At 71.8% G+C, this 57671-nt stretch carries 48 protein-coding genes and 2 pseudogenes (1 of these 50 running past the window's edge); 19 read left to right on the top strand and 31 right to left on the bottom strand.

From position 1 onward, the window contains the following. From EV567_RS24315 to EV567_RS24305, 3 genes are all read left to right on the top strand, one after another. Window positions 1–933, top strand: partial view of a zinc-binding dehydrogenase gene (locus EV567_RS24315; RefSeq protein ID WP_130443618.1) — the 3' portion only. It extends 33 nt beyond the left edge of the window; 933 of the gene's 966 nt are visible here — the last part of the coding sequence; its start codon lies beyond the left edge, outside the window; the stop codon is at window positions 931–933. A 70-nt stretch (window positions 934–1003) separates the two neighbouring features. After that, the gene (locus tag EV567_RS24310; protein WP_130443616.1) at window positions 1004–1213 is read left to right on the top strand and encodes a helix-turn-helix domain-containing protein; all 210 of its coding nucleotides are present in this window, start codon (window positions 1004–1006) and stop codon (window positions 1211–1213) included. After that, window positions 1213–1785, top strand: a complete 573-nt coding sequence (locus EV567_RS24305) for a Clp protease N-terminal domain-containing protein (RefSeq protein ID WP_130443614.1) — start codon at window positions 1213–1215, stop codon at window positions 1783–1785. Before EV567_RS24310 ends, EV567_RS24305 begins: the two co-directional genes overlap by 1 nt. A 32-nt stretch (window positions 1786–1817) precedes the next feature. On the opposite strand, the gene EV567_RS24300 is transcribed toward EV567_RS24305, so the two are convergent. The 8 genes from EV567_RS24300 to EV567_RS24265 form a co-directional block, all read right to left on the bottom strand. Then, window positions 1818–2852: a PadR family transcriptional regulator gene (locus EV567_RS24300; protein WP_130443612.1), complete on the bottom strand. Its 1035-nt coding sequence runs from the start codon at window positions 2850–2852 to the stop codon at window positions 1818–1820. Window position 2853: 1 nt separating this feature from the next. Next, the gene (locus EV567_RS24295; protein ID WP_130443610.1) at window positions 2854–3852 is read right to left on the bottom strand and encodes a DUF4097 family beta strand repeat-containing protein; all 999 of its coding nucleotides are present in this window, start codon (window positions 3850–3852) and stop codon (window positions 2854–2856) included. Between the two features lie 170 nt (window positions 3853–4022). Further along, window positions 4023–4211 carry a DUF6104 family protein gene (locus EV567_RS24290; RefSeq protein ID WP_130443608.1) on the bottom strand — a complete coding sequence of 63 codons (189 nt, stop codon included), beginning with the start codon at window positions 4209–4211 and terminating at the stop codon, window positions 4023–4025. Window positions 4212–4397: 186 nt separating this feature from the next. Beyond that, entirely contained in the window at window positions 4398–8198 is a 3801-nt protein-coding gene (locus tag EV567_RS24285; protein ID WP_130443606.1) for a multifunctional oxoglutarate decarboxylase/oxoglutarate dehydrogenase thiamine pyrophosphate-binding subunit/dihydrolipoyllysine-residue succinyltransferase subunit, read from the bottom strand. 357 nt (window positions 8199–8555) lie between these two features. Further along, on the bottom strand, window positions 8556–9659 hold the full coding sequence (locus tag EV567_RS24280) for a cell wall metabolism sensor histidine kinase WalK (protein ID WP_130443604.1): 1104 nt from the start codon (window positions 9657–9659) through the stop codon (window positions 8556–8558). After that, window positions 9656–10396, bottom strand: a complete 741-nt coding sequence (locus EV567_RS24275) for a response regulator transcription factor (protein ID WP_130443602.1) — start codon at window positions 10394–10396, stop codon at window positions 9656–9658. Before EV567_RS24275 ends, EV567_RS24280 begins: the two co-directional genes overlap by 4 nt. Before the next feature lie 129 nt (window positions 10397–10525). Continuing rightward, the gene (locus tag EV567_RS24270) at window positions 10526–11203 is read right to left on the bottom strand and encodes a spermidine synthase (protein WP_130443600.1); all 678 of its coding nucleotides are present in this window, start codon (window positions 11201–11203) and stop codon (window positions 10526–10528) included. A gap of 215 nt (window positions 11204–11418) precedes the next feature. Next, window positions 11419–12438 carry a DUF5954 family protein gene (locus tag EV567_RS24265; protein WP_130443598.1) on the bottom strand — a complete coding sequence of 340 codons (1020 nt, stop codon included), beginning with the start codon at window positions 12436–12438 and terminating at the stop codon, window positions 11419–11421. Between the two features lie 171 nt (window positions 12439–12609). On the opposite strand from EV567_RS24265, the gene lon reads away from it, so the two are divergent. Together lon and EV567_RS24255 are read left to right on the top strand one after the other, a co-directional pair. Beyond that, a complete protein-coding gene (lon, locus tag EV567_RS24260) occupies window positions 12610–15033 on the top strand; it encodes an endopeptidase La (RefSeq protein ID WP_130443596.1) in 2424 nt (807 codons plus the stop codon). Between the two features lie 170 nt (window positions 15034–15203). Beyond that, complete coding sequence (locus tag EV567_RS24255) at window positions 15204–15770, top strand: MarR family winged helix-turn-helix transcriptional regulator (RefSeq protein WP_407071615.1); 567 nt, start codon at window positions 15204–15206, stop codon at window positions 15768–15770. A 19-nt stretch (window positions 15771–15789) separates the two neighbouring features. On the opposite strand, the gene EV567_RS24250 is transcribed toward EV567_RS24255, so the two are convergent. Beyond that, window positions 15790–16575, bottom strand: coding sequence for a protein phosphatase 2C domain-containing protein (locus EV567_RS24250; protein ID WP_130443595.1), 786 nt, complete (start codon window positions 16573–16575; stop codon window positions 15790–15792). Between the two features lie 370 nt (window positions 16576–16945). Between EV567_RS24250 and EV567_RS24245 the strand changes: the two genes are divergently transcribed. From EV567_RS24245 to EV567_RS24215, 6 genes and pseudogenes are all read left to right on the top strand, one after another. After that, window positions 16946–20998, top strand: coding sequence for a nitrate- and nitrite sensing domain-containing protein (locus tag EV567_RS24245; RefSeq protein ID WP_242620986.1), 4053 nt, complete (start codon window positions 16946–16948; stop codon window positions 20996–20998). Further along, window positions 20995–21498: a roadblock/LC7 domain-containing protein gene (locus tag EV567_RS24235; protein ID WP_130443593.1), complete on the top strand. Its 504-nt coding sequence runs from the start codon at window positions 20995–20997 to the stop codon at window positions 21496–21498. The genes EV567_RS24245 and EV567_RS24235 overlap by 4 nt, the downstream gene beginning before the upstream one ends. Beyond that, window positions 21495–21962, top strand: a complete 468-nt coding sequence (locus EV567_RS24230; RefSeq protein ID WP_130443591.1) for a DUF742 domain-containing protein — start codon at window positions 21495–21497, stop codon at window positions 21960–21962. The genes EV567_RS24235 and EV567_RS24230 overlap by 4 nt, the downstream gene beginning before the upstream one ends. Next, on the top strand, window positions 21943–22590 hold the full coding sequence (locus EV567_RS24225; RefSeq protein WP_130443589.1) for an ATP/GTP-binding protein: 648 nt from the start codon (window positions 21943–21945) through the stop codon (window positions 22588–22590). Before EV567_RS24230 ends, EV567_RS24225 begins: the two co-directional genes overlap by 20 nt. Window positions 22591–22642: 52 nt before the next feature. Continuing rightward, window positions 22643–23896, top strand: coding sequence for a styrene monooxygenase/indole monooxygenase family protein (locus tag EV567_RS24220; RefSeq protein WP_130443588.1), 1254 nt, complete (start codon window positions 22643–22645; stop codon window positions 23894–23896). 2049 nt (window positions 23897–25945) lie between these two features. Beyond that, window positions 25946–26362 (top strand): annotated as a pseudogene (locus tag EV567_RS24215) (tyrosine-type recombinase/integrase); the annotation flags it as partial. A 149-nt stretch (window positions 26363–26511) separates the two neighbouring features. Here the strand turns inward: EV567_RS24215 and EV567_RS24210 are convergent. The 12 genes from EV567_RS24210 to EV567_RS24155 all read right to left on the bottom strand — a co-directional run bounded on the left by EV567_RS24210 (window position 26512) and on the right by EV567_RS24155 (window position 37608). Next, on the bottom strand, window positions 26512–26829 hold the full coding sequence (locus tag EV567_RS24210) for a hypothetical protein (protein WP_130443586.1): 318 nt from the start codon (window positions 26827–26829) through the stop codon (window positions 26512–26514). A 126-nt stretch (window positions 26830–26955) separates the two neighbouring features. Then, entirely contained in the window at window positions 26956–28119 is a 1164-nt protein-coding gene (locus EV567_RS24205) for a C40 family peptidase (RefSeq protein WP_242620985.1), read from the bottom strand. A gap of 103 nt (window positions 28120–28222) precedes the next feature. Beyond that, window positions 28223–28549: a hypothetical protein gene (locus EV567_RS24200; RefSeq protein ID WP_130443584.1), complete on the bottom strand. Its 327-nt coding sequence runs from the start codon at window positions 28547–28549 to the stop codon at window positions 28223–28225. Window positions 28550–28563: 14 nt separating this feature from the next. Beyond that, a complete protein-coding gene (locus EV567_RS24195) occupies window positions 28564–29214 on the bottom strand; it encodes a TetR/AcrR family transcriptional regulator (protein ID WP_130443582.1) in 651 nt (216 codons plus the stop codon). 325 nt (window positions 29215–29539) lie between these two features. After that, entirely contained in the window at window positions 29540–30478 is a 939-nt protein-coding gene (locus EV567_RS24190; RefSeq protein WP_130443580.1) for a diiron oxygenase, read from the bottom strand. Window positions 30479–30626: 148 nt separating this feature from the next. Then, window positions 30627–31133 carry a DUF3291 domain-containing protein gene (locus EV567_RS24185; RefSeq protein ID WP_130443578.1) on the bottom strand — a complete coding sequence of 169 codons (507 nt, stop codon included), beginning with the start codon at window positions 31131–31133 and terminating at the stop codon, window positions 30627–30629. 85 nt (window positions 31134–31218) lie between these two features. Next, window positions 31219–32676, bottom strand: a complete 1458-nt coding sequence (locus EV567_RS24180; RefSeq protein WP_130443919.1) for a penicillin-binding transpeptidase domain-containing protein — start codon at window positions 32674–32676, stop codon at window positions 31219–31221. A gap of 50 nt (window positions 32677–32726) precedes the next feature. After that, window positions 32727–34094 (bottom strand): FtsW/RodA/SpoVE family cell cycle protein, encoded by a 1368-nt coding sequence (locus EV567_RS24175; RefSeq protein ID WP_130443576.1) that lies wholly within the window; start codon window positions 34092–34094, stop codon window positions 32727–32729. 53 nt (window positions 34095–34147) lie between these two features. After that, on the bottom strand, window positions 34148–34789 hold the full coding sequence (locus EV567_RS24170) for an SH3 domain-containing protein (RefSeq protein ID WP_130443574.1): 642 nt from the start codon (window positions 34787–34789) through the stop codon (window positions 34148–34150). Between the two features lie 69 nt (window positions 34790–34858). Further along, window positions 34859–36136, bottom strand: coding sequence for an ATP-binding protein (locus EV567_RS24165; protein ID WP_130443572.1), 1278 nt, complete (start codon window positions 36134–36136; stop codon window positions 34859–34861). Further along, window positions 36133–36951 (bottom strand): hypothetical protein, encoded by an 819-nt coding sequence (locus EV567_RS24160; protein WP_130443570.1) that lies wholly within the window; start codon window positions 36949–36951, stop codon window positions 36133–36135. The genes EV567_RS24165 and EV567_RS24160 overlap by 4 nt, the downstream gene beginning before the upstream one ends. 150 nt (window positions 36952–37101) lie before the next feature. Next, on the bottom strand, window positions 37102–37608 hold the full coding sequence (locus EV567_RS24155; protein WP_130443568.1) for a dual specificity protein phosphatase family protein: 507 nt from the start codon (window positions 37606–37608) through the stop codon (window positions 37102–37104). A 120-nt stretch (window positions 37609–37728) separates the two neighbouring features. Between EV567_RS24155 and EV567_RS24150 the strand changes: the two genes are divergently transcribed. After that, window positions 37729–38526, top strand: a complete 798-nt coding sequence (locus tag EV567_RS24150) for a nuclease-related domain-containing protein (protein WP_130443566.1) — start codon at window positions 37729–37731, stop codon at window positions 38524–38526. Between the two features lie 163 nt (window positions 38527–38689). On the opposite strand, the gene ligD is transcribed toward EV567_RS24150, so the two are convergent. After that, window positions 38690–39568: a non-homologous end-joining DNA ligase gene (ligD, locus tag EV567_RS24145; protein WP_130443564.1), complete on the bottom strand. Its 879-nt coding sequence runs from the start codon at window positions 39566–39568 to the stop codon at window positions 38690–38692. A 79-nt stretch (window positions 39569–39647) separates the two neighbouring features. Between ligD and EV567_RS24140 the strand changes: the two genes are divergently transcribed. Continuing rightward, entirely contained in the window at window positions 39648–40706 is a 1059-nt protein-coding gene (locus EV567_RS24140; RefSeq protein WP_130443562.1) for a Ku protein, read from the top strand. Between the two features lie 36 nt (window positions 40707–40742). Here EV567_RS24140 and EV567_RS24135 read toward each other — a convergent pair whose 3' ends face one another. After that, window positions 40743–42104 carry an acyltransferase gene (locus EV567_RS24135; protein ID WP_130443560.1) on the bottom strand — a complete coding sequence of 454 codons (1362 nt, stop codon included), beginning with the start codon at window positions 42102–42104 and terminating at the stop codon, window positions 40743–40745. A 177-nt stretch (window positions 42105–42281) separates the two neighbouring features. Between EV567_RS24135 and EV567_RS24130 the strand changes: the two genes are divergently transcribed. The 4 genes from EV567_RS24130 to EV567_RS24115 all read left to right on the top strand — a co-directional run bounded on the left by EV567_RS24130 (window position 42282) and on the right by EV567_RS24115 (window position 47055). Then, complete coding sequence (locus EV567_RS24130; protein ID WP_242620984.1) at window positions 42282–43157, top strand: helix-turn-helix transcriptional regulator; 876 nt, start codon at window positions 42282–42284, stop codon at window positions 43155–43157. Beyond that, on the top strand, window positions 43154–43351 hold the full coding sequence (locus EV567_RS24125; protein ID WP_130443558.1) for a DUF397 domain-containing protein: 198 nt from the start codon (window positions 43154–43156) through the stop codon (window positions 43349–43351). The genes EV567_RS24130 and EV567_RS24125 overlap by 4 nt, the downstream gene beginning before the upstream one ends. A 9-nt stretch (window positions 43352–43360) precedes the next feature. Next, window positions 43361–43741, top strand: coding sequence for a signal peptidase I (locus EV567_RS24120; RefSeq protein WP_130443556.1), 381 nt, complete (start codon window positions 43361–43363; stop codon window positions 43739–43741). Between the two features lie 203 nt (window positions 43742–43944). Next, window positions 43945–47055 (top strand): FAD-binding and (Fe-S)-binding domain-containing protein, encoded by a 3111-nt coding sequence (locus EV567_RS24115; protein WP_130443554.1) that lies wholly within the window; start codon window positions 43945–43947, stop codon window positions 47053–47055. Window positions 47056–47112: 57 nt separating this feature from the next. Here the strand turns inward: EV567_RS24115 and EV567_RS24110 are convergent, their stop codons facing one another. The 4 genes and pseudogenes from EV567_RS24110 to EV567_RS24095 all read right to left on the bottom strand — a co-directional run bounded on the left by EV567_RS24110 (window position 47113) and on the right by EV567_RS24095 (window position 53178). Beyond that, on the bottom strand, window positions 47113–48939 hold the full coding sequence (locus tag EV567_RS24110; protein WP_130443915.1) for a glycoside hydrolase family 15 protein: 1827 nt from the start codon (window positions 48937–48939) through the stop codon (window positions 47113–47115). Window positions 48940–48980: 41 nt separating this feature from the next. Beyond that, window positions 48981–50068 (bottom strand): annotated as a pseudogene (locus EV567_RS24105) (enolase C-terminal domain-like protein). 131 nt (window positions 50069–50199) lie between these two features. Then, window positions 50200–52044, bottom strand: a complete 1845-nt coding sequence (locus EV567_RS24100; protein ID WP_207228844.1) for a thiamine pyrophosphate-requiring protein — start codon at window positions 52042–52044, stop codon at window positions 50200–50202. 150 nt (window positions 52045–52194) lie between these two features. After that, complete coding sequence (locus EV567_RS24095) at window positions 52195–53178, bottom strand: HNH endonuclease (RefSeq protein WP_242620983.1); 984 nt, start codon at window positions 53176–53178, stop codon at window positions 52195–52197. 176 nt (window positions 53179–53354) lie between these two features. On the opposite strand from EV567_RS24095, the gene EV567_RS24090 reads away from it, so the two are divergent. Beyond that, the gene (locus tag EV567_RS24090) at window positions 53355–54407 is read left to right on the top strand and encodes a beta family protein (protein WP_130443550.1); all 1053 of its coding nucleotides are present in this window, start codon (window positions 53355–53357) and stop codon (window positions 54405–54407) included. A 78-nt stretch (window positions 54408–54485) separates the two neighbouring features. Here EV567_RS24090 and EV567_RS24085 read toward each other — a convergent pair whose 3' ends face one another. From EV567_RS24085 to EV567_RS24070, 4 genes are all read right to left on the bottom strand, one after another. After that, on the bottom strand, window positions 54486–54899 hold the full coding sequence (locus EV567_RS24085; RefSeq protein WP_130443548.1) for a PIN domain-containing protein: 414 nt from the start codon (window positions 54897–54899) through the stop codon (window positions 54486–54488). Continuing rightward, window positions 54896–55159, bottom strand: coding sequence for a CopG family transcriptional regulator (locus EV567_RS24080; protein ID WP_130443546.1), 264 nt, complete (start codon window positions 55157–55159; stop codon window positions 54896–54898). Before EV567_RS24080 ends, EV567_RS24085 begins: the two co-directional genes overlap by 4 nt. Window positions 55160–55499: 340 nt before the next feature. Further along, entirely contained in the window at window positions 55500–56027 is a 528-nt protein-coding gene (locus EV567_RS24075; protein WP_242620982.1) for a transposase, read from the bottom strand. Beyond that, entirely contained in the window at window positions 56024–56563 is a 540-nt protein-coding gene (locus EV567_RS24070) for a winged helix-turn-helix domain-containing protein (protein ID WP_130443544.1), read from the bottom strand. The genes EV567_RS24075 and EV567_RS24070 overlap by 4 nt, the downstream gene beginning before the upstream one ends. A 303-nt stretch (window positions 56564–56866) precedes the next feature. On the opposite strand from EV567_RS24070, the gene EV567_RS24065 reads away from it, so the two are divergent. Beyond that, complete coding sequence (locus EV567_RS24065) at window positions 56867–57454, top strand: hypothetical protein (RefSeq protein WP_130443542.1); 588 nt, start codon at window positions 56867–56869, stop codon at window positions 57452–57454. The last annotated feature ends 217 nt before the right edge of the window (window positions 57455–57671 follow it).

The following is a 57671-nucleotide window of genomic DNA, read 5'->3' as shown; positions in this document are numbered from 1 at the left end:
GACCAGCCGCTGAACGGACTGGAGTCGGGGGAGCGCCCCGCCCCCGAGCGCCGGCCCGGCTGGAGCACCGTCAACGTCCGCGCCGCCTCCCTCAACCACCACGACCTGTGGTCCCTGCGCGGGGTGGGCCTCGCCGAGGACAAACTGCCGATGATCCTCGGGTGCGACGCCGCCGGCGTCGACGAGGACGGCAACGAGGTCGTCCTGCACTCCGTGATCGGGCAGACCGGGCACGGCGTCGGACCGGACGAGCCCCGCTCCATCCTCACCGAGCGCTATCAGGGCACCTTCGCCGAGCAGGTCGCGGTGCCGACCTGGAACGTCCTGCCCAAGCCGAAGGGGCTCTCCTTCGAGGAGGCCGCCTGTCTGCCCACGGCCTGGCTGACGGCCTACCGCATGCTCTTCACCAACGCCGGCGTACGGCCCGGTGACTCCGTGCTCGTCCAGGGGGCCGGCGGCGGGGTCGCCACCGCCGCCATCGTGCTCGGCCGGGCCGCCGGGCTGCGCGTCTTCGCGACCAGCCGGGACGAGGCCAAGCGCAAGCGTGCGCTGGAGCTGGGCGCCGTCGAGGCGCTGGAGCCGGGCGCACGGCTGCCGCAGCGGGTGGACGCCGTCATCGAGACCGTCGGCGCGGCCACCTGGTCCCACTCGGTGAAGTCCCTGCGGCCCGGCGGCACGCTCGTGATCTCGGGCGCGACGAGCGGGGACCGGCCCTCGCACGCCGAGCTGACCCGGATCTTCTTCCTGGAACTCAAGGTCGTCGGCTCCACGATGGGCACCAAGGAGGAACTGGAGGACCTGCTCGCCTTCTGCGCCGCGACCGGCGTCCGCCCCGTCATCGACGAGGTCCTCCCCCTCGACCGAGCTCGCGAGGGCTTCGAACGCCTGGCCTCAGGCGACCTGTTCGGGAAGGTCGTCCTGACGCACTCCTGACCCGGACCGAAGTGCCCCTCGTCTGTCAACCATGGTTGACGTCCCACTCGTGTCAACGTAAGTTGACGGCATGACCGAAGCAACGGATCTCGCCGCACGCGCCGGCGACCGCGATCCCCGGGTCGGACTGCGCGCCGTCGCCGCCCTGCGCAGGCTGCTGGAGCAGCTGGAGGCGGTGCAGGTGCGCAGCGCCCGTCACCAGGGCTGGTCGTGGCAGGAGATCGCGGCGGAACTCGGCATCAGCAGGCAAGCCGTCCACAAGAAGCACGGGAGGCAGTGATGTTCGAACGGTTCACGAAGGACGCCCGGGACGTCGTACGGGACGCCGTCGAGCAGTGCCAGGGCTCGGGCGTTCGGACGGTGGGCGCCGAGCATCTGCTGCTCGCTCTGCTGGACCGGACGGCGAGCCGGGGATCGTTCGCACTGACCGCTCTGGGGCTGACGGAGGAGCGTCGGCGGTCCGTACGGCTGGCGCTGGAGGAGGCGCGGCGCAGGGCGGGCCTCTCCCGGGCCGACGCCGACGCCCTCGCCGGCCTCGGCATCGACGTCGCGGAGATCGTCTCCCGGGTGGAGGAGGCCCACGGCGTCGGAGCGATGGCCGGTGGGCGCCGGGGCGGTTCAGGCGTCGGCCGGAGCGGGCGTCCCCGCTTCGGCCGCGACGGCAAGGACGTCCTGGAGCAGTCCCTGCGCATCGCCCTGGCCCACCGCGACCGGCACATCGGCGACGAGCACCTGCTGCTCGCCCTCACCGCCCGCCCCGGCCCGCCCGCCGAGACCCTCGCCGACCACGGCGTCACCCACGCGGCCCTGACCCGGGTCCTCTACGGCGAGAACCAGGCCCAGGCGGGCTGAACGGCCGCCGCCGTCTCCTCGACCGCCGGCACTCAGGGCTTCGGGCTCCTGAGAGCGGCGCCGATGTGGGCCGCCGCCGCCGACAGGTGGCGGCGGGTCAGCCGGAGCTGGTCGGGGGTCACACCGTTGTCACGGGCCGCGTCGCGGATGTCGTCGCGGAAGCGGTCCAGCAGGCGCTCCAGGTCGCGGACCGGGTCGCCGCCGGCCTCCTCGTGAGCCCAGGCCGGCTCGTACTCGGCCGGGAAGTCCTCCGGCGTCTGCGAGTACGCCGGAGGCGCGGTCGCGGTCTCCTTGCCGGCGCGGCCGAAGCCGAAGTCGCGCCCGAACTCCCTGCCGTAGTCCTTGCCGAACTCGCCGAACTCCTTGGCCAGTTCGGTCAGGCCCTCCCGCACGCCCGTCGGCCAGTCGCCCCGGGCGAAATGGCTCTGGACCTGCTCCTGGACGCGCCGCGCTATGCGCTGCACCTCCTCCTGGGCCTGGGCGCGGGCCTTGTCCTGGGCCTCTTTGGCCTGCCGTTGGGCCCGCTGGGCCTCCTCGCGGGCCCGGCGGCTCTCGTCCTTGGCGCGGCGGGCCTGTTCCTTCCACTCCTGCTTGGCCCGGCGCATCTCCTCCTTGGCGGCCCGCCACGACTCGTTGTCGCCCGGGTACGCGTGCGCGTCCCCGCCGGCCGTGGGGTCGCGCCGGGCCTCGGTGGCCGCCGCCCGCATCTCGCGCCGCAGATCGCCCGCGGCGCCGCGCACATCGGCGCGGATCTCCGCGGCGAGCTCCGCGACGGACTCGCGGATCTCCATCTCCAGGTCGGCCAGCTCACCGCTGCGGTCGGCCAGCTCGGCCCGCCCGGCGTCCGTGATGGCGTACACCTTGCGGCCGCCCTCGGTGGTGTGGGTGACCAGGCCCTCGGCCTCCAGCTTGGCCAGCCGGGGGTAGACGGTGCCCGCCGACGGCGCGTACAGCCCCTGGAAGCGTTCCTCCAGGAGGCGGATCACCTCGTAGCCGTGGCGCGGGGCCTCGTCCAGAAGCTTCAGCAGGTAGAGGCGGAGGCGGCCGTGGGCGAAGACGGGGGGCATGTCAGAGCACCTTCTTGTCGGTCGTGCTGTCGGCCGGGGCGTCCAAGGAGTCGTCCGAGGGGGGCGAGGGCGCGTCACCCGGGCCGGAAGTCGCATTGTGCCCTGTGCGGGGCCCGGAGCCGTCGGGCGACCCTGCGGCGGGCCCCTCCGCCCTCCCGGAGCCCTCCTCCGCCTCCCAGGGGCCGTCCTCCTCGGCCGCCGGGCGGCGCAACAGGGCGATCGAGCCGGAGACCGTCGTCGCCTTCAGCCTGCCGCTGCCCGCGCCGAGCCGGCCGGTGATCCGCTTGGCGCCCCACTGGCCGCTGACGCGCAGGTCCTCGAAGGCGTTGGACACCGTGCCGCTCGCCGTGTTCGCCTCGACCTCGGCGTCCGCCGGGTGGGGCAGCCGGATCGCGATCTCACCCGAGACGCTGGTCAGGCCGATGTGGGTGGGGCGGCTCGCGGGATCGAGGTCGACGATCATCGACCCGCTCACCGAGTCGGCCTTCACCGAGGAGCCCGCCTCCACGACGGTCAGGTCCCCGGAGACCGAGTTGAAGCGCAGATCGCCGGTGAGGGCCTGGGCCTCCACGTTCCCGGAGACGGTGTCCGCGCGCACCGGCCCGGTCAGCCGCACCAGCGTGGTGTCCCCGGAGACGCCCCTCACCTCGGTGCGTCCGTCGATCCCGGAGACGACCGCCCCGGCGCTCACCGCGCCCACCTCCACGCGCGTGCCCGCCGGCACGGCGAGCGAGACGACGGCGCTGCGGCGCCACCCCTTGCGGTCGAGCCACTTGAGGAACCCCTTCCAGGGCAGGTCCTCGTAGGCCACGGTCAGAATGCCGTCGCGATGCGCCACCACCAGAGGCGGTCCCTCGATGTGCGACACCTCCAGGCGTGCCGGACCGCCGTCGTCCGTGCCCACGACGTTCACCGTGCCGTTGACCACGCGTACGTGCAGCTCGCTGACCGGCTCGTCGAAGGCGAGCTTGCGCGGCTCGGCGACGGACCACTCGGACATGGCAGACCTCCCAGGCGTGGGACAGAGGCGGGTGACACGCCATATCGCGTCTCCCATCAAACACGATATATCGCGGTCACGGAAAGTCAAGACACACGAAAAGGGCGCCCCGAAGGGCGCCCCTGGACGAGGACGGCGGCGAACCGAGGACGGCGGCCGCCGGACCGGCCCTACTCGTCGTCCTCGTCGAACTCGTCGTCCAGCCGCGCCAGCCAGGTCGCCAGACGCTCCACCGGCACCTCGAAGTCGGGGTTCAGGTCCACGAACGTCCGCAACTGCTCGGCGAGCCACTCGAAGGTGACCTCCTCCTCGCCGCGCCGCTTCTCGAGTTCTTCGATGCCACGGTCGGTGAAGTACATGACGAGTGCTCCGTGTGTCGGTCGCAGGGAGGGGACAGCAAAAGGATAGGCGGCCCCCGCCGGCAGGCCGAAGGGCGGCCTCCGGACCCGCACGCCGAGCGGCGGCCTCCGGACCCGCACGCCGAAGGGCCCGCCCCGGAAGACTCCGGGGCGGGCCCTTCGACCTGTACGGCGGGGTTCAGAGGCTCACGCCTCGAACACCTCGCGCACCAGCTGCTCCTGCTCCGCCTGGTGCCGCTTGGCCGAGCCGACCGCCGGGGACGAGCCGTGCGGGCGCGAGATGCGGCGCAGGCGCTCGCCGTGCGGGACGTCCGCGCCGACGGCCAGGTCCAGGTGGTCGATCAGGTTCAGGGCGATGAACGGCCAGGCGCCCTGGTTGGCCGGCTCCTCCTGGGCCCACAGGTACTTCTCGGCGTTCGGGTACTTCTTGATCTCCGCCTGGAGCTCCGCGCCCGGCAGCGGGTACAGGCGCTCGATGCGGATGATCGCCACGTCCGTCGCACCGCGCTTCCGACGCTCGGCCTCCAGGTCGTAGTACACCTTGCCGGCGCAGAAGACGACCTTGCGGACCGCGGCCGGGTCCACCGACGCGTCGCCGATGACCGGGCGGAACTGGCCCGTGGTGAACTCCTCCGCCTTCGACGCGGCGGCCTTGAGGCGCAGCATCGACTTCGGGGTGAAGACGACCAGCGGCTTGTGGTGCGGGTTGTGCACCTGCCACCGCAGGAGGTGGAAGTAGTTCGACGGCAGGGTCGGCATCGCGACCGTCATGTTGTTCTGCGCGCAGAGCTGAAGGAACCGCTCCGGGCGGGCCGACGAGTGGTCGGGGCCCTGGCCCTCGTAGCCGTGCGGGAGCAGCAGCGTGACGCCGGAGGTCTGGCCCCACTTCTGCTCCGCCGAGGAGATGAACTCGTCCACGACCGTCTGCGCGCCGTTGACGAAGTCGCCGAACTGCGCCTCCCACATCACGAGCGCGTCGGGACGGGCGAGCGAGTAGCCGTACTCGAAGCCCATCGCCGCGTACTCCGAGAGCAGCGAGTTGTAGACGTTCAGGCGCGCCTGGTCCTCGGAGAGGTACATCAGCGGCGTGAACTCCTCGCCGTTCTCACGGTCGATGATGACCGCGTGGCGCTGGCCGAACGTGCCGCGCTGGGAGTCCTGGCCGGCCAGGCGGACCGGGACGCCCTCCAGGAGGAGGGAGCCGACGGCGAGGGTCTCGCCCATGCCCCAGTCGATGGTGCCGTCCTCGACCATCGACGCACGGCGCTGGAGCTGCGGCAGCAGCCGCGGGTGCGCGGTGATGTGGTCGGGGATGTTGACCTGGGACTCGGCGATCCGCTTGACGACCTCGGCGGAGACGGCGGTGCTCACCTCGACCGGGAAGTTGTCCTGCCCGTCGCGGGAGTCGCCGGCGACCGGCTGCGCGGTGGCCTCGCGGACCTCCGTGAAGACCTTCTCCAGCTGGCCCTGGTAGTCCTGGAGGGCCTGCTCGGCCTCTTCCAGGGTGATGTCGCCGCGACCGATGAGGGACTCGGTGTAGAGCTTGCGCACCGAGCGCTTCTTGTCGATCAGGTCGTACATCAGCGGCTGGGTGAAGGCCGGGTTGTCCGACTCGTTGTGACCGCGGCGGCGGTAGCAGATGAGGTCGATCACCACGTCCTTGTTGAACGCCTGGCGGAACTCGAAGGCCAGCCGCGCGACGCGGACCACGGCCTCCGGGTCGTCGCCGTTCACGTGGAAGATCGGAGCCTCGATCATGCGGGCCACGTCCGTCGCGTACATGGAGGAACGCGAGGACTCGGGGGCCGCGGTGAAGCCGACCTGGTTGTTGATGACGATGTGGACCGTGCCGCCGGTGCGGTAGCCGCGCAGCTGCGACATGTTCAGGGTCTCGGCCACCACGCCCTGGCCCGCGAAGGCCGCGTCGCCGTGGAGTGCCACCGGCAGGACGGTGAAGTCCGTGCCGCCCTTGTTGATGATGTCCTGCTTGGCGCGGGCGACGCCCTCCAGGACCGGGTCCACCGCCTCCAGGTGGGAGGGGTTCGCGACCAGGGAGACCTTGATCTGCTCGCCGTCCAGGCCGGTGAAGGTGCCCTCGGCGCCCAGGTGGTACTTCACGTCGCCGGAGCCGTGCATCGACTTCGGGTCGAGGTTGCCCTCGAACTCGCGGAAGATCTGCGCGTACGACTTGCCGACGATGTTGGCGAGGACGTTCAGGCGGCCGCGGTGGGCCATGCCGATGACGACCTCGTCCAGGCGCGACTCGGCGGCCGAGTCGATGACCGCGTCCAGCAGCGGGATGACGGACTCGCCGCCCTCCAGGGAGAAGCGCTTCTGGCCGACGTACTTCGTCTGCAGGAACGTCTCGAAGGCTTCCGCGGCGTTCAGGCGGCGCAGGATGCGCAGCTGCTCCTCGCGCTCCGGCTTGGAGTGCGGGCGCTCGATGCGGTCCTGGATCCACTTGCGCTGCTTGGGGTCCTGGATGTGCATGAACTCGACGCCGGTGGTGCGGCAGTACGAGTCGCGCAGCACGCCGAGGATGTCGCGCAGCTTCATCAGGGACTTGCCCGAGAAGCCGCCGACCGCGAACTCGCGCTCCAGGTCCCACAGCGTGAGCCCGTGCTCGGTGATGTCCAGGTCGGGGTGCTTGCGCTGGCGGTACTCCAGCGGGTCGGTGTCGGCCATGACGTGGCCGCGGACCCGGTAGGAGTGGATCAGCTCGAAGACGCGGGCGGCCTTGGTGACGTCGTCGTCGTGGCTGGCGTCGATGTCCTTGAGCCAGCGGACCGGCTCGTAGGGGATGCGCAGGGCCTCGAAGATGTCGTCGTAGAAGCCACTCTCGCCGAGCAGCAGGTTGGCGACCTGGCGGAGGAACTCGCCGGAGGCGGCGCCCTGGATGACCCGGTGGTCGTAGGTCGACGTGAGCGTCATGACCTTCGAGATGCCGAGCTTGTTCAGGGTGTCCTGGGAGGTGCCCTGGAACTCCGCGGGGTAGTCCATGGAGCCGACGCCCATGATGACCGACTGGCCGGGCATCAGGCGCGGCACGGAGTGGACGGTGCCGAGGCCGCCGGGGTTGGTCAGGGAGACCGTGACGCCGGTGAAGTCGTCCATCGTCAGCTTGTTGTCGCGGGCGCGACGGACGATGTCCTCGTAGGCCTGCCAGAACTCGAAGAAGTTCAGCGTCTCGGCCTTCTTGATGGCGGCCACGACGAGCTGGCGGTCGCCGTTGGGCTTCACCAGGTCGATGGCCAGGCCGAGGTTCACGTGCGGCGGCTTGACGAGGGTCGGCTTGCCGTCCTTCTCGCCGAACGACCAGTTCATCGACGGCATGGCCTTGATGGCCTGCACCATCGCGAAGCCGATCAGGTGCGTGAAGGAGATCTTCCCGCCCCGGGCGCGCTTGAGGTGGTTGTTGATGACGATGCGGTTGTCGAACAGCAGCTTCACCGGGACCGCGCGCACGGACGTGGCCGTGGGCAGCTCCAGGGAGGCGTTCATGTTCTTGGCGACCGCGGCGGACGGGCCGCGCAGCGTCACGTACTCGGGCCCCTCGGAGGAACCGGCGGACCCGTCGGCGGGAGCGGCCTTCGCGGCCGGCTTGGCGGCCGGCGCGGCCTTGGCGGGCGCCGGGGCGGCCTTCGCCGGAGCCGCGGCGGCCGGGGCGGCGGCGGGCTTCGGCGCGGCGGCCGGGGCCGGCGCGGGAGCCGGGGCGGCGGGAGCCTGGGCCTGGGCCGGGGGCGTGGTGGTGGTCCCTGCGGCCCCCGCGGCCGCAGTACCCGCCGGAGCCGGAGCGCTGGCGGCCCCCGGCTTGTAGTCGGCGAAGAAGTCCCACCAGGCACGGTCTACCGAATTCGGGTCCTGGAGGTACTGCTGATAGATCTCGTCGACGAGCCACTCGTTCGGACCGAACGCGGCAGCGGGATTCTTCCCCGCTTGGTCTGCGTCGGTCGAGATGCTCGAGTTACTGGGGGACTGTGGCGACACGGCGGCAACCGCCCTCTTCCGCTTCACAAGGTGATGGACAGCGGGAATAAAGGCTACGCCCCTCAGCGGGTGAAGGTCAGGCCGGGCTGCCGCATCGTCACGTAAGTCACATCTTCAAGCGTGTTTCAGGGGTTGAAACGGCGGGAAACAAGCGCAGTTGCGCTGCAAAAGGAAACGTTTGAAGCAGGGTGCGCGCACCGACCGCGCGACCCCCGGGCCGGTTCTTCACGAACCCCGGGCCCACCCGCGCCGACCTGCGTCGGCGCATGCCTGATCGCACCGGTCCGGCTCGCCGCCAGAGGGGCGGCGGCAGCGGGAAACGCCAGTGGATCTTGTGGCTCCGGTTGGCACTTTACGTCAACTTGGCACGGAAGGCTCTCCCGGAAGAGTGATAAGAATCCGGCAACCACGCTCGGATTCGGCCACTCCGATCCGGCCTCCGTGAAGATCGACCGCCCAGCGCGCGATCGCCAGTCCCAGTCCCGTGCCGCCGTCGCTGCCCGGACCGTGCGGCCGGCTGACGGCGCCCCGGTTGAAGCGCTCGAAGACCCGGTGCCACTCCGACCGCGGAATGCCGGGACCCTCGTCCAGCACCTCCAGCTCCAGCGACTCCGGCAGCGGGCCCCGGCGGGCCCTGACCGTCACCCGGCCGTGCGGCGGACTGTGCTTGACCGCGTTGTCGATGAGGTTGGCGACGACCTGGTGGATGCGCTCCGGGTCCGCGTGCGCGGTCAGCTCCGGCGGGGTGACGTCCAGGTGCAGATGGACGTCCGTACGCGTGTGGCTGCCGCCCGAGCCCATCGTCGCGCGCGCGGAGGCCACCATGTTGGCCTCCTTCAGCACTCCCGACAGGTACGGCCACACCTCGAACCGCCGCCTGCGCAGCGGCACCACGCCGTTGTCCAGCCGGGACAGGTCGAGCAGGGTCTCCACCAGCCGGCCGAGCCGCTCGGTCTGCTTCAGGGCGGTGCGCATCGTCTCCGGGTCCGCCTCGGCGATCCCGTCGACCACGTTCTCCAGGACGGCGCGCAGCCCGGCGATGGGCGTGCGCAGCTCGTGGGAGACGTTGGCCACCAGCTCCTTGCGCTGGTTGTCCTGCGCCTCCAGCTCGTCCGCCATGACGTTGATCGTCTGGGCCAGGTCGCCCAGCTCGTCACGGCGGTTCTCGCTGACCCGGCGGGTGTAGTCGCCGTGCGAGATGGCCCGCGCGACCGTGTTCATCTCGTCCAGCGGCGCGGTGAGCGAATGCGCGACGAACTGCGTGATGAGCAGGGTGGCGATCATCGAGAAGACCGTGATGAAGCGCAGCTCCGTCTCGGTGCGCATGGCGATCATCATCAGCCCGGTGGTGATCAGCACCGAGATGACGACGAGCGCACCCAGCTTCGTCTTGATCGAGAACGGTCGCACTCCGCCCCAGGGTTCCCTGGAAACTCTCGGTCCGGCCGGCCCGCCGCTCATGGCGTCGGGGTCTCCAGCGCGTAGCCCACGCCGTGCACGGTGCGGATCCGCTCGGCGCCGATCTTCCGGCGCAGCGCCTTGATGTGGCTGTCGACGGTCCGGGTGCCGGAGGCGTCCGCCCAGTCCCACACCTCCGCGAGCAGCTGCTCACGCGAGAGCACCGCGCGCGGGGTGTTCGCCAGGCACACCAGCAGGTCGAACTCGGTGGGCGTCAGGTGCACGTCCTCCGAGCGCACCCGCACCCGGCGCTGCGCGTGGTCGATCTCCAGCTCGCCCAGGCGCAGGATGCCGGAGCGGGGCGTGGTGGCGGCGACCGCGGCCCGCTCCACGCGGCGCAGCAGCACGTGCACGCGTGCCGCGAGCTCCCGCATGGAGAACGGCTTGGTCATGTAGTCGTCGGCGCCCACGCCGAGGCCGACCAGCATGTCGGTCTCGTCGTCGCGGGCGGTGAGCATCATCACGGGCACCGGGCGGGCGGCCTGCACCCGGCGGCACACCTCGAGGCCGTCGAAGCCGGGCAGCATGATGTCGAGGATCAGCAGGTCGGGCTGCCAGGCCTCGGCGGTGTCGACGGCCGCGGGGCCGTCGCTCGCCGTTTGCACGAGGAATCCCTCGGCGCGAAGGCGGGCCGCGATGGCGTCGACGATGGTCGGGTCGTCCTCGACCACGAGGACGCGCCGCTGCGCGCCCGGGGTCGCCGTCGCCGTGCCGTTGTGTGCGGTGTGTGTCTGCTCCATCGCCCGCCCCTGGGGTGCTGTGCCGGGATCCGTGGGGTGATCCCTTGTCTGCTGTCTGCGCATGACTGCGGTTGACGCGTGAATCATTAGCGTCAGGGCAGCAGCGTACGGGGAGCCGGCGCGGCTTTGCTATCCAGGTCGGACGGCGAGATGCACGATGTCGGGTGCTCCCCGGGCAACCGGGACCTCTTCGGTACGCACCTGTTGGAACCCGGCATTCCTCAGGGTTCGCTCGAATTCGCCGGAGGGTTGTGCGGACCACACCGCGAGAACCCCACCGGGTCTCAACACCCGTGCACAGCCTGTGAGTCCGGCCGGTGTGTAGAGGTCCTCGTTGCCCTCCGTGACCGTCCAGCCGGGGCCGTTGTCGATGTCGAGGCACAGCGCGTCGAAAGTGGCGTATGTCTCATTGACGTACTCCAGCAGGTCCGCTTCCGCGATCTCCGTGCGCGGGTCGGCGAGCGCGGGGCCCGAGATCGCGGCCAGCGGCCCGTCGCGGTGCCAGTCCACGACGGCGCTTTCGCGCTCCACGACGGTGATGCGGCCCCAACGGGCGTCGGCGGCGGCGTGCGCCAGCGAGAAGCCGACGCCCAGGCCGCCGATCAGGACACGCGGCGCGGGGCGGCCGTCGAGCGCGGCCAGCGCCGCGTCCACGAGCAGCCGCTCCGAGCGGCCGTCGGAAGTGTCCATCAGGAAGCAGCCGTTGGCGATGATCTGGAGGACATCCCCCTGCCGGCGCAGCACCACCTCGCCGTAGGGGCCCGTGCGACGGTCCAGCACCTCGGGAAGCTCGTGGAAGACGGACATCGGTCCATCCTGGCACTCGGCCGGCCGTCCGGCGGCGGAACGCGCAACACAGCCCGGCACCCACGTGCGTCGGCTCGTCCAGGATCGGCAACTGGGGGGATTCGACGACGGCTTGAGCGGCACGAGCGGCTCGGCGAGCGCGCGCATCCCCCCTCACGTCGCGCACGCCTCACGACGCCCCGCGCCCGCCCGCGCTTGTCCCGTCCCGGCGGACGTCAGTCGTCGTGCACCACCGTTCCGTCCTCGTGCAGGGTCGGGTGCAGCTTCATCGGGCCGTAGTCGTCGAGGTCGGACGAGCGGGGCGGCTCGGGGCCGTCCGGGCCCATGCGGACCATCCGCTCCACCCGGCAGATCCGGAACAGCCGGTCCTCCACCCGGGCCTCGTCGGCGCGGCCCGCCGCCCGGTACGCCTCGGCCGCGCGCGCGTACACGGCCTTCCTCGCCTCGTCGAAGCCGTACAGCAGCGCCCAGAAGCGGGCCATCCCGTCGTGCAGCAGCCGGCGGGCCTCGTGCGGCGTGGCCATGAGGGCGCCGTGCGGGGTCCAGCCCGTGCCGTCGTGCTCGGCCACCGAGAAGCCGACGGGCAGACAGACGACGTCGGGGTGCGTCAGCACCGCGCGCGCGGAGCCCTCCCGCACGTCGGCCGGGTAGCGGGACCCCGTGTAGGCGAAGCCCCGCAGCCCCAGCCGCAGGGCGCCCGCCATCGGCCCCTCGTCGCGGGCCGGGTCGAGGACGAACCCCAGGTCGGGGGAGGGGGTGTCGTCCCGGCCGTCCCACAGGGACACGGCCGGTTCCGGGTCGGTCGGGCGGGGCGGCTCCAGCCCGTCGTCCCCCATGCGCGCGAACTCGTCGCCGCGCACGACCCGGTAGCGCACGCCGAGCGCCGTCACCTCGTCGGCCGGCTCCCGCTCCAGCACCCGCACCGCGCTCAGCAGTTCCCGGCGGACGGCCGGGTCGTCGGTGTCGTCCTTCGCCTTGAACCACAGGTGGGAGTTGAGGCCGTCGCGGGCCTGCTGCGGGGTGCCGTTCACGACCGGCTTGAGCAGCCGCCAGCGCGGGTCGCCGGCGGAGGGGTCCTGCGCCGCGACACCGAAGACGGGCCCGCGCGGGGCGAGATCCGGGTAGCGCCGGGACGCCTCCATGGCGTCCGCCTCCATCACCCAGGCGACGGGGTCGTCCCGGCGGACCAGCTCCGCGTGCAGGGCGTCGAGCCGTTGCTTCCAGTCATCGGTCATGTGCGCATTGTGCTGTCGGCCCGGATCCGGTTCGGCGGGAACGCCGGAAATGGGGGCGGGGGAGACGAGGGAGGTGATCGCCCACAGTGAACGCGGGCCGGTACGGGGAACATCCGGGGGTCGCTATGCATTGAGTCGGCATAACTCAACTTGACTGCCGAAGGGGAGATCATGGCTGCTGAGTCCGCAGCGTTCACACCGCTCACCCTGCCCGTGCTGCCGCTCGACGACGAAGTGGTGCTGCCCGGGATGGTGGTTCCGCTCGACCTCAACGACGCCGACGTGCGCGCCGCGGTGGAGGCCGCCCAGGCCGCCGCCCGGTCCGAGCCCGGCAAGCCCAGGGTCCTGCTGGTGCCGCGCATCGACGGGACCTACGCGAGCACCGGCGTGCTCGGCACCGTCGAACAGGTCGGCCGGCTGGCCGACGGAGACCCGGGCGCGCTGATCCGGGGCCGCGGCCGCGTGCGCATCGGCGCCGGCACCACCGGCCCCGGGGCGGCGCTGTGGGTCGAGGGCACCCGCATCGACGAGCAGACGCCCGAGCCGCTCCCCGGCCATGTCACCGAACTGGTCAAGGAGTACAAAGCCCTGGCCACCGCCTGGCTGCGCAAGCGCGGCGCCTGGCAGGTCGTCGACCGCGTCCAGGCCATCGACGACGTCTCAGCGCTCGCCGACAACTCCGGTTACTCGCCGTTCCTCACCACCGAGCAGAAGGTGGAGCTGCTGGAGACCGCGGACCCCGTGGCCCGGCTGAAGCTGGCCGTACGTCAGCTGCGCGACCACCTCGCCGAGCAGGACGTCGCCGAGACCATCGCCAAGGACGTCCAGGAGGGCGTCGACAAGCAGCAGCGCGAGTTCCTCCTGCGGCGGCAGCTGGAAGCCGTGCGCAAGGAGCTGCGCGAGCTGAACGGCGAGGAGCAGGGCGAGGAGTCCGACGACTACCGGGCGCGCGTGGAGGCCGCCGACCTGCCCGAGAAGGTCCGCGAGGCCGCCCTCAAGGAGGTCGACAAGCTGGAGCGGGCGAGCGACCAGTCGCCCGAGGGCTCCTGGATCCGCACCTGGCTGGACACCGTCCTCGAACTCCCCTGGAGCAAGAGGACCGAGGACGCCTACGACATCCAGGGCGCCCGGGCCGTCCTCGACGCCGAGCACGCAGGCCTGGACGACGTGAAGGAGCGGATCACCGAGTACCTCGCGGTGCGCAAGCGGCGCGGCGACCGCGGCCTCGGCGTGGTCGGCGGGCGGCGCGGGGGCGCCGTCCTCGCGCTCGTCGGCCCGCCCGGCGTCGGCAAGACCTCGCTCGGTGAGTCCGTCGCGCACGCCATGGGGCGCGAGTTCGTCCGGGTCGCCCTCGGCGGCGTCCGGGACGAGGCCGAGATCCGCGGCCACCGGCGTACCTACGTCGGCGCGCTGCCCGGCCGGATCGTCCGCGCGATCAAGGAGGCCGGGGCGATGAACCCGGTGGTCCTGCTGGACGAGATCGACAAGGTGGGCTCGGACTTCCGGGGCGACCCGGCCGCCGCCCTCCTCGAGGTCCTGGACCCGGCGCAGAACCACACCTTCCGCGACCACTACCTGGAGGTCGAACTCGACCTCAGCGACGTGGTGTTCCTCGCCACCGCCAACGTGCTCGAAGCCATCCCCGAGGCCCTGCTCGACCGGATGGAGCTGGTCCGCCTCGACGGCTACACCGAGGACGAGAAGATCGTCATCGCGCGTGACCACCTGCTCCCGCGCCAGCTGGAGCGGGCCGGCCTCGACGCCGACGAGGTGACCCTCGACGAGAGCGCGCTGCGCAAGCTGGCCGGCGAGTACACGCGCGAGGCGGGCGTGCGCAACCTGGAGCGATCCGTGGCGCGGCTGCTGCGCAAGATCGCCGCCCAGCACGAACTGGGCGAGCGGGAACTGCCCCTCACGGTCACCGAGGGCGACCTGCGCGGCCTCATCGGCCGGCCGCACCATGTGCCCGAGTCCGCCCAGGACCCGGCCGAGCGGCGGACGGCGGTGCCCGGTGTGGCGACCGGCCTCGCGGTCACCGGCGCGGGCGGCGACGTGCTGTACGTGGAGGCGTCCCTCGCCGACCCGGAGACGGGCGCGGCGGGACTGACGCTGACGGGACAGCTGGGCGACGTGATGAAGGAGTCGGCGCAGATCGCGCTGAGCTTCCTGCGCAGCCACGGGGCCGAGCTGGAACTGCCGGTGGCCGACCTGAAGGACCGGGGAGCGCACATCCACTTCCCGGCGGGCGCGGTCCCCAAGGACGGCCCGAGCGCGGGCATCACCATGACGACGGCCCTCGCGTCGCTGCTGTCGGGGCGGCTGGTCCGCACGGACGTGGCGATGACCGGCGAGGTCTCGCTGACCGGGCGGGTCCTGCCGATCGGCGGGGTGAAGCAGAAGCTGCTCGCCGCGCACCGGGCGGGAGTCACCACCGTGATCATCCCCAAGCGCAACGAGCCCGACCTGGACGACGTCCCCGCGGAGGTGCTGGACAAGCTCGACGTCCACACCGTCACCGACGTCCGCCAGGTACTGGAACTGGCGCTCGCGCCCGCCGTGGACGGCGCGACGCCCGAGGTCCCGGTCGCGGCGTGACGGACGTGGCCGGACGAGGCGGGCCCGGACTCCGTGAGGGAGGTCCGGGCCCGTCCGGCACGGCGCGGGTCCCGGCTTCCTGAAAGAGGCCGGGGACCGTCCGGCACGGCGCGGCCAGGAGGCAACTACGCACGTAGAATCGGGTCCGAGACCGGATCAGGAGTGCTGACGTGCACGAGGACGGACACGCGATCGGACACACGAACGCGGAAGCAGGCGCGACGGCGGGCGCGGGCGGGAGCACCGGGCGTCCCGAGGACGCGGTGAACCCGGGAGACCCCGGAACCGGCACACCCCCACGCGGGGTGGACCAGGAGTTCCTGTCCCTGGAGCGCGAGCTGACGGTCCTGCTGCGCCGCGCCCGCGCCAGCCAGGGGGAGATGGCCCGCGAGGTCCACCCCGACCTGGAGTCCGCCGCGTACGGCCTGCTGGTGCGGCTGGAGGAGTGCGGCCGGCAGCGCGCGACCGAGCTCGCCGCCTACATCGGCATCGGCAAGGCCACCATGTCCCGGCAGCTTCGCGCCCTGGAACACCTCGGGCTCGTCGCCCGCGAGCCCGACCCGGCCGACGGGCGCGCCTGGCTGGTCGACCTCACCGAGGAGGGCCGCACCCGGGTCGGCCGCGTCCGGGAGGCCCGCCGAGGCCGGTACGTCACCCAGCTGTCCCACTGGGAGCGCGCCGAGGTGGCCGAACTGGCCCGTCTCCTCAACCAGCTCAACCGGGGCATGGCCAGGTAGCCCGCCGCCGGGCCGCCGTTCACAGCTCGGCGTACACCGCCGTGGCGTCGTCATGGCGCTTGCCGCGGCCGAGGAAGACGCGTTCCTCGTCCGCGCGTTCCAGTTCCCGCACCCGCCGCACCAGGGCAGCGGGCCCCTCCTTCCGGAGACGGGCGAACAGGTCCGTCCAGTCGCCCTCGCGGAACGTCTCCGTCCAGCGCGCCGCCCCGTCGCTCAGCGCCGCCAGGGCCGACACGCCCGCTCGCGGGACGCTCCCGGTGACCGCCCGCGAGGCCACGGCCGGATCGGCGGCGGCCGTGAAGAAGCCGCCCTCCTTGTTGCGGGCCTCGGCGTCGCAGATCTCCGCGCTCGCCAGCAGGGCCCGGGGCAGCCGGTCCAGCCGGTCGTCGAGGACCGCGGTGACCGTGCCGTCGGGAGCGGCCAGCAGCAGGACCGCGTCGGAGAGGACCAGGTATTCGACGGTCTCCGGCGACCAGCGCGCCAGGGCGACCGTCGCCTGAGGAGTGCGCGGGTGAGAAAGGTCACAGGTTTCGGCGTGGGCGGCGGAGGTACGCGCGACTGCGGCGGCCAGTGCTTCGGCCAGAGGAACATCCGGGTGTGAAACGGTCAGTTCGGTCAGTGCACCGCCCAGTCGAGCGGTGAACCAGGGGACCGAATGCAGACAGCCCGTACCGCCCCGCGGCGGCGTCACCCCGTCCAGGAGGACGAGCGAACCGCCCTGCCCGGAGGCGGGAAGCCCGACGCTCGCGAAGTCCTCGTTGGGGAAGGCCTGATCGCCGGGCTCCGAGACAAGTTCCGTACGCATCAAGCCAGTCTGCACGAGCCCCGCACACCCTTCGCGAAAGGCCGGCATCCATCGCGGTCCGGACATGCCGACGCAGGTCAGACGCCTGTTTTGGGCGGGAATGAAGCGCTCCGGGAAGACGTGGCGGCGAATCCTGTCAAAGCCCGCCGTCCACGTCCAACCGGCCCCGCGCGCAAGGCCGTCGCACACGCCAGAGGAACTTGCCCGCCAACTCCTCTCCGATGTTCACTCCTTCGGGTGGCGGGGCAGGCGATGCGCGAACCCCGTCCACCCGCACTGGGAGGGTCGGGGACCGAACCGGAAGGGCGCGCCGACTGACGGAGCGTCACCTTTGGCCCATGGGTATCACGAGTCAGGAATGCGAGCACCGGTGCAGAAGACGCGGCCTCGGCGCACAGGCAGGCAGACGGCCTCCGAGCAGGGCGCGGAGCGCACCCCTGTCGGCAAGGGCCGTCCCGCCCACGTACGCAACCGGCTGATCGTCGCGGTGGCCGTCGTGGCCGCCGCCATCGCGGGAGCCGGCGCCCCCTCCGTCATCGCCGCCTCAGGGCAGCTCAACGACTCCCAGAATTTGGTCACTCTGGCCGAGCGGACGCAGGACGCCCTCGTCCTCGCCCAGTCTCTGGCCGACGAACGCGACGAGGTCACCACCTACATCGCGGCCGGCCGGACCAAGGGCAAGGCGCCCTCCGGGGAGAGCAGCGCCCGCGTCGACCGCCAGGTACAGGAACTGACCGCCGACACCGACGCCCCCGCCGAACTCCGCGAGGACCTCGGCGGCATCGCAGCCGTCCGCCAGGCAGCCCTCACCGGCCGGAGCACGGCCCTGGAGGCGCACCGGGCGTACTCGGCGGCCATCACCGAGCTGCACGGGCTCGCCGAGCAGCTCGCCCAGCAGATGCCGCCGCGCGCCGGCGCCGGCGCGTACGCCCTCGCCGAGCTCGACACCGCCGTCCAGCAGGCCACCGCCGCCCGCGGACTGCTCCTCGCGGCGCTGAACGTGCCGTCGGACACCGAGGACGCCACCGACCCGGTCACCGGCCGGTCGGAGTCCAGGAGGGTCTCCTCCGACGCCGACACCCGGCAGCGCGACGAGCTCACCGCCGCCGCCCAGCAGGCCCGGCTGCGCTCCGACGCGGCCCTGGCCTCCTTCCGCGACCGCGCGCCCGAAGAAGCCGTCGACGCCTACGACTCCACGGTCACCGGCACGGACGTCACCGCCGCCCAGAAGTACCTGGCCGCCCTCACCGACCAGCCCGCCCTGAGCGACGACGAACTCGGCTTCGACGCCAAGAAGGTCGACGCCGCGCTCACCGCACGCGTCGCCCTCATGCGCGGAGCCGAGTCCTCCGCCTACGACCGCCGCGTCAAGGACCTCGCCCAGCTGCGCGACGACGACGTCACCGCGCTGGAGCTGCGCGTCGCCCTCCTCGGCGCGCTGATACTGATCGCCGTCGGCATCGCCACCGCCATGGCCCGCAGTCTCACCCGCCCGCTGGCCGTGCTGCGCCTCGGCTCCGCCCGGCTGGCCGGCGCCGAGAACCCGGCCGCGGAGGAGTCGGTCCGCTTCACCGGCCGCAACGACGAGTTCGCGCAGGTCGTCCGTTCCGTCAACGCCCTGCACGAGCACGCCGTCGCCCTCCACGAGCGCATCGCCACCCTGGAGTCCGACCGCAAGCACCTCGTCGGGCAGCGGCAGAAGATGGCCGACGCCCGCGAGGAACTGCGCGCCGAACTCGCCGACGCCGCCGAGCGGTTGGGGCAACTGCGGACCAGCATCAGCGGCACGTTCGTCAACCTGTCGCTGCGCACCCTCGGGCTCGTCGAACGCCAACTCGCGGTCATCGAGGGCCTGGAGGAGCGCGAGCACGACCCCGAACGGCTGGCCACGCTCTTCAAGCTCGACCACTTCGCCACGGTCATGCGCCGCCACAGCGAGAACCTGCTCGTCCTCGCGGGCGAGGAGCACGTGCAGCAGCACGCGGGCCCCATCCCGCTGGTGGACGTGGTCCGCGCGGCGGTCAGCGAGATCGAGCGCTACGAACGCGTCCGCATCTCCGCGCTGCCCCCGCACGCGCACGTGGCCGGTTTCGCCGCCGACGACCTCTCCCACCTTCTGGCCGAACTCATGGAGAACGCCACCTCGTTCTCCCCGCCGGACCTGCCCGTCGAGGTCTCCGGCTGGCTCCTGGAGAACGGCGAGGTCATGCTCTCCGTCCAGGACGAGGGCATCGGCATGACCGGCGACCGGCTGACCCGCCTCAACTCCCGCCTCACCGACTTCGACCCGGACACCCCCTACGACCAGGAGGGCGAGGACGGGCTCGGGCTCGGCCTGTACGTCGTGGCCCGCCTGGCCCACCGGCACGGGGTGCGGGTGCAGCTGCGCGAGCAGAAGCAGGGCGGTGTGGCGGCGGTCGTGGTCCTGCCCACCTCGCTGCTGGCCTCGCCCCCGACCGCCTCCGTCCCCGCCGCCCCGCCGACCACGGCGGCCACCCCCGCCGTCACCCTCCCCGGCGCGGACGCGGAGTCCAACGGCAACGTCCTCCCCACCCGGACCAAGTCCACGTCGCTCCCGGAAACCCCGGCCGAGACGACGATGGAACTCCTGCTCCCCCTGTCGGCCGACCCGTCGGCCTCGACGGACTCCGCCGAAACGCCGACGACTGAGGCGGAAGCGCCGGCCGCCACGACGGACCCGTCGGGCACGCCGGGTTCGCTCGGCGAGGCTGACACGTCGGCCATGGCGGGTACGCAGCCCTCGGCTGACACGCCGGCCGACGCCCCGACCGGCTCCCCGGACATGCCCTACGCGGCAGGCGCGGTGGACGCAGGCGACACGTCGGCGACCGCGACCCCGTCGGACGCCGACAGCGTGCCGCCCACAGCCGACCCCGCAGGCAACGCCGACGCCAGGACGGCCCGCCGCGCCTCGGACGACTGGCGGACGGGCGACGCCACGACGGCCGGCAGCACGCCCGACGCCGTGGACAACGCCGACTCCAGGACGGCCCGTCGCACGGCCGATGACTGGCCGGGCAGCGATGTCGCGGCGGCCGACGACCAGACCGTCCCCGGCGGCATGCCGGACACCACCGCCTCCACCCCGGCCGGCGGCACACCGACCGCTTCGGACACCGCCTCCGGTGGTACGCCGCCCACCGCCCGCTCCCCGCGCGCCCGCCGCGCGGCCGACGACTGGCCGGGCAGCGATGTCGCGGCGGCCGACGCCATGGCGCCCGACGACCAGACCGCCCCCGGCGGCATGCCGGACACCAGCACACCGACCACTCCGGACGCAGCCCCCGGCGGCACGTCGGCCCCCAACCCCCCAGCGCCGGACGGCGGCACACCGGCCACCCCGGCCACCGCCCCCGGCGGCACGCCGCCCACCGCCCGCTCCCCGCGTGCCCGTCGGATGGCGGATGACTGGCCGACGACGGCACCCGCGGCCGACGACGCCACGCCGGAGACCGCCCCCGCCTCCCCGGCCGATGCGGGCACGCCGCCCACGGCTCGCTCTCCGCGCGCCCGTCGTGCGGCGGACGACTGGCCGACGACGGCACCCGCGGCCGACGGCGGCGCGCAGGCCTCCCCGACTGATGCCGGCACGCCGCCCACTGCTCGCTCCCCGCGCGCCCGTCGTGCGGCGGACGACTGGCCGACGGCCGCCCCCGCTGCCGACGGCGGCACGCCGGACGCCACCGCCCCCCCGACTGAAGGCGGCACGCCGAACCGTGCCCCCTTCGCGCCGAGCGGCACCGCCGACCGCGGCGTCACGCCGACCGCCGCCGCCTCCCGGCGCGCCCGTCGCGCGGCGGACGACTGGCCGGGCGGAGACGTCCCGGCGGCCGACGCGATGCCGGCCGCGGACCGCACCGCCCCCGACCGCAGGCCGGACACCGACGCCGCCGCACCCCACGGCGGCACGTCGGCCCGCGCCCCCTTCGCCCCCGGCGGGGCCCGCTCGCCGCAGGCCCGGAGGGCCGCCGACGACTGGCCCGGCACCGCTCCCGCGGCCGCCCCCGCCGGTCGCCCGACGCACGGGCACGCGGGCGGCGCGCCGACGCACCCGACGGGCGGACCCGCCGGTCACGGCGAGGGCGAGGCCGAGCACGGGCGGGCAGCCGACGCCCCCGAGGAGCTCGTCACCGACAAGGGCCTCCCCAAGCGCACACCCAAGCTCACCGCACCCACCCCCACCCCCCGCCGCCACAGCGGCAGCGTCGACGCGGAGGCCCTCCGTCGCCGTCTCGGCGGCTTCCGTAGCGGAGCGCAGGCCGGCTACCGCGACGTGGAAGCCGAGCTCGCCGAACAGACGGCGCAGACGCCGGCGCCGAACGCCGCACCTGACGCACCTCAAGAAGCACACGCACACGCCGAAGAAGACACGGGGGGCACCGTCGAGGAGGCAAGCAGTTGACCGCGCCCAGTACCTTCGGACTGAGCAGTGAGGCCCGCAACCTGCACTGGCTGCTGACCAACCTCGTGGAGGAGGTCCCCGGCATCCAGTCCGTCGCCGTGGTCTCCTCCGACGGCCTGCTCCTGCTGTCCTCCGACCCTGGTCTCAACCAGGCTGCCCGCCACTCCGGCGGAGCGCAGCGCAACGGCCCGCGAGGCTCCTCCGCCGACCTCGCCACCATCGTCTCCGGCATCGGCAGCCTCACCGTCGGCGCCGCCAGGCTGATGGCGTTCGGCGGGGTGAAGCACACCATGGTCGCCATGGACGAGGGCAGCCTCTTCGTGATGTCGATCAGCGACGGCTCCCTGCTCGGAGTCCACGGCTCCGCCGACTGCGACATGAGCGTCGTCGCGTACCACATGGCGCTGTTCGTGGGCCGCGCCGGCCACGTCCTGACTCCCGAACTGCGCACCGAGCTCAGGCAGTCACTGGAGTCCGCGACGGCGGGGAGCCCCCGATGAGCACGCCCCGGCGCAACGCGCCGAGCCCCCGCAACGCGCCGGGCCCCCGCGGCGCGGCCGGCCCGCTCCCCGTCCGGGGCGGCGACCGCAAGCCCGCGCGGGTGCGCCCCTACTCGCTGACCGGCGGCCGTACCCGCTTCGGTCACGTCCTCCTCGTCGAGACGTTCGTGGCGACCACGGCCGAGCTCGAAGCGCCCGAGGAGCGCAAGGAACTGACGAACGGCTCGCTCACCACCCGGGTCATGCCGGAGCTGCGGGCCATCGTCGAGCTGTGCCGCCGCATGCGCACGGTGGCCGAGATCGCCGCGCTGCTGAAGATGCCGCTCGGCGTGGTCCGCGTGCTGCTCAGCGACCTCGCGGACCAGGGAAAGATCCGTGTGTACGGCACCGGTACCGCCCACGGTACGGGCCGTCCCGACCGAGCTCTGCTGGAAAGGGTGCTCAGTGGACTCCGTCGTCTCTGACGCCGACGCCCCGTTCGGTGTCTCCCCCCTCGTCGACGAGCCCGACGAGGACCTGAAGTCCTGGCAGACGGACCGGACCCGGGCCCCCATCGCCACCAAGATCGTGGTGGCGGGCGGCTTCGGCGTCGGCAAGACCACCCTCGTCGGCACCGTCTCGGAGATCACCCCGCTCCAGACCGAGGCGCTGATGACGGAGGCCAGCGAGGAGACCGACGACCTCACCGGCACCCCGGGCAAGCTCACCACCACCGTGGCGATGGACTACGGCCGCATCACGCTCGACGACGACCTCGTCCTGTATCTCTTCGGCACCCCGGGCCAGCAGCGCTTCTGGTTCATGTGGGACGACCTGGTGCGCGGCGCGATCGGCGCCGTCGTCCTCGCCGACACCCGCCGCCTCAGGGACGCCTTCCCCGCGCTGGACTACTTCGAGAGCTGCGGACTGCCGTACGTCGTCGCCGTGAACCACTTCGACGACAGCGAGCTGTTCGACCCGGAGGACGTGCGGGAGGCGCTGACCATCCCCCAGCACATACCCGTCATGATCATGGACGCGCGCCGCCGGATCTCGGTGATCGAGACCCTGCTGTCCCTCGTCGGCCACGCGCTGGACGAAACCCCCGAGTAGGCCACCCCCCACCCCCACACCCCGCCCAGGCCACCTAGGAGACACCCCCCGCATGCGGAAGATACTCGTCGTCGGAGCCGGCCAGTCCGGTCTCCAACTCGCCCTCGGCCTCCAGTCGCACGGGTACGAGGTCACCCTGATGTCCAACCGGACCGCCGACGAGATCCGCTCCGGGCGGGTGATGTCGACGCAGTGCATGTTCCACACCGCACTTCAGCACGAGCGCGACCTCCAGCTGAACTTCTGGGAGTCTCAGGCTCCGAGGATCGAGGGGCTCGGGGTTTCGGTGGCGGCCCCCGGCTCGCACGACCCCGGCCCCACGCAGCGGGCGATCGACTGGGTGGGCAAGCTCGACGGGTACGCGCAGTCCGTCGACCAGCGGGTGAAGATGGCCGGCTGGATGGACGTCTTCGCCCAGCGCGGCGGCCAGCTGGTGATCCACGGCGCGGCCGTCTCCGACCTCGACTACTTCTCCCGCGCCTACGACCTCGTCCTGGTCTCCGCCGGCAAGGGCGAACTCGTCCAGATGTTCGGCCGCGACGCCGAGCGCTCCCCGTACAGCGAGCCGCAGCGCGCCCTCGCGGTGGCGTACGTCCACGGCCTCGGCCCCCGCCCCGAGCACCCGGACTACGACGCGGTCCGCTGCAACCTGGTGCCCGGGGTCGGCGAGCTGTTCGTCATGCCGACGCTGACCACCTCGGGCCGTGCCGACATCCTCTTCTGGGAGGGTGTGCCCGGCGGCCCGCTCGACGTCTTCAAGGGCGTCAAGGACCCGGCGGAGCACCTCTCCCTGACGCTGGAGCTGATGGAGAAGTTCACGCCCTGGGAGTACGCGCGGGCCACCCGTGTCGAGCTGACCGACGCCGGCGGCACCCTGGCCGGCCGCTACGCGCCCACCGTGCGCAACCCCGTCGGCCGGCTCCCCGGCGGCGGCCTGGTGCTCGGCGTGGCCGACGTGGTCGTCGCCAACGACCCGATCACCGGGCAGGGCTCCAACTCGGCCTCCAAGTGCGCGGCCGCCTACCTCGCGTCCATCCTCGAACAGGGTGACAAGCCGTTCGACGAGGAGTGGATGCGGGCGACGTTCGACCGCTACTGGGACACGGCCCAGCACGTCACGAAGTGGACCAACGCGATGCTGGCCCCGCCCCCCGAGCACATCCTGAACCTCATCGGCGCAGCCGGCCAACTACAGCCGGTCGCCGACCGCTTCGCCAACGGCTTCAACGACCCCGCGGACTTCGAGAACTACTTCTACGACCCGCAGAAGACGGGTGCCTATCTGGCCTCGGTCGCTGGAGCATGACGGTTCTCTGACCTGGGGTTCGGCCGTCGTCATCTGTCGTTGTTGGTCGACGTCGGCCACCCTCGCACGGCCCACAGACGGCCCCGGCCGACGGAGTGAAGTCGGGGACCGGCCAGACGAATCAGAACGGCCTCTGACCCGAGTGTTTGGTCAGGGGCCGTTCTGGTGTCCCGCTACCGTGACTGCCCGGTGTTTCCCGTGGGCTCCGGCTCGATCGGGCACCCTCGGGGCACGGTAGCTTCCCGCAGTCTGTCTTGCCGCCTTTGAAGGAGACGCTCTAGATCCGGACGCCTCTCGATGGTGTTCCTGAGGGGGATTGTGTCCGACCTTTCAGTCGCTCTGGTTGCAGGTGGATCAGCGCTGGGCGCCAGCCTGGTGACAGGTGTACTTACCTGGCTGGCAGGACGGAGTCAGACCGCACTGCAGCTCGCCGATCAGCGGAAGGTGCGGCGGGAACAGTTTCGGCGCGAGGCGTATGCGAGATGTGTCGAACTTTTTGACCGAATATTTGGCGTTGATTACGGACTGCGGTCGTGCTGGATGGGATGCGGCGCCGCAGAGCCTGGATGAGCTCGGTGCTCAAACGGGGGCTCTGACACGGCGTGGTTTTGCCGGCCTCGCGGAGTTGTACCTACTGGGCCCTGACGCGGTAGTCGACCTGTTTGCGCGTGCTCAGAGGAACCTCGAGGAACTTGAGCGAGCCACGAAGGAGGCGCTGAGATCGCCTCGCCCATCAGATGACGGTGAGCTCTATGCGCTCATCGAGCAGCAAGCGTTGGAGGTGGGGGAGGCCTTGGCCGACTTCTGCGTGGCGGCGAGGGTTGCGCTCGATGTCCGCCGTTGACCCTCCGAGGGCCTAATCCATATCGGGTCAATCATTGTGTGACAGCGACGTTGGACACCCGGCCGCGATCCTGGGCTGATCGTCTGCTGGTGTACGGCGCTGACCGCCGGTGTACGGGGCTGGTCATGTCAGGCGTTGGTGTCACACGGTGGGGGCAACTTGACGTTTTCCGATGCTGGCGACAGAGCGGTCGAGATAAGCCCTGCCGAAATGGACCCGCGCCCCCTTGCCCAGTCCCATGTTGAGGGAAACCGTGAGGGTGGAGGCGTGAGGTGAGGAACCGCTCCATCCCTTTGTGAATGTCGAGAGGTGAAGAACCGCTCCATTCCTCGGCGAATGCCGACATGAGACCGTGCGTTGTGCGATTTCCTGCTGATCGTCCATCATCTCCCGGCGCATCCACGCCTTCAAGACCCTTCCAACCGTTATGCTCCTACCGTCCACTTCCGGTCCATCCAGAGCTTCGGACTTAAGAGCCGAAGACCCCACGCACGTCAGGGGTTTGGTACAACTGGGCTGGGAGTGCGACATGGCAGATCTGCGAAAACCGGAAGAGTCGGACAGCGACCGAGGACGTGGGCCCAACAAGGCCGAGATCTTGATCGCCATCCTCTCAGCACTAACGGCACTCGCAGGCTGCGTGGAACAGCTGGCGCGTTAGCGCCACAGGTTGGAGGGTGCCGGACGATGGCGGGCCGCTGGAATGAAGCGGGTCCGACCGTCTTCTACTCGGCCGGACCCGCTTCGACTACTCCACGCACGAACCCGGCCCTGGTGTCCAGACCAGGGCCGGGCTTCCGTGTTGGAGGCCCAGTGCGACCTCGGGTTGCTTGGTCAACCTTGGTATCCCTAACCCAGTTCGCCAATGCATCCCAAGATGCATTGTCACTATAACTGTCCTAGCTCTCGTTAGCTCTCGTTAGCTAACGGAAGCGCGCTTTATCAGCGATCTCAATAGCAGTCGCCAGTCTGCTAACACCGTGCTCGGCAACTCATACGGACCGAAGCCTAACCCGATCTCAGTCTGCTGGATCACCCCTGCTACCTGCACTTTCGCGCTACCAGACCCACCACCCACCCCGGCTCCCATCACCCCCGTGTCTTTGCGACGCTGACCGCCCCCTCGTTTGGGCCGGTGCACAACCGGCCGGGCAAGCGGCCCTGCCGCTGCGGCGTCCGCCACGCCGAGGACGCCCCGGAACTGGGCCCGCATGAAGCAGTTCCCACCGGTTGAGATCACGTTGCCCTGGAAGACACCGGACGGGCCGAAGGTGACCCGGCGGCTCATCTTCGTAGCGCCTGGGGGTAACCATGTCTGGCGTACGTCGCTGAACGCGGACGTGTGGAAGCCTGCGCTCGTCGCGGCCGGCGTCATCCCGAAGCCGGAGAACAAGGCGGCCGGTTACGCGGCGGCTCGTGAGCATGGCATGCATGCGTTGAGACACTTCTACGCGTCCGCGCTCCTGGACGGCGGCGAGAGCATCAAGGCGGTCAGCGAGTACCTCGGGCACAGCAACGCCGCCCTGACGCTACGGATCTACGCGCACCTCATGCCGGGCAGCCAGGAGCGAACTTGGACGGCAATCGCGACGGTCTACGCGAAGGCCCAACGTCCTGTCTGACGGCCCACAGACGGCCCACGGCCCCGTAGAGGCTGCCCAGCTCGGTGAAAACCGCTGGTAGATGCCTTGCGGGGCCGTCGGCTTGCTTCTCCGACCCGGAGAAGACGGCCGCCTACCTGTCCTCGGTAGCCCCCTGACCGACCTACGGGTCAGACCCCCTCGCGCGGCAGGGCCGCCAAGAAATCCGCCAGGGCGGTTGCTTCGGGCGAGGCCTCACCGCGGAGGTGGCGCTGATAGTGCCCGGCCACCAGGCGGCGAAGCTGCGCCTCGTCCGGCTCCGCGCCGGTCAGTTCGAGCCGGACCCGGTGGGGCTCGCCCGTCATGCGCAGCGGCCTGGCCGACGCGTCGAAGCCGCAGGTGTACTCGTCGGGCATCTCCCACCACGCCTCGGCGAACGCCTGATCCCTGAGGACGTACATGTGGAGGTCGTCATCGAAGAGGATCACAGGCCCGATCGGTGTAGTCACTCGTAGAGTATGGCGTCGCCCGGCACGGCGAGCGCGGGCATTTGTTCGACAGAGGGCCCACGGCGCCGTGCAAGGCGTCCAGCCGGGAGAAACCGCCCGTGGACGCCTTGCCGGCCTGCAGGTCGGCTATTTCCTCACGGTGGGGGCGGTGGCCTCGATCCCCTTCGGAGTCAAGGGAGTTGCAGTCACGCCTCTTGCGAGGTCCAGGGGCTTGTAGTCGGGTAGGGGCTTGGATTCGGGGTCTGGGCGGACTGCGCCCAGGATCGGGTTGGCCGCGATGGGGGAGAGTTTCACCGGTTCGCCCGGTCTAGGGGCCTGTACGACCATTCCCTTGCCGGCGTAGAGCGCCACGTGCGTTGCGTCGGGGAAGTAGACGATCAGGTCGCCCGGGCGGAGCCGGTCCAGTGGGACGCGGTTCAGGCGGGCCCACTGCTGCTGGCTGGTCCGGGGGATCGGGGTGCCCGCGTGCTGCCACGCCTGGGAGGTCAGCCCCGAGCAGTCGTAGGAGGCGGGCCCTTCCGCGCCCCACTCGTACGGCTTGCCGAGCTGGCCCACGGCGTAGCGCAGAGCGCGGTCGCCCTGCGGCGACGGCGCCCGTTCCTCGCCCAGCGCGCCCGACGCCACCAGCGTGGCCTGTGCCTCGGCCGTCTCGGCGCGTTCACGGTCGGCGAGGGCGGTGAGCTGGGCGGCGTTGAGCGAGGCGAGGAGCCGCTCGACGTCGTCGAGCCTGCGGCGTACGTCGTCGCGCTCCTTCTTCTTGCGTTCGGTCAGGGTGAGTTGCGCGTCGAGGGCGGCACGCGCCCGGCGGGCGAGGGCGTCGGCCTTGCGTTCGCTGCCCTCCAGCCGGCCCACCGTCTCGGCCCGCTCCCGCGCCAGCTGTCCGATCACATGCCCCTGGTCGAGGGCGCGCTGCGGGTCCCGTGCGAGCAGCAGCCGTACGTAGGGGGAGATGCCGGTGACGTTCTGGTACTGCTGCCGGGCCAGGCGTCCGGCGGCGCCCCGGCTCTCCTGGAGGGACAGCCTCGTCCTCGCCAGTTCGGCGTCGACACGCTCGGTCTCGGCCCGGCGTTCCCTCAGCTTCTCCTCGGTGGTGTTGTAGGTCTCGGTGGCCTTCTCCGCCTCCCGGTACAGCCGCTGAAGGTCCGTCAGCAGCTCGGTCACCGAGCGCCCGCCGGGCTCCGGCGGCTCGGGGACGGCCCAGACGGCCGCCGGGGCCAGCAGTACGGCCTGCGCGGCCAGCATCGTCGTCGTGCAGGCCGTGCACACCCGACGCAGCAGCCTTCCTGACACGTCATCACCTCCCGCACGGGGCGGCCCTTCCACCCCGCAGGGCGAGCATCAGGTGCGGTAGTGCGACAAGTGCGGTAAGACTGCGCGGTTCGGCGCAACGAAGTCACCCGTGCGCGTCATCCGGCTTGCCTTCCGGCCCGCCTTCCGCCCTGTCTCCCGGCGCGGTGTCGGGCTTCGACCAGGGCCAGCGGAGCCGGCTGTCCTTGCGCCCCTCGGGGTCGTACACGTACTTCCACCCTCGGGGCAGGCCCAGCTTCGCGCTGTGCCCCCGGGGTTCCCGGCGGTAGACCAGGACCGTGGGCGGGCCGCCCTCCGCGCCCGGGACGGGGATGCGGTACGTCTTCGGCGGGTGGCCGGTGGGGCCCAGCAGGACGGGGAGGACGCGGCCCTCCATCGGGCCGCCCTCGAAGGGGGTGTCTTCGCTCTTCACACCACCAGTGTCGATCAGGGCCGCTCCGCGAGCGCACCCCGGACCGCCTCGGCGGTCTGCGGATCGCGCGCGGCGGTCACCGTCATGACGGCGACGAACTGCTCCATCAGCCAGTCCCGCAGCTCGCCGGCCGGTGGCTGCTTGCCCTCGTCGAGCCAGATCAGCGAGGCCGCCTCCACGGCGGTGATCCACATCCGCACCGTCATCCGCAGCCTGGGGCCGGGCTCGGCCACGCCGAGGTGGCTGTGGATGTGCTCGGCGGCGGCGCGGCGCACGCCGTCCACGATGGCGGTCGTCCGGGACGTCTCCACGACGCTGCCGCCCTGGAGGAGCGCGCTGAACCCGGCGTCGTGCTGGTCGACGAAGGCGAGGTAGCGGTCCAGGGCGCGGGCGAGCCGGGGGAGCATGGGGCCGTCGTGGGGCTCGTCGAAGCAGTGCCGGAGCTCCTCGGCGGCGGAGCCCAGCGCGGCCTCGTACAGCTGCTGCTTGCCGCCGGGGAAGTACCGGTACACCAGCGGCCTGGACACCCCGGCGGCCTCCGCCACGTCGTCCAGCGAGACGTCCTCCGGGAGACGGTGGGCGAACAGCCCGAGCGCCGCGTCGAGCAGCTGCCTGCGCCGCTCCTCGACGCTGAGGCGACGGTAGGCGGGGGCGGCGGGGGTCATGCGTGCAGCGTAATCGCTTGCCCCGCCCGATCACCGCCGACCGCGGACGCCCACCGCGAGAACACCCACGCCGGCAGCCCCGCCACGCGGGCGGCGACCGCGCCGGCAGCCCGACCCGCGCCCACGCGGGCAGCGACCACGCGCACAGCCCCGCCCTCACGAGCAGCGATCACGCCGGCGGCTCCGCCCATGCGGGAGGCGACCACGTCGGCAGCCCCGACCGCGTCGGCAGCCCGACCCGCGCCCGCGTAGGCGGCGACCACGCGCACAGCCCCGCCCCCAAGGGCAGCGACCGCGCCCGTGGCCCCGCTCGCGCCCGCAGCGACTACGCCAGCAACCCCGACGACTTCCAAAGCCGTCGCCCGACTCCCCGCAGCACCCCGATGTCGTCCAGGAAGTCCGTCAGCCGCTTCGCCCCGGTCTGCATGACCTCCCGCCGGTGCCCGCTGGCCCGCACCTGCGCAACGGCCTCCCGCTTGTCCAGCCCGACGTTCGCGTACACCTCGGGGTTGACGAACGCGACGGAGAAGACGCGGGCGAACTCACCCGAGGTCACCCGGGTGAACTCCTGCGACCACCGCGGCGCGGTCACCATCTGCCGCCGCAGCTCCTCCCGCGCGTAGCGCACGTGCCGAGCCTCCTCCACCACATGGATCCGGGTGACGCCCCGCACCAGTGTCTGTACGCGCTCGTCGGGGAAGGTCAGCCGCTGCATCCAGTCCAGGACCTCCTCGCCGAGCAGCGTCGCGGTGAAGGAGCCCGGGGTGGTGGAGACCGTCTTGAACAGCCGGCCGAGATGCTGGTGAGCCCTGCCCACCGGGTACCAGGGCGTGCCGCCCCGCGCGATCAGCCGGGCGAACATCTTCGAGTGCCGGCACTCGTCCTCGATCTCGGTCAGCGCGTACCGCACATGCGCGCTGGTCGCCGACTTGTCGTAGATGTGCCGCACCAGCAGCTGCATCAGGATGATCTCGAACCAGATGCCCAGCGAGGCCAGCGCCGCCGCCTCGTGCTGCGACAGCAGGATCCGCTGCTCCTCGCCCATCCGCTTCCACAGCGGTGTGTCGTACAGCGACACCAGCTCCGGCGGCCAGAACCACTTGCCCTCCTCGAAGGGGGCGTCCCAGTCCAGCTCCTTGTCCGGGTCGAAGGAGTGCTTGGCGGAAGAGACGAGCAGCCGCTCGGCCACCTGCTCGCGGTCCTTGAGCAGACCGAGCGCGTCCCGCAGCCCGTCGAGCGCGTCGGCTTCCGTCTGGGTCGTCATCGCTGTTCCACCTCGTCGCACGGGGGCGTGTCCTGTCACCCGGATTCACTCGCCTCCTTATGAGACTGCCTGTCAGCAAGACCGTCAATCCCTCGCGCGGGACTTGTTCGGGCCTCCTTCACGGTCCGGCCGGCGACCGGGGGACCGGCTAGGCGGGACAGCCCAGGCCGTCGGGGACGTCGAGGGCGACGGGCTCTGCGGCCCCGGGCGGGAAGGCCGCGCGCAGGGTGAAGGCGTACGGCGTCGGGCCGTTGGTGCGCAGGTGCAGCAGGCGGGCTTCGGCCTCGGCGACGGTGGGCCGGTGTCCGGCCGGGACCCACCACAGCGTCACCATCGCCTCCTGCACCCGCTCGAACCATTCACGGCGGCGGGCCAGCATCTCCCGGTGCCGCCCCCGGTACATGAACGCGGTCAGGGCGTCGGCGTCCCGCCACACCGACATGTTGATGATGAGCCACTCGTCGCCGAAGACCGCGATCTCGGTCGCGTCACCGCCGTCGTCCTGAAGTCGCCAGACGAAGCCGTCGGCCGCGTCGGCGTCGGCGTTCACGGGGTCGAGGCTGTCGACGAAGTCCTTCAACTGCGCCGAGTCCAGAGGGGCCTTGAGGCGGGCGATGTTGACCTGGGCGAGTTCGAATGCGGCTGCGTCAGTCATGACCGAACGTTAGGTCGGTAGCGTCCGAACGCGGTAGCCGTGTCTCACGAAGCGAGCATCGGTCAGACGCAATGCCCCGGCCCGGTCAGGATTTGAGCACCGCCTCCATCACCGCCCGGGCGATCGGTGCCGCCATCCCGCCCCCGGTGATCTCTCCCCGGTTGCCCGAGGCGTCCTCCACCACCACCGCGACCGCGACCTTCGCCTGGAGATCGCGGTCGCCCTGCGCCCACGACACGAACCAGGCGTACGGCGTGCCGGCGTTGCCGATGCCGTGCTGGGCGGTGCCGGTCTTGCCGCCGACGGTCGCGCCCCGGATCGCCGCGTTCCTGCCGGTGCCCTCGCGCACCACGTCCGTCATCAACTCCCGCAGCCGGTAGGCGGTCGAGGGCCGCATCGCCTGCCGGGCCGACCGCGCACCGCCCGCCGCGAGAGTCGCCCCGCTCCACCGCGTCGTCCGCTCCACCAGGTACGGCGTGCGCACCAGCCCCCCGTTGGCGACGGCCGCCGCGACCATCGCCATCTGCAGTGGAGTGGCCCTCGTGTTGTACTGCCCGATCGAGGACAGGGCGAGCTGCGCACGGTCGACGGAGGTGTCGAAGGTGCTGCGCGCCACCGAGAACGGCACCCGCACATCGGCCGCGTTGAAACCGAACGCCTCCGCCGTCGCCGCCATGCCCCGGAGCCCCGTGTCCACTCCAAGCTTGGCGAACACCGTGTTGCACGACCACACGAACGCATCCCGCACTGTGGCGTCCTGGCACCCTTCGGCGGCGTTCACCAGACGGGTCGTCGTCCCGGGCAGGGTGTAGGGCGCGGGGGAGCGGGTCGGTGTGTCGAGGTCGCGGACCACGCCCGCGTCCAGCGCCGCCGCCGCGGTGACCACCTTGAAGGTCGACCCCGGCGGATACGTCTGCCGCACCGCCCGGTTCAGCATCGGCTTGTCCGGGTCGGCGTTCAGCCGCGCCCAGGCCCGTTCCGCCCCCGGGTCGTTCCCCGACAGCAGCGCCGGGTCGTACGACGGGGCCGACACCAGCGCCAGGATCCGCCCCGTCGACGGCTCCACCGCGGCCACCGCCCCCTTGCGCCCGGCCAGCCCCTGGTACGCCGCCCGCTGGGCACGCCCGTTGAGCGTCGTCACCACGTTCCCCGCGGGCGGCCGGGACCGGGTGAAGTCGTTCCACAGCGGGAACGCCCCGAGCAGCGGATCGACCCCGGAGAGGAGACCGTCCTCGGCGTGCTCCAGGAACGTCGTCCCGTACTCCTGCGAGGAGAACCCGGTCACCGGGGCGAACAACGGCCCGTCCGCGTAGGTGCGTTCGTAGCGCAGCTGCTCCCCGGTGTCCCGCGACCCGGTGACCGGAGCGCCGTCGACCAGGATGTCGCCGCGCGGCTGCCCGTAACGGGCGATGGACGCCCGCCGGTTGCCGGGGCTGTCGTCGTAGCGGGCGGCCTGGACGATCTGCACGCGCGCGGCGTTGACCAGCAGGGCGGCCAGCAGCAGCGCGCAGAAGACGGCCGCGTGCCGGATGTGCCGGCCCATCACCGGCGCCTCGTGCCGGCGGCTCACCGGAACCCGGGGCCCGCTCAAGTTCACGGCGCCGCCTTCCCGTCGTACTGCCGCCGCGCCGAGTCGCTCACCCGGATCAGCAGCGCCACGATCGCCCAGTTGGTGACGACCGAGGAGCCGCCCTGCGCCAGGAACGGCATCGCCATGCCGGTCAGCGGGATCAGCCCGGTCACCCCGCCCGCGATCACGAACACCTGGAGCGCGACGATCGAGGCGAGGCCGATCGCGAGCAGCCGGCCGAACGGGTCGCGCAGGGCCAGGCCGGCCCGGTAGCCGCGCTCCACCAGCAGGCCGTACAGCAGGAACAGCGCGGACAGTCCCGCCAGGCCCAGTTCCTCGCCGGCCGTCGCGAGGACGAAGTCCGACTTCACGGCGAACCCGATCAGGGTGGAGTGGCCGAGGCCCAGACCGGTGCCCAGCAGCCCGCCGGCCGCGAACGAGAAGAGGGACTGGGCGAGTTGGTTGGGCCCCCGGCCCGCCTCGATCGACGCGAAGGGGTGCAGCCAGTCCTCGACCCGGCTGTGCACGTGCGGCTCCAGCCAGCCGACGGCGACCGCGCCGAGCGCGGCCAGCAGCAGCCCCACCGCGATCCACCCGGTGCGGCCCGTGGCGACGTACAGCATGACGACGAACAGGCCGAAGAAGAGCAGCGAGGTGCCCAGATCGCGTTCCAGGACGAGTACGACCACGCTCAGCAGCCAGATCGCGACGACCGGGCCGAGGACCCGGCCCGCGGGCAGCTGCACGAACCAGATCCTGCGGCCCGCGTACGCGAGCGCCGTGCGGTTGGCGGCCAGGTACGCGGCGAAGAACACCGCGAGCAGCACCTTCGCGAACTCGCCCGGCTGGATGGAGAACCCGGCGATCCGGATCCAGATGCGGGCCCCGTTGACCGCCGGGAAGAGGATCGGCAGGGTCAGCAGGGCCAGCGCGCCGACCACGCTCACGTACGCGTACCGCTGGAGCACCCGGTGGTCGCGCAGCGCGGCCACCACGAAGGCGAACAGCGCCACGCCGAGCGTGGACCACACCAGCTGCGTCGGGGCCGCCCGGTCGCCGGGCGTCTCCAGGTCCAGCCGGTAGATCAGCACCAGGCCGATCCCGTTCAGCAGCACGCCGATGGGCAGCAGGAGGGGATCGGCGTACGGGGCGCGCATCCGGACGGCCCCGTGCGCCAGCAGTGCCAGCACGCCGAGCCCGGCGCCGTAGCCGGCGGCGCCGGGCGGGACGGCCCCGGTCCTGGCGAGGCCCACGGCGCAGTAGCCGTAGACCGAGAGCAGGACGGCCATCAGGATGAGCGTGAGTTCGACCCCGCGACGCCGGGCGAGGCGTGCGGCGGGGGCCGGGGCGTCGGCCGCCGGCGCGATGGCTTCGGCTCCGGCTCGCGTCATGTCCGGAACTTACCCAAATGGGGCTCCTTGTGAGCCTTGAACTGATCTTCGGTTCAGCACCATCGCGGCGACGAGCCGCGGGTGTCGATGTAGCGCGCGGCACCCCAGGCCCAGGTGCCGTCGGTGAGCATGTACCAGTAGCGGTTGCCCTGGACGGGCTGGCCGACGGTCTTGCAGTAGATGGAGACGACCTGGCCGCGGCGGGCGACCCGGATCACCTGGCTGCCGCGGGTCGGGGCGCTGTGCAGGAGGAGCTGGCTGATGGTGACGACGCCTCGGGTGAGGCGGTGGCCGGCCTGGTTGCCCTGGTTGTTGCCGTGCCCGTTGTCGTTGCCCTGGCCGCCCTGGTTGTTGCCGCCGTTGTTGTCGCCCTGGCCGCCTTGACCGTTGCCGTTGCCGTTGCCGTTGCCGTTGCCGTCGCCACGGCCGCCCTGACCGTTGCCGTTGCCGTCGCCGCGGCCGCCTGGGTCGTTGCCGTTCCCGTTGTCGCCCCGGCCTCCGCCACCGTTCCCGGCGTTCCCTGCGTTGCCGCCGTTTCCGTCGAAGTCTCCCCCGTTCGACGCGAAGCCCGAGCCTGTCTCGGAGGCGGACCCGAAGCCGTCGTCCGCGCCGGCCGGGGTGACGACGGCGGCGGTGGCGAGGGCGCCTGCGGCGGTGACTATGGCCAGACGGGTGAAGGCGGTGCGCAGGGACATCCGGTACCTCCATGAAGGCGGCGAAACTGACTTGTCGCCACATTAGGAGCAGCGCACGGGGCTCGCCCGTCACACTGCGCCATCGGGGAGGCCGTCCCCGCCCGGAGGAGACTGAGGCAGCGTCAGCGTGGCCACCGCCCCGCCGTCCGGCGCGTTCGCGAACGTCAGCCGCGCGCCCAGCACCTCCGCCTGGCCCACCGCGATGGTCAGCCCCAGCCCGTGCCCCTTCGCGCCGCCCTCCGTGCGGAACCGCTGCGGCCCGTGCGCCACGAGGTACTCCGGATAGCCCTCCCCGTGGTCCCGGACGGTCACCACCGGGCCGTCCACCGACAGTTCCACCGGAGCCCGGCCGTGCCGGTGCGCGTTGGAGACGAGGTTGCCCAGCACCCGCTCCAGCCGCCGCCGGTCGGTCTCCACGCGCTCGTCGCGGACCACCCTGACCTCGGTGCGCGCCCCCGACGCCCGCACCACCCGCCCGGCCAGCGCGCCCAGTTCCTCCGCGTCCAGCTCCAGCCGCTCCCGCCCGATGTCCAGCCGGGAGATCTCCAGCAGATCCTCGGTGAGCGTGCGCAGCGCCGCCACCCGGTCGCGCACCAGCTCCGTCGGCCGGCCCGGCGGCAGCAGCTCGGCCGCCGCGTGCAGACCGGTGAGCGGGGTGCGCAGCTCGTGCGCGACGTCGGCGGTGAACCGCTGCTCGCTCTGCAGTTTGCCCTGGAGCGAGGACGCCATCGAGTCCAGCGCGACGGCCACGGCGGCCACCTCGTCCTGCGGACGCGTCGGGTCCTTCGTCCGCGCGTCGTTCACGCGCGCGTCCAGATCGCCGGCGGTGATCCGCCTGGCCACCCGGGCGGTGGTGTGCAGCCGCCGGGTCACCCGGCTCACGGCGAACGCGCCGACCAGCAGCGTCGCCCCGATCGCCGTGACCGACGACCACAGGATCGCGTTGTCCAGCCCCTCGATCGTGCGCGCCTGCTGGTTGTAGTCGACGGCCACGGCCAGCGTCCGCCCGCCGTCGGCCGGGCCCGCCGCCCACATCACCGGGCGGCCCCGGTGGACGGCGACCATCGTGCCGCGCTCCCCGTGCGCCGCGAGCTCACGCAGCGCCGTGGGCAGGCCCGCCGGGTCCACCCCGGCCCCCGGCCGCAGCGCGTCCCCGGCCTCGTACGCCGCTGTGGCGTCCGTCAGCCGGGACAGCGCGAGGTCGCGGGCCTGCCCCACGGTCTGGTCGGTGACCTGCACGTGCACCAGGACACCGAGCAGCGCGGCCAGGGCGCAGCACATCACCGTGATGAAGACGGCCGCCTTCACCGCCAGCGTGCCGGCCCACTGGGGGAGCAGGGGTCTCATCGCCCGCTCGCCGAGGACGACGCGGACGCCGGCGGGGTGACGCCGGGCGCGGGCTGCACGGAGGGCACAGACCTCGACGGCGAGGCCGGCGAGGTCGGCGACTTGTGCGCGCGGGTGCCGGGCGTGCGCTTCGCGCCGTCGGACCGCAGCATCTCGTCGTGGGTGAGAAGCATCGCCTTCTGCTCCGGGTCCCAGGTCCACTGGAGCCGGTACTCGTAGTCGGCGAGGTCGGAGGGCGAGCGGATGATCACCGACCGCCCGGCCAGCTCGACCGCGCTGACCGCGTCCTCCCACGCCATCACCCGCACCAGCCGGTCCCGCTCGACGGTGTACACGCGTACGGCGGTCAGGTCGCCCGGCAGCAGCCGGAAGCCGAGGGTCAGCTCGGGGCGGCCGTCGCCGGTGAGGTCCCGGTAGTAGGGCGCGAGGAGGGGGCAGCGACTCGCGGCGTCGCTGGCTCCCCCCGCGCGGGCGGCGCAGTCGGCCATCCGGGCGGTGGTCCCGCGGTAGGACGCCGAGTCGCCCTGGTACTCGTCGGGATGCGCGGCGATCTCGGCGCGGACGACGGCGACCGGGTCCACCTCGCGGATGTCGCCGTGGGGCACGGCCACGCCCTTGATCGTCTCGGTGTCCGCCTCGTCGATGGCCCAGGCCGGACTGGACGCCGGCTTCAGCGTCGGCCAGAGCCGGGCCGGGCTGATGGCGGTCGGCGTCGCACCCGCGCCGCGCAGCCCGCCGGCGTCGCCGCAGGCCGCGGTGACCGACGCCAGCAGGGCGACGGACGCGACGGCGAGAGCGGGACGTCTGAGGGACACGGGGCTCCTGTGATCATGCGGTGATGCCCCGTCCACCTTATTCGTATTAGTCGTACGAACGTGTGGGAGACCTTCGGGGGCGCTGCCGGTGGGGCCCCGCCTCGGGAGGCGCTGCCGCTGGAGCCGCGTGAGACGCCGCCGGAGAAACGATTACTCCGCGAGCTCCTCCAGCAGCCGAGCGGTCGACAGCCCCGCCTTGAGGTATTCGACGAACAGCTCGTTGTGCAGGGCCCACGGCGAGCGCCGCGACCGTATCAGCCGGATCGCCGCATCGGCCGAATCCCCCCGCAGCATCAGGGCGTGCGCGACGACCAGCCCCGACCGGTTGTAGCCGTGCCAGCAGCGGACGAGGACCGTACGCCCGCCGTCCAGCGCCTCGCACGCCGCCTGCGCCAGCCGCATCACCCCGGCGAGCTGGGTGCCGTCCAGCGGTCCGTCGGGGATCGGCCACACCTGGTGCGGGACGCCCGGGTCCGGGCCGTGTCCGGGCAGCCGCAGCAGCGTCTGGACGAGATCGAACTCGTCCCGCGCCACCGCGAACTGCCGTTGCCCGGCACGCCCGCGGAACTCGTGCCCGCCCATCCACAGGCCGGGCACGATCTCGTTCCACGGCGCGTCCGGCGAAGGCACTCCGGACTGGTTCCTGCGGGTCCGCAACGACGCCTCCCCAACCTCGCTCCGTCCCGTCACGGGTGACTGCCCCGCCCCGCCCGGAGGTATGCGCCTTCTTGCCCCTGAAGCGCCCCTGCTGTTCCCATGGTCATGGGGTGATGCTGCATGAGCGGACTGCGCGTCGTACCGACCTGGCGGCACGGCCGGGAGCGGCTCTACGTCTGCCTGGCCGACGGCCGGAACATCGCCTGGTACGACCGTGAGGCCGGCCGGGTGAACGTCCTCGCCGACGACCGCCGCGAGGACGTCCTCGAGGTGCTCGGCCCCTTCCTGAGCGGCTCGGTCACCGTGGGCCCGCCCCCGGTCCCCACGCCCGCCGAGCTGGCCCGCCTCGCCCTGCCGCCCGACGACGACCTGGCCCCCAACCGTCCCGGCGAGGCCCTGCTCATCGACCTCGACCGCGACCCCGGCCCCGCCCACCGGCTGCGGCCCGACCCGCGCCGGCGCGCGCTCGCCGCCGAGCAGGCCGTCGGCGACGCGCTGGACCGGCTGGACGGCGCGGGCTGGCACACCCTGCACTCCGTCCCGCTGCCCGGCGGCGACCGCATCCACCACCTCGTCATCGGCCCCGGCGGCCTCTTCGCCGTCCACGCGCTGTACGCCCGCCGGCGGCGCGTGCTCGTCGCCGACCCCGAGGTCGCCGTGGGCCGCCGTGACCCGCGGCCCCTGCTGCGCCGCGTCCGCGCCGACGCCGACCGCGCCTCCCACGCCCTGACGGCCGAGGTCCGCCCGGTCCTCGCGCTGGTCGAACCGGCGGACGTCCGCATCACCACACCCCCGAGACAGGTCAGCGTCCTGACCGCCACGGAACTGCGGAGCCTGATCCGCACAGGCGCGACCCTGAAACCGGCCGACATCGAGGCCCTTCACGCCATGGCCCGGGCCAGACCCACCTGGACCTGAAGCCCCCGCACAGCCGCACACTCGGGGGCAGTCGTGCCGCACGGCGGCACGGATGGGCGCGACGGCACGGGTGGCGCGGCGGCACGGGTGGGCGCGACGGCACCCCGTCCACGCCGGGCCGCGCACCTCCGGCCCCCGCGCCGCCCGGACCGCCCCCGCTCACTCAGGGCACCTCCGCCGCCCCCGCCTCGAACAACGGCCCCAGCAGATCCCCGTGCTCACGGACCCGCGCGCTCACGTCCTCCGCCCGGAACACCAGCTCCTCCGGCCGCCCGCACGCCTCCACCTCCTCCCACCCCACCGGCGCGGACACCGTCGGCTCCGCCCGCGCCCGCAACGTGTACGGCGTGGCCGTGGTCTTGCGGGCCGCGTTCTGGCTCCAGTCCACGAACACCTTCCCTGGCCGCAGACTCCGCGTCATCCGGTGCACCACCAGCAAGGGCATCTCCCGCTCCGCCTCCACCGCGAGCCGCTTGGCGTACTCCGTGACCCGTTCGGACGACGCCCCCCGCACCGACGCCACCAGGTGCAGCCCCTTCGACCCCGACGTCTTGGCGTACGCCTCGATCCCGTCGCCCGCCAGCCGCTCCCGCAGCCACAGCGCGACCTCGCAGCACTCGACCACGGTCGCGGGCGCGCCGGGATCGAGGTCGAAGACGATCCGGTCGGCCTCCCCGGGGTCCTGGATCACCCACTGGGGCGTATGGAACTCGGTGACGAGGTTCGCCGCCCACATCAGGCTCGCCAGGTCCTGGACCAGCACCATCCGCGCCGGCCCCTCCGCCCTCGGCACCCGCGCCGTCGCGACCCACTCGGGTGTGCCCGGCGGCACGTTCTTGGCGAAGAACAGCTGTCCGTCGGGCCCGTCCGGGTAGCGCAGGAAGGACACCGGCCGGTCGCGCAGATGGGGCAGCAGGGCCCCGGCGACCGTGGCGTAGTAGTGCAGCACCTCGCCCTTGGTGAAACCGGTCGCCGGATACAGCACCTTCTCCAGGTTGCTGAGCGCCAGCCGTCGCCCCTCCACCTCTGTGATCGGCGTCATACCATGAGAATCACACGAAACCGGTACATACAGGTACAGGCAGGCGGTGCACCCCGCGCCCGTCAGGAAGGTGCTGCACGTGCGATCCATCTGGAACGGCGCCATCTCCTTCGGACTCGTCAGCATCCCCATCAAGCTGGTGAACGCCACCGAGAGCCACTCCATCTCCTTCCGCCAGATCCACACCGAGGACGGCGGCCGCATCCGCTACCGCAAGGTGTGCGAACTGGAGGACCGCGAGGTGAGCCAGGGCGAGATCGGCAAGGGGTACGAGGACGCGGACGGCACGATCATCCCGATCACCGACGAGGACCTGGCCCACCTGCCCCTCCCGACCGCGAAGACGATCGAGATCGTCGCCTTCGTGCCGGCCGACCGGATCGACCCGCTCCAGATGGACGCCGCGTACTACCTCCAGGCGGGCGGCGCCCCGGCCGCCAAGCCGTACACCCTGCTCCGGGAGGCGCTCAAGCGCAGCCACAAGGTGGCGATCGCCAAGTACGCGCTGCGCGGGCGGGAGCGGCTGGGCATGCTCCGCGTGGTCGGCGAGGCCATCGCCATGCACGGCCTGCTGTGGCCGGACGAGGTCCGCGCCCCGGAGGGCGTCGCCCCGGACACCTCCGTCACCGTCCGCGACCAGGAACTCGACCTCGCGGACGCGCTGATGGACACCCTCGGCGAGGTCGACCTCGCCGACCTGCACGACGAGTACCGCGAGGCGATCGAGGAGGTCGTCGCCGCGAAGGCCGCGGGCGAGACCCCGCCCGAGGCCCCCGCTCCCGCGACCGGCGGCCGGGTGCTGGACCTGATGGCGGCCCTGGAGAACAGCGTGCGGGCGGCGAAGGAGTCCCGGGGCGAGTCGACCGCGACCGAGAAGGCCGAGGTCAGACACCTGCCGCCGGGGAAGTCGGCCCGTACGGCGCCGAAGCAGACGGGCGGCAAGAAGTCGACGTCGACGGCGAAGAAGACGACGGCGGCCAAGAAGACGGCGGCCGCGAAGCAGACCAAGTCTGCCCAGAGCGCCGGCGGAGCGAAGAAGTCCACGTCGACGGCGAAGAGCACGGCCGCCAAGAAGACGGCGGCGAAGAAGACGACGTCGACGGCGAAGAAGGCGGCGGGCCGCAAACGCACGGCGTGACCCGAGTCCGCCGGCGGGGGCGGGCCCCACCCGAGGTCACGCGGCCTCCTCCAGCGCGCCCCCCTGCGCCCGCCCTTGCGCGGTCCGCCCCCGCACCCCCGTCCCCCCGCCCCCGGCCGTCAGCACCAGCACCGTGCCCACGGCCAACCCCGCCGCGCCCCACACCGGGAACCTCCCCCCGTACGCGAACCCGTGCCCCGCGAAGTACGTCAGCGCCCAGACGCTCAGGCCGAGACCGGCCCAGAGCCGCCAGGCCCACCGGGACCCGGCGTCGGCGCGAGAGCCGCCGGCCTCCGGTGAGGCCCGCCGACGCTCCAGTGAGGCCAGCCGGCGCTCCAGGGGGACGAGCAGTCGCACCACGCCCACCAGCACCACCCCCAGCACCAGCAGCCAGGGCCCCCGCCACCCCCACCACGCCGCCGAGCCGAAAGCGGGCTGCGGGGCGAGCCCTGTCAGATAGAAGGCGGCGGCGATCACCAGCACCGGCACCATGTGCCACAGGTACAGCGTCATGCTGACGGCCCCCGTCGCCCGCACCGCCCGCCACAGCCGCTCCCGCTCCAGCAGCCGCCGCATCACCGGCGCGACGAGCAGACACGCGCCGACCTGCCCGACCGCCCACGCCAGCATGGCCGCCGACGGCGGATTCGTGTTGCTCGGATCCTGCCCCGTCACGAGGATCAGGCTGACCGGGAACGGACCGAACCCGACGAGCGCGGCGAACGCGGACCACCCCCCGACGGTCATCGCCACCGCCACCCGCCGCCTCCCCACACCCGCCGGCCCGTCCCGCAGGCAGAACCCGAGCTGGTAGACCACACCCCACACGAGCACGTGGTCGAGGGCCCCGACGTACGGCACTCCCGCCGCGAGATCCAGCACCCCGACGAGCAGCGCCAGACCGGCCGTCCCCACCGGGGCGAGCGCACCCCACCGCAGATGCAGGGCGTACAGCGCCGGAGTCAGCGCGCTGAGCAGCAGATACACCGGCAGGAACCAGAACTGCATGGCCAGCGCCCACCCCACCAGCGCCAGCGTGACCGGATCCACGCCGAGCGCGGCGCACACCGCGACGGCGACGAGCACGAGCCCGCTGTAGACGCCGGTCGGCAGCAGCAGCCGCACCGCCCGCCGCCCCACCCACCCCGCGACGGTGACCCCCCGCTCCCGTGCCCCCGCCCAGGACCCGCCCGCCGCACAGCCGCCGGCGAAGAAGAACAGCGGCATGATCTGGAACCCCAGCGTCAGCCACTGGGTCCACGGCACGGTCGCCAGCAGCTCCGGCGCGGTGATCGACCCGTCCGGCTGCCGGACCAGCCCGGTGATCACCCAGTGCCCGAGCACCACGAGCACGATGGCCCACGCGCGCAGGAAGTCCACGTACCGGTCCCGTTCCATGCCCCGGATGCTCCCCGCTCCCCGACTCCCCGTCCCCGGAAAGTCCTTGTCGCAACCAACCCGTGGCCGGGACGACACCGTCGGCGCTCTTTCCCGATTCACGTCACGCAGAGTGTTCGCTCGGCTCTACTCTGTACGCGGCGTGGGGATCCTTCGGACGGAGAGTGAGGGGTCGCGGTGACCTTGTCGGAGCAGGTGGAAAGCACGGGGACCGAGGAGGCCTACGAAGAGGTCGAACAGGCCAACGACCTGAACCGGGCCGTCGGCAAGCAGTTGAGGCTGCTGCGGGAGCGAGCCGGCCTGACCCAGAAGGAGTTGGGGGACCGCCTCGGGTACGGCCCCGACCTGATCTCCGCGCTGGAGAGAGGCGTACGGACGCCTCAACGGGAGTTCCTGGAAGCGGCGGACGAACTCCTCGACGCGGGCGGGCTGTTGAAGGCGCTGATCGAGGACGTGGAGCGGGCCAAGGCGAAGGCGAGGGTCCGGCATCCGGCATGGTTCAAGGACTACGCGCGTCTGGAGCGCAGCGCGGTCGAGATCAACTTCTACAACAACCATGACGTGCCTGGTCTGTTGCAGACCGAGCGACGCACCCGAGCGCTGTACGTGATGCGCAAGCCGGTGCTGGACCAGGACACCGTCGAGCAGCGCGTGGCCTCCCGGGTGGACCGGCAGGAGATCCTGACTCGCTGGCCCCTTCCCATGGTGACCGCGGTGATCGAGGAGGTGGTGCTGCGACGCCCCCTCGGCGGCTGGGACATCCACCGGGAACAGCTGGAGCATCTGCTCAAGCTCGGCCGGCTGCCCAGCGTGGAGCTCCAGGTGATGCCGTCGGAGCGAAGCGAACACGCGGGAATGGGCGGGCCGTTCGTGCTGCTGACGCCCAAAGGGAAGCCGCAGGTCGGGTACACCGAGGCGCAGAGCAGCAGTAATCTCATCACGGACCCCGAGGAGGTGCGGATGCTTGCCGCGCGGTACGGGAGCATCAGGGCCCAGGCGCTTACGATGCAGGAGTCCCTTGTCCTGATCGAGAGCTTGCTGGGAGAACGATGAGCACCGCTGAGCCCGCACCCCACGCCTGGATCAAGAGCAGCTACAGCGGCAACGAGGGCGGCGAGTGCCTGGAGGCCGCTGCCACGCCCGGCACGATCCACATCCGCGACTCCAAGGCCCCCGCCCGAGCTCGACTCGCCTTCCCCGCTGACGAATGGGCCGCGTTCGTGACCTACGCGGCCCGCCGGGACTGACCGCCGCCCATGGACGACAACGTGTACGTCGGCAACGCCGGCAAGGACGCCGCGGTCGACCGGGGTTGGCTGCTGGGGCACTTCAAGCCGGACGGCGATCCCCGGCACAGCGACGACCTCGAGATCAAGTGGGGCGTCCACCCGCGGGGCGACCGGCGTGCGCAGTGGGTCCGGGGCGAGGAGCGCACCGCGCTTCAGGTGCTCGTCAGCGGCCGGTTCCGGGTCGAGTTCCCGGGACGCAGCGTGGTGCTCGAGGAGCAGGGCGACTACGTCGTCTGGGGCCGCGGGGTGGACCACTCCTGGGTCGCCGAGGAGGAGTCGGTGGTGCTGACCGTGCGCTGGCCGTCCGTCCCGGGCTACGCGGTGCCGCAGGAGCCCGCCGGGGAGTGACCGGCGGGTGTTGCCGGTCGTGCCGCCTCCCGTTTGCGGACGCGTCCGCAGGGATACACGGTCGGGGCGCACCACCCGCCGGCACCCGACAGCAGGCACCCGACAGCAGGCACCCGACACCCGCCCCGACGACCGACACAGGCCGCGGACGCCGAATGTCGCCGACGACGGCGCAACAACGGCTCCCACGCGGAAGGTTGTCCATGGACCCGGTCGATCTGCCCCTGCCCGTCGTCCGCCGCGACGCCGACGGCCACACGCCCGCCGGGAACGCCGCCGACGTCGACGTCGCCACCCTCGAAAGGGACCTGCGCGCCCGCGTCGACGGCGAGGTCCGTTTCGACTCCGGCACACGCGCGGCGTACGCGACGGACGGTTCCAACTACCGGCAGGTGCCCATCGGCGTCGTCCTCCCCCGGACCGTGGAGGCCGCCGAGGCCGCGGTCGCGGTGTGCCGGGAGCACGGAGCGCCGCTGCTGTCCCGGGGCGGCGGCACCAGCCTGGCGGGGGAGTGCTGCAACACCGCGGTGGTCCTGGACTGGAGCAAGTACTGCAACCGGCTGGTCTCCGTGGACCCGGAGAACCGCCGCTGCGTCGTGGAACCGGGCATCGTCCTGGACGACCTCAACCGCCTGCTCGCCGAGCACGGCCTGCAGTACGGGCCCCGCCCCTCCACCCACCCGAACTGCACCCTCGGCGGCATGATCGGCAACAACTCGTGCGGATCGACGGCCCAGGCGTACGGCAAGGTCGTCGACAACCTGCACCGCCTGGAGATCCTCACCTACGACGGCGTCCGCATGTGGGTGGGCCGCACCGGCGACGCCGAGCTTCAGGCGCTGACCGCCGCGCCGGGCCGGGAGGGCGAGATCTACCGCGGCCTGACAGCGCTGCGCGACCGGTACGCCCACCTCGTCCGGGAGCGCTACCCCGACATCCCCCGCCGCGTCTCCGGCTACAACCTCGACTCGCTCCTGCCCGAACAGGGCTTCGACGTCGCCGGGCTCCTCACCGGCTCGGAATCCACCCTGGTCACCGTGCTGCGGGCGGAACTCGAACTCGTCCCCGTCCCCCGGCACAGCGCCCTGGTGGTGCTCGGCTACCGGGACGTCTGCGAGGCCGCCGACCATGTGCCGGCCGTCCTGGAACACGAGCCCATGGCGCTGGAGGGCGTCGACCACCAGCTGATCCGCTTCGAGCGCGAGAAGCGTCTCAACCCCGAAGCGCTGGAAGCCCTGCCCGACGGCCGCGCCTACCTCATGGTGCAGCTCGCCGGCGACACCCGCGAGGAGGTCGAGACCCGCGCGAGGGCCCTCATCGACGCCAAGCCCGACGACGTCGACCACACCTGGTACGAGGACCAGCGGCACGTCAGCGAACTGTGGGCGGTCCGCGAGTCCGGCCTCGGCGCCACCGCGCACGTTCCCGGCAAACCCGACACCTGGGAGGGATGGGAGGACTCCGCCGTCCCCGTGCCCCGCCTCGGCGACTACCTGCGCGACCTCAAGCGGCTCCACGAGGAGTTCGACTACGGCCACCCGTCGGTGTACGGGCACTTCGGCCACGGCTGCGTCCACACCCGCATCCCCTTCGACCTGGAGTCGCAGGACGGCGTCGCCCGGATGCGGGTCTTCGTGGAGAAGGCCGCCGACCTCGTCGTCTCCTACGGCGGCTCGCTGTCCGGCGAGCACGGGGACGGCCAGTCGCGGGGCGAGCTGCTCGTGAAGATGTTCGGGCCCGAACTGATCGAGGCGTTCGAACGGCTGAAGGGCCTCTTCGACCCGGGCAACCGGATGAACCCCGGCAAGATCGTCCTGCCCTACCGCCTCGACGACAACCTGCGCCTGGGCGCCGACTACCTGCCGTGGGAGCCCGACACCGTCTTCTCCTTCCCCGACGACGGCGGCAAGTTCAGCCGTGCCGCCGCCCGCTGCGTCGGCGTCGGCAAGTGCCGCTCCTCGCAGGGCGGCGTGATGTGCCCCAGCTACCGCGCCACCCGCGAGGAGGAGCACTCCACCCGTGGCCGCGCCCGGCTGCTGTTCGAGATGGTCCGCGGCGACGTCCACGGCGACGACTCCCCGCTCGCGCCCGACTGGCGCTCCCCCGAGGTGCGCGACGCACTCGACCTGTGCCTGGCCTGCAAGGGCTGCAAGACCGACTGCCCCGTCAACGTCGACATGGCCACCTACAAGGCCGAGTTCCTGCACCATCATTACGCGGGCCGGCTGCGCCCCCTCGCGCACTACTCGATGGGCTGGCTGCCCGCCATGGCCCGCGCGGCCGCCCTCGCACCCCGCACCGTCAACGCGCTGACCTCGGTGCCGTCGCTCGCCCGGCTGGCCAAGACCCTCGGCGGCATCGCGCCCGAGCGCGACCTGCCGCTCTTCGCCGAGCAACGGTTCACCGACTGGTGGCGCGAGCGCGGCGGACCTCGCGGTGACGGACACCGCGGCGAGGTCGTCGTATGGCCCGACACCTTCACCGACCACTTCCACCCCGCCGTCGGCCGGGCCGCCGTCGAGGTCCTCGAAGCCGCGGGCTTCCGCGTCAAGGTCCCCGACGCGGCCGTCTGCTGCGGGCTGACCTGGATCTCCACCGGCCAACTCGGCGTCGCCCGCCGGGTCCTCGGCCACACCCTCGACGTCCTGCGTGAGGACCTGCGCCGCGGCACCCCCGTCGTGGGCCTCGAACCGAGCTGCACGGCCGTCTTCCGCTCCGACGCCGCCGAGCTCCTCCCCAAGGACCCCGACGTGGACCGGCTGCGGGAGCAGACCCGCACCCTGGCCGAACTCCTCGTCGAACGCGCCGACGACTGGCAGCCGCCGAAGGCCGACGCCCGCGCCGTCGTCCAACGGCACTGCCACCAGTACGCCGTCATGGGCTTCGACGCCGAACGCGAGATCCTCGAACGCGCCGGCGTCGACGCCGACGTCCTGGACGCCGGCTGCTGCGGACTCGCCGGGAACTTCGGCTTCGAGAAGGGCCACTACGAGGTGTCCATGGCCTGCGCCGAGGCGGGGCTGCTGCCCGCCGTACGGGAGGCGGACGACTCCACGCTCGTCCTCGCGGACGGCTTCAGCTGCCGTACGCAGGTCGAACAGGCGGGCACAGGCCGTGCCCCGCTGCATCTCGCGGAGGTGCTCGCGGCGGCCCTGCGCGGCCAGGACGCCCGGCCCGAGCGGCCCACCGCCCCCGGCCCGCGCGCCCTGCGTCCCCTGGCCCTCGCCGCCTTCGCGGGCGGCGCGGCGCTGGGCGCGGTGGCAGTGGCGGTGGCGCGTGGCCGGGGCGGGAAGCGGCGGTTCCCGCCCCGTTAGGCGGGTTCTCCCACCCGTGCGCGGGTGACGCCGCCGGGCGGGGCGGCGTCACGGACGTCAGTCGCCCGTGGCGCCGAACCGGGCCGAGCACTCCAGCAGCAACGCGTGGACGAACCCCTGCGGCAGGTTGCCGCGCAACTGCCGCTGCGCCACGTCGTACTCCTCCGCGAACAGCCCCGGAGACCCGCAGGCCGCGCGGGTGCGCTCGAACCAGCGCACCGCCTCCAGGTCCCGCCCCTGCGCGTGCGCGGCCAGCGCCATGGTGAACCCGCACAGCAGGAACGCCCCTTCGGCGTCGCCCAACGGTCCGTCCTCGTGCCGGAAGCGGTAGACGTACCCGTCGTCCGAGAGCTGTCGCGCCACCTGCTCACGGGTGAGCGCCAGACTGTCGTCGTCCGGCGGCACGGCCCCCCGGGCCAGCGGCAGCAGCAGGGCCCCCTCCGGGCCGGGGTCGTCCTCGGCGCGCTGCCAGTGGCCGTCGGGATGCAGACAGCGCGCCCGGGTGGCGTCCAGGAGCCGGTCCGCCAGCCGGGACCACCCGGCGGACAGCCGCGACCACTCCGGCGACCTGGAGCCGCGCGTCGCGTCCACCAGCTCGCGCAGGCCCACCACACAGCACAGCCGCGAGTGCGTCCACCAGCGGCTGTCCAGCTCCCACAGCCCCGCGTCGGGCTCGGCCCAGCGCTCGGCGACGGCGTCGGCGGCCACGACAGCCGCCTTGGCCGCCCGGCCGTCCAGGAGGTCGTGCCGGGCGGCCGCGGCGAACAGCTGGAGGGTCTCCCCGAACACGTCGAGCTGGAACTGCCCGCCCGCGTGGTTGCCGGTCCGGTCGTGGCCGCCGGGATACCCGACGAGCGGCAACGAGCGCTCAGGCGGCAGCGGTTCGCCGTACACCGTGTACGCGGGACGCAGTTGCGCGCCGTCCTCCAGCAGACGGTCGGCCACGAAGCGCACGGCCCGCTCCAGCAGGGGATGCGGGCCGTGCGCGGCGACCGCGACGCCGGCGTAACACTGGTCGCGCACCCAGGCGTAGCGGTAGTCGTAGTCACGGCCGGTGTCGGCGCGCTCGGGCAGCGAGGTGGTGGCCGCCGCGACCATCCCGCCGGCGGAGCTGGTCAGCCCGTTGAGGACGGCGTACGCCATCCGCGTGTCACGGGGCGCTGCCGTGTCCGCGCAGTCGGGCACGGCGGACCTCCACCAGCGCTCGGTGTCGTCCCAGAGCCGGCGCGGGTCGAGAGGGCCGTCCTGCGGCTCGTCGGCGATCTCCAGGACGAGGTCGTGGGCGCCGCCCTCGGGCAGCCGGATCCGGGTGCGCAGACCGCCGTCCGCACCGGGACGGGCACGCTCGGCGCCGGTGAACCGCACATGCAGCGGCCCGGTGCGCGCCCGCCAGACGCCGTCCGGCTCGGCGCGGAGGTCCGTCATGGCGTGCCGCCCGAAGTCGGCGCGCACATCGAGGTCGACGTCGACGACGGCCTCGCCGCGTTCGGCCCGGACCTGGCGGAGGAGCACCGCGCGCCCGGTGCCGGCGGGCGTGGCGAGGGCCTCGCGGCAGGAGACGATGCCGTCGGCCGTGACCCATCGGCTGACGCGGATGAGGGTGCCGTCCTCGTAGTAGCCGCCCCACACGTTCCACGGGTCGGCCGGGCACACCTGGTACCGGCCTGGTCCGCCGAGCAGTCCGGAGAACACGGCGCCGCTGTGCCAGGCGGGCGCGCAGAGCCAGGCGATCTGCCCCCGCGGATCGATGAGCGCGCCACGCTCGCCGTCGGCGATGAGGGCGTAGTCGCGCAGGACGAAGGGGCCGGCGGCGGGACGGTCGGCGGGGGAGGCGTCGCTCGGGGTGGGGCCGTTCGAGGCGGGGTCGTTCATGGCGTCCGTCATCGCTGTCATGCTCGGGAAGGGTGTTCAGGAAAAGTCGTCGGTCACGCCGTGCGGTAGGGCGCGGCGTTCACTTCGTTCAGGGCGAGTCCGAGTCCGGCTCCCCGCGGGCGCCGGGACTGACGCTTCCGCCCCGCGGGTCGAGCGTGCCGTCGAACAGCAGGTTCTCGATCCGCACATGGTCGTGGAACCATTCCAGGTGCCGGGTGTTGGGCACGGCCGCGGCGACGTGCGCGTGCAGATGCGGGGCGCAGTGGCCCGAGACGTGCAGCCCGAGTCCCTCGGCGACGGCAGCGGCGCGCAGCCACACCGTGACACCGCCGCACCGGGTGACATCCGCCTGGAGACAGTCGACGGCCCCCGCGGTCGCCATCCGGGCGAAGTACGGCAGGTCGTAGCCGTACTCGCCCGCGGCGACGTCGGCGGTGACGGCGTCGCGCACCTCACGCAGCCCCGCCAGGTCGTCCGAGGAGACCGGCTCCTCCAGCCAGGTCACGCCGAGATCGGCCATGGCGGCGGCCATGCGCACCGCTTGCTTGCGGGTGTAGCCGCCGTTGGCGTCCACGTACAGCTCGGCCGCGTCGCCCACGGTCCGGCGGGCCAGCCGGGTGCGGTGCAGGTCGCGGTCCTCACACCGGCCCCATGACTCACCGACCTTGATCTTCACCCGGCCGACGCCCTGCTCCGTCCAGCCGCGCAGCTGCCGTTGCAGCTGGGCGTCGTCGTACGGGGTGAGGCCGCCGCTGCCGTACACCGCGACCTCGTCGCGCGCTGCGCCCAGCAGTCGCACCAGGGGCAGCCCGAGGAGGCGGGCCTTGAGGTCCCACAGGGCGATGTCGACCGCCGAGAGGGCGCCGGCCCCGATGCCGGGCCTGCCCGCGTTGCGCAGGGCCCGGCTCATCCGGTCGTTGGCCGCGGGGACGTCGTAGGCGTCGTGTCCGAGGACCAGGCCGGCCAGCTCGCCCTCCACCACCTGGGCGACGGCCGCAGACCCGTACGTCCAGCCGATGCCCCGCTCGCCCGCCGCGGCGACCTCGACCAGGACGAGGGTGATGGAATCCCAGGTCAGGGTGGCGTCACCGCCCGGCAGATCGGTCGGAACGCGGTAGACGGAGACGGCGAGACGCTCCACGGCCGGCCCGTCGCGGAGCGTCCGGGCCGGCGGGTGGGGCTCTGTGTGGGGCGTCGACGCACGGGCCGGCGGGTGAGTCTCTGGGCGAGGCTCTGTGTGGGGCTCTGTGCCGGTCTCCGGGCCGGGCACGCTCACGTGTTCTCTTCGGTGCTGTCGTGCCGGCCGGCGCCGGGCCGGTCGCCACGGTGCCGGCTGCCGGGGAGCATCTCCTGCACCTTGGCCTTGAGGCCCTGCCGGACCATGCCCGTGCGGTCGCTGTCCCCCTGGAGGATCGCCGAGGCGGCGGCCTCGATCTGGTCCAGGGAGGCGTGCGGCGGGATCGGCGGCACGGCCGGATCGGTGCGGAAGTCGATGACGAAGGGCCGGTCCGCCGAAAGGGCGCGGTCCCAGGCCGCCTCGACGTCCTCGGGCTTCTCCACACGTACGCCGTCCAGGCCCATGCGCTGGGCGATCTCGGCGTAGGGAAGGTCGGGGATGTGCTGGGACTCCTCGAACTGCGGCGCGCCCGACATGGCCCGCATCTCCCAGGTGACCTGGTTGAGGTCCTGGTTGTTCAGCACGGCGACGACCAGCCGCGGATCGGACCACTCACGCCAGTACTTGGCGGCCGTGATCATCTCCATCATGCCGTTCATCTGCATGGCGCCGTCGCCGACGAGGGCGATGGCAGGCCGGTCCGGATGCGCGAACTTCGCGCCGATCGCGTACGGCACACCGGGCCCCATCGTCGCCAGCGTGCCGGAGAGGGAACCGCGCATCCGGCCGCGCAGCCGCAGATGCCGGGCGTACCAGTTGGCGGAAGAGCCCGAGTCGGCGGCGATGATGGCGTCGTCGGGCAGCTTGCCGTCGAGGGCGTGGACCACGTACTCGGGGTTGACCGGGTCGGCGTCCACGGCCGCCCGCCGCTGCATGACCTCCCACCAGCGGGAGACGTTCTTCTCGACCTTCTCCCGCCAGGCCCGGTTCTCCTTGCGGCGCAGCAGGGGCAGCAGCCGGCGCAGCGTCTCGCGGGAGTCGCCCACCAGATTCACCTCGAACGGGTAGCGCAGGCCGATCATGTGCGGGTCGATGTCGATCTGCACGGCGCGCGCCTGGTCCAGCTCCGGCATGAACTGCGTGTACGGGAAGCTGGAGCCGATCATCAGCAGCGTGTCGCAGTCCTGCATCAGCTCGTACGAGGGGCGCGTGCCCAGCAGTCCGATGGACCCGGTGACGTAGGGCAGGTCGTCGGGGAGGACGTCCTTGCCCAGCAGGGCCTTGGCCACACCGGCGCCGAGCACGTCCGCGAGCTGCTCGACCTCGGCGCGGGCGCCGCGCGCGCCCTGCCCGACCAGCACGGCGACCTTCTCGCCGGCGTTCAGCACCTCGGCGGCCCGCTGGACGTCCTCGTCCGCCGGCACCGGCGCGTAACGCCCCAGGCCCAGGCTGGACGGCACCATCTTGAAGGCGTGGGTGGGCGGGCTGTAGTCCAGCTCCTGCACATCGGCGGGGAGGATGATCGCGGTGACGGTGCGCTTGGCGTACGCGGTGCGGAAGGCGCGGTCGATCAGGTTGGGCAGCTGCTCCGGCACCGTCGCCGTCTCGCAGAAGTCGGAGGCGACGTCCTTGTAGAGGCTCTGCAGGTCCACTTCCTGCTGGTAGGAGCCGCCCATCGCGCTGCGGTTGGTCTGCCCGACCAGCGCGACGACGGGAACGTGGTCGAGCTTGGCGTCGTACAGCCCGTTGAGCAGATGAATGGCCCCGGGCCCGGAGGTGGCGGCGCACACCCCGACCTTCCCGGAGAACTTGGCGTACCCCACCGCCTGGAAGGCGGCCATCTCCTCGTGCCGGGCCTGCACGAACCGCGGCTGGTTGTCGGCCCGCCCCCAGGCGGCGAGCAGCCCGTTGATGCCGTCGCCCGCGTAGGCGAACACATGCTCCACATCCCACTCGCGCAACCGCTGCAGGATGTAGTCGGACACCTTCACGCTTCCCATAAGTCACTCCACTCCGACCTCGACCACCCCCGCGCGAGGCTTTCTGGGTAACCGTGGGGGGCGGGGGGAAACGTCGGGGGACGGGGGCGCGAGCGGGAGAGCAGCGGCCGGCGTGGGGCTGGAGTGAGTCAGGCCGGGGAAGCCCGGCAGTTACCACGTCTGCGTGGTGGCGAAGTAGAGCTCCTCCACGACGGAACGATTCAGCGGTGCACTCGCCGGTAGGTGCAGAGGCGAGCCCGCCAAGGCTCTGTACTCCGCGTACCCCAGCAAAGCGGGGGCGACGGCGACCACAAGGTCCGGCGCGATGGCCAGCAGCCCGGAGTCGAAGAGGCGGTGCACATCGGCCCGCAGCAGCAGCCCTTCGTCGACACAGTGCCGCTCGGTGGTGGCGAACGGCCGAAGATGGGCCGCTTCCAGCACTTCCGCCGGGGCGGGCCCGGACACGGCGCACACCAACCCGTACTCACGGATCAGGGCCCGGCGAAACGCATCCTGCCCCCGCCGCACGGCCGCAACTGCTCTCCGTCGCCCTCCGGCCAGCGCGAGGGAGCGTCGGCGCGCGGAACGGGCCGCGAGGTCCCTCTCGGGCAACCGGACGCCACGAGCTGCCACCGCCGCGAGCGTGCCGGGCCGGTCCATCGCCTTGATCGACTGCTGGTCCGACTTGCTGAGGGTGATCTCGGCGAGGGCGTCCTTGTCCAGACAGCCTTCGAGTGGCTGCCACGTGCCGCCGTAGTGCGCCCGGTAGGTGGTCACCTGGATCATCTCCACCCGCGGCTCGTCGAAGGCGTTCCGACAAGGGCTGCACCGGTATCGCACCGATGCAGTGGTGCGTTCCTTGAAGCCGGTGCTCCCGCAGTAGGGGCACCGATTGCGTACCTTCTCCTGCCCCGGCAGCACGTCCAACTGCTCTATGCGCCCGATCCCGAGAGCCTCGTCACGATTCCTCACGATCACCAGGTCACCCACGGCAACTCGCCGGTAGTTACCCACGGTTGAGTCATAGCTGTACGACTCCTCCGCGACGTCCTCGTACCCGGCGTTGCCCTGGAACTGACGCACCGCATCATCTGCGATCAGTAACGACCAGACTCTATAGCTGACTTGCTCTGATGTGATCTCCAGCCGGTCCACAACGGAAGGATATGGGAACGCTGTTGGCGTGTGTGCTCGACGCGTGCCCCTCGTGCACCCTTCAACTTTGAGCCTCATGGCTCGAACCGCGCTCTACCTGCATCGGACCGGCCAGGTCACTGTCGAGAAAGACCGATTCGACGGCCCGCTGGGTGGGGAGCGCTTGGGGGTGGCCGATGGCCTACGTTCCGATCCTGAAAGGCAAGGCGGGGGAGTTTCTGGCGCTGGGACATGCCTCGCCGGCAGTCCAGGCTCAGATCCGCCCGGTCATGGAGATCGTTCCTGATTTCGAGCTCCGGGACCTACTGGAAACCTTTTGTGAGCACGCCATGGAGCACGTTCCCAACGGCATGGTCTTGACGGTGGACTGTGGCGCATTGCCCTTCGTCCGTGTACTCGAAGGAGACACGGGAGGCCCCGTGGCGCGAGTCAGCGAATCGCTGAGCCTTCGCGGCATTGCCATGTGCCCGGTCTTCAGGATCGCTGATCACCCAGCTTTGCTGGCCGAAGTGGCCAAGGCAGCAGCAGTGCACCGACAAGGCGCATGCCTGCGCTTCTCCACGGCCGTCGACCGCAGCGACCGGATCCCGGACGGAGAGCACGTACGCGACGCGCTTCGAGTGCTCCAGCTGGAGCCACAAGAGGTCGACTTGCTGGTTGACGCCGGCCCGGTGCACTCGGGTCGGACACGGGATGCCATGGCCACACGGATTGCCGAAGCCCTGAACAGCCTGTCCCGCTGGCCGTGGCGGCACCTTTGTGTTGCGGCCGGCGCGTTCCCCGTCAACCTTGCAGGCTTCCCGCGAGGCATGGCCACACCTGTCGTGAGGGAAGACGCGAATCTGTGGAGGGAGGTCGTCAGGCAGTGGCGAGGGCCGCGACCGCCTGACTTCGGCGACTTCGGGGTGACCTACCCGCGCATTCTGCCCAAGAGTCGTGGGACACCGGACCCCAACATGCGCTACACGACAGCGTCGGAATGGCAGGTCTTCGTTTATCCGCGGCTACGGCGAGGCAATGACGACTTCTTCGTTCTCAGCCAGGACCTCGTCAACTCGCCCTATTGGCCCGTCACGGGAGCTGCAACGTCGTGGGGTGACGCCCGCCTCCAGGAATGCGCCCAGAGAAGGCGCCAGAAGGCGGGTGGAGGCACGGAGTGGCGGGCCTGGGCGACGTCGCATCATCTAGCCGTCGTGACGTCTCACCTGACCGCCACGGGCCATCCGTAGCGATCAGATCGGGGCGCAGCTTGCCCGACGCGTCACGGCTGCGACCCCGGTCCCTGTGCGGGAGCTCGAAGGACGCTGTCAGATCTTGATCACCGTGGCGCGCCCGCCGCACAGAGCGGCGATGCCCTCGGGATCGGAGGTGAGGACTGTGACGGGGCCGGGTGCGGTGAGGGCGGTGGCGCTGAGCATGGCGTCGACGGCGTACTTGTGCCCGTGCAGGCCTGCGTTGGCGAGGAGGGCTGCTGCGTGCCGGGCAATCGGCTCGGTGACCGGTTCGACCACCAGGCGGGAAAGGGTCCATTCCAGGGCCGGGCGGTTGATCCGGGGATGAACCACTTCTACAAGGGTGGCCGCCGAAGTGATCACGCGCAGATCATCGGCGCGTGCCAGGGCAAGCCAGCCGGTCACTGTGCGGTCACGCAGGACAGCCTTGGCCAGCCCTTCGCTGTCGAGGACCAGGGTGCCGCCGGGGATGGCGACGGAACGGCTCACGCTGCGTTCGCTCCGCCCTGCGTCTGCTTCTCGCGTGCCTGGTGGAGCTGGTCCCGCAGGGACTGGATCTCTTCGTCCGTGATGGGCCCGTGCTCGGCCTCGGCCACCTGGATCAGCTCGTTGAGGTTGTCCCGTTCGATCTGTCGGGCCACGGCCGCGGCCACATAGGCGGACAGGCCGGAGGGTCCGCTGCGGGCCTTGGCGGCTTCGGCGACGTCGCGCGGCATGGTGATCGAGTACTTGCCGGTAGGCTCACTCATGCCACTCATCCTACCGCTCATCCTCCCTGCGTGGCGGGATTCACGCACTCTGCCTCTTACGCGCTGGCGGAGTAAGCGATGCGGTGGCCTGAAACCAGAGCGTTGATCAAGGAACAGTTCCCCCCGCCAAAGCCTCCGTGGCCCTTGGAGCTCCCCAGGGGCCTCGCCGTTTGCGCCTCCGGCCAGGGTGATGTGCTCAGCCCACCCACTTGGTGATCCGCGTACGGCCGCTCCGCTGCCCCACCTGCACATACGCGAAGACCCCGGCTCCACCGCTTCCGCTGGTGACGGGGTCTTTAGGCACCTACTGAGGTTGAACTCGTGATGTCGTCTTCGGTGATCAGGGGCTGATGGTCAGTCCCGTCTCGGTGAGGCAGCCGTCTATGAGGTGGCTGCGGTACTGGATGTGGCGGAGACCGCTTCGGATGGTCTGGACGAGGTGTTCGGGGGTGCTGAAGGCGACATTGGAGAGCCAGCCGCGTCGCAGGAGGGACCAGATGCCTTCGACGGGGTTGAGGTCGGGTGCGTAGGGCGGCAGGTAGTAGATGGTCTGCCAGTCCTGGGCTGCCGCCCATTCCCGCAGGTCGGCGGCCTTGTGGACGTTGAGATTGTCCCAAACCAGGACGACCGGGCCGCCGAGTTGTCGGTGTGCGGCGATCAGCAGGTCGCGGTAGTCGCGCCAGGAGAAGCTCTTGCGTCCGTTGCGGTTGCCGTCGTCGCGGCGGGGCCGATAGATCAGCCTCGAGCGGTGGCCGGGTTTGTAGCAGGTCAGCGCTGCGATGGAGATGCGTCTGCGGGAGCGGCCGCGGACCCGCACCACCGGGGTGCGGCCACGCTGTGACCAGGTCTTCGCTTGCGGCGGCGTCATGGAGAAGCCGGCTTCGTCTTCGAAGACGAGCCAGGCTCCACGGGCCGCCGCGAGTCTTCCGCGCAGGGCCAGGTCTCCTTCACCCAGCCAGCCACGGCCTCGTCGTCGCGTTCCATGGCCCGTCGGGCCAGGACCTGGCATGACCAGCCGTTGCGCACCAGCAGCTTGCGCACACCCTGGACGGTGTAGGTCAGGTGGAAGCGCCGGCCGATCACGGTCTTGATCCGGCCCAGGGCCCAGCGCTGTTCCTGCCAGCCGTGCGCGGTCGGCCCCTTGGCCAGCTCCGCCTCCAGTTGCGCGAACTGCTTCTCGCTCAGCCTCGGCAACGACGCCGGCCCCTGCGACCGCAGAGCACGCGGCCCATCCTTCTCCCACGCCTGCCGCCATCGCTGCACGGAGCGGACGCTGACTCGCAGGTCCTTGGCGATCACCGAGCTCGCCTCGCCCCGGGCGAACCTCTCGGCCGCCTTGAGCCGTAACCCCTCGCGGAACTGCTGCCGTTCGGCAGTCAGCCCGCCCCCTTGTGGATACCGCATGCCCCGGTAATACCGCACACGCGACGAGCCGTCAGCCCCTACGACTCCACGAGTTCAACCTCAGTAACCGACGGTCGGGCTTCGTCGATGGCCACGAGGTGACCTGCCAGCGTCGGCCGCGCGCCCCCTTCTCGCGGGGGCGGACGCACGCTTTCGGACTGTCCGCGTGGCTGTACGGGCGCGTTCGTGGAGGTCCGCGCGGCAGGTCGGATGGGGTGCGCGTACCGCTGTGAACGGTGGCGTCCGTCGGTGCACTGGACAAAGACCAGGACAACGAGCGGCTCAGCGGCATCATGGTTTGCTATGGACCTCTCTGGCATTGCAGCCCTGTTGGCTCTCGCCGGCATCCCTGTGAGCGTGCTGATCGTCCGTTGGCAGATGCGTGCCGCGTTGGATCAGGCGGAGATGCAGTATCGAGCCGCCCTGGAGACGGCAGAGGCGAACCGTCGAAGCGCCCTGGAGGCTGCCGAGCTGGCCCGCCAGAGTGCCGCTGAGGTTGCACGTGCCCAGTTGCAACTGGAACGGGCCCGATGGATCACTGAGTTGCGCGGTGCCGCATATAGGAACTTTCATAACTCTGTGTCGCTGTATCGGCGCTCTCTGTTAGCTGATGAACTTGACATCCAAGAACTTCAAGCTGCTTCGCGCGAGATACATGACAACATGCACGCAATCCGCCAAGTAGGGCCTGACGAGGTTTCTGTCATTACAAGTCGAATAAATAGGGTGTGCTACGGCATCCTTTCGCATATCAGACGTGGGATGTTAGGAGCCTCGTTGGAAGAGCGCACGGAATTGTGGAAGGAGCGGGTAGCGCCTCTACGTGCCGAGCTAAGCGATGCTATTAAGCAGGTGAACAGCCGCCGCGCCAGCTGGAGGCACCTTGGGTGACCATCGAGGATGGGGCGTAGGAAGCTTGATCTGTGAGGAGTGTGCTCAGAAGCCGGTCTACTGATCACCGCCCTCGCCGACCAGCGAGGCAGAAGAAGCCCTCGGCTCTGAACAGTTCAGATTGGGCTTGATCCGTTTTGGCGGACATCCGAGATCAGGGGTTCAGCCCCGGGAGGATGTCCATCATGGAGAGCATGGGGAAGAAGAAGCCTCGCCC

Origin of the sequence: Streptomyces sp. BK239 (assembly GCF_004217285.1) — a bacterium.
Taxonomy (GTDB): Bacteria; Actinomycetota; Actinomycetes; order Streptomycetales; family Streptomycetaceae; genus Streptomyces.
Note: the sequence above shows the minus strand (reverse complement) of the source record. Positions and strands in the feature narration are given on the sequence as shown.

Bases quoted from the DNA above. Each gene is read 5' to 3' on its own strand.
- EV567_RS24295 (WP_130443610.1), bottom strand. From the start codon at position 3,852: ATGTCCGAGTGGTCCGTCGCCGAGCCGCGCAAGCTCGCCTTCGACGAG.
- EV567_RS24300 (WP_130443612.1), bottom strand. From the start codon at position 2,852: ATGCCCCCCGTCTTCGCCCACGGCCGCCTCCGCCTCTACCTGCTGAAG.
- EV567_RS24080 (WP_130443546.1), bottom strand. From the start codon at position 55,159: ATGAGTGAGCCTACCGGCAAGTACTCGATCACCATGCCGCGCGACGTC.
- EV567_RS24270 (WP_130443600.1), bottom strand. From the start codon at position 11,203: ATGTCCGTCTTCCACGAGCTTCCCGAGGTGCTGGACCGTCGCACGGGC.
- EV567_RS24310 (WP_130443616.1), top strand. From the start codon at position 1,004: ATGACCGAAGCAACGGATCTCGCCGCACGCGCCGGCGACCGCGATCCC.
- EV567_RS24230 (WP_130443591.1), top strand. From the start codon at position 21,495: ATGAGCACGCCCCGGCGCAACGCGCCGAGCCCCCGCAACGCGCCGGGC.
- EV567_RS24115 (WP_130443554.1), top strand. From the start codon at position 43,945: ATGGACCCGGTCGATCTGCCCCTGCCCGTCGTCCGCCGCGACGCCGAC.
- EV567_RS24110 (WP_130443915.1), bottom strand. From the start codon at position 48,939: ATGACGGACGCCATGAACGACCCCGCCTCGAACGGCCCCACCCCGAGC.
- EV567_RS24180 (WP_130443919.1), bottom strand. From the start codon at position 32,676: ATGGGCCGGCACATCCGGCACGCGGCCGTCTTCTGCGCGCTGCTGCTG.
- EV567_RS24175 (WP_130443576.1), bottom strand. From the start codon at position 34,094: ATGACGCGAGCCGGAGCCGAAGCCATCGCGCCGGCGGCCGACGCCCCG.
- EV567_RS24165 (WP_130443572.1), bottom strand. From the start codon at position 36,136: ATGAGACCCCTGCTCCCCCAGTGGGCCGGCACGCTGGCGGTGAAGGCG.
- EV567_RS24220 (WP_130443588.1), top strand. From the start codon at position 22,643: ATGCGGAAGATACTCGTCGTCGGAGCCGGCCAGTCCGGTCTCCAACTC.
- EV567_RS24135 (WP_130443560.1), bottom strand. From the start codon at position 42,104: ATGGAACGGGACCGGTACGTGGACTTCCTGCGCGCGTGGGCCATCGTG.
- EV567_RS24075 (WP_242620982.1), bottom strand. From the start codon at position 56,027: ATGACGCCGCCGCAAGCGAAGACCTGGTCACAGCGTGGCCGCACCCCG.
- EV567_RS24125 (WP_130443558.1), top strand. From the start codon at position 43,154: ATGAGCACCGCTGAGCCCGCACCCCACGCCTGGATCAAGAGCAGCTAC.
- lon (WP_130443596.1), top strand. From the start codon at position 12,610: ATGGCTGCTGAGTCCGCAGCGTTCACACCGCTCACCCTGCCCGTGCTG.
- EV567_RS24170 (WP_130443574.1), bottom strand. From the start codon at position 34,789: ATGTCCCTGCGCACCGCCTTCACCCGTCTGGCCATAGTCACCGCCGCA.
- EV567_RS24190 (WP_130443580.1), bottom strand. From the start codon at position 30,478: ATGACGACCCAGACGGAAGCCGACGCGCTCGACGGGCTGCGGGACGCG.
- EV567_RS24150 (WP_130443566.1), top strand. From the start codon at position 37,729: ATGAGCGGACTGCGCGTCGTACCGACCTGGCGGCACGGCCGGGAGCGG.
- EV567_RS24065 (WP_130443542.1), top strand. From the start codon at position 56,867: ATGGACCTCTCTGGCATTGCAGCCCTGTTGGCTCTCGCCGGCATCCCT.
- EV567_RS24290 (WP_130443608.1), bottom strand. From the start codon at position 4,211: ATGTACTTCACCGACCGTGGCATCGAAGAACTCGAGAAGCGGCGCGGC.
- EV567_RS24090 (WP_130443550.1), top strand. From the start codon at position 53,355: ATGGCCTACGTTCCGATCCTGAAAGGCAAGGCGGGGGAGTTTCTGGCG.
- EV567_RS24250 (WP_130443595.1), bottom strand. From the start codon at position 16,575: ATGCGTACGGAACTTGTCTCGGAGCCCGGCGATCAGGCCTTCCCCAAC.
- EV567_RS24275 (WP_130443602.1), bottom strand. From the start codon at position 10,396: ATGGAGCAGACACACACCGCACACAACGGCACGGCGACGGCGACCCCG.
- EV567_RS24265 (WP_130443598.1), bottom strand. From the start codon at position 12,438: ATGACCGATGACTGGAAGCAACGGCTCGACGCCCTGCACGCGGAGCTG.
- EV567_RS24280 (WP_130443604.1), bottom strand. From the start codon at position 9,659: ATGAGCGGCGGGCCGGCCGGACCGAGAGTTTCCAGGGAACCCTGGGGC.
- EV567_RS24120 (WP_130443556.1), top strand. From the start codon at position 43,361: ATGGACGACAACGTGTACGTCGGCAACGCCGGCAAGGACGCCGCGGTC.
- ligD (WP_130443564.1), bottom strand. From the start codon at position 39,568: ATGACGCCGATCACAGAGGTGGAGGGGCGACGGCTGGCGCTCAGCAAC.
- EV567_RS24305 (WP_130443614.1), top strand. From the start codon at position 1,213: ATGTTCGAACGGTTCACGAAGGACGCCCGGGACGTCGTACGGGACGCC.
- EV567_RS24100 (WP_207228844.1), bottom strand. From the start codon at position 52,044: ATGGGAAGCGTGAAGGTGTCCGACTACATCCTGCAGCGGTTGCGCGAG.
- EV567_RS24185 (WP_130443578.1), bottom strand. From the start codon at position 31,133: ATGACTGACGCAGCCGCATTCGAACTCGCCCAGGTCAACATCGCCCGC.
- EV567_RS24195 (WP_130443582.1), bottom strand. From the start codon at position 29,214: ATGACCCCCGCCGCCCCCGCCTACCGTCGCCTCAGCGTCGAGGAGCGG.
- EV567_RS24070 (WP_130443544.1), bottom strand. From the start codon at position 56,563: ATGCGGTATCCACAAGGGGGCGGGCTGACTGCCGAACGGCAGCAGTTC.